Raw genomic sequence first — 42,632 nt, forward strand, 5'->3', positions numbered from 1 at the left:
CCCCCCCCCCCCCCCCCCCCCCCCCCCCCCCCCCCCCCCCCCCCCCCCCCCCCCCCCCCCCCCCCCCCCCCCCCCCCCCCCCCCCCCCCCCCCCCCCCCCCCCCCCCCCCCCCCCCCCCCCGGTGTCGTAGGGGCGTCGTAGCATGCGCGACATGAGCCGAGAGTCGAATCCGCCGATCCCCGAGGGCGTGGGCCGCACCGCCGTCGGCATCGCCCGCGCCCGGGCCGTCGAGAGCGCCCGCCCCGACCGCCTCTTCCACGATCCCTACGCCGACGCCTTCGTGACCGCCGCCCGCGGCGGCGAGCCGGCCGTCCCCGGCCCCGCGCCCTCGCCCCAACTCATCGCGCTCGCCCGCCACCTGGTGATCCGCACCCGCTTCTTCGACGACCAGCTGCTGGCCGCCGCCCGGGCCGGCTGCACCCAGGTGGTGATCCCGGCCGCGGGCCTGGACACCCGGGCGTTCCGGCTCGACTGGCCGGCCGGCACCCGGGTCTTCGAGATCGACCTGCCCCCGGTGCTGGCCTTCAAGGAGCACGTGCTCGCCGAGCAGGGCGCGGCCGCGCCGGTCGAGCGCACGGCGCTCGCCGCCGACCTGCGCGAGGACTGGGCCGCCGAGCTGCTCCGGGCCGGCTTCGACCCCGAGCGGCGCACCGTGTGGCTGCTGGAGGGCCTGCTGGTCTACCTGGAGTCGGACGACGTGGCCGCGCTGCTCACCCGGATCGGCGAACTCAGCGCCCCCGGCAGTCGGTTGGGCCTCACCCACGGGCTCGGCAACAAGGAGCGCGCCAACGCCGCGGACCGGCCCGGGGAGCGCGAGCGGGCGCCGGAGATCGCCGACACCGTCTACGCCCTGTGGCGCGGCGGCCTGGACGAGGACCCGGTGACCTGGCTCGCCCGGGCGGGCTGGCGGGCCGAGCGGCACGACCGGGCCGCCCTGGCCGTCGAGTACGGGCGCCCGGCCGACTACCTGACCGCGCAGCGCAGCTTCGTCACCGCCGAGCGCACCGGCGGGTCCGCGGAGTAGCCGGCCAGCGCGGAGTAGCCAGGCAGCGCAGACCCCGCCCGGTCGCGGTCCGGCCCGGGCGGGGCTGCGGGCCGGGCTCGGCTCAGCGGCCGCCGGGCAGCGGCCGTTCGGCCTCGACCAGCTGCTTGAACTGGGCGAGGTCGCCGCGCACCGTCTCCTCGATGGCGTGCGACTGGGCGAAGCCGTTCGGGCCCCCGTACGCGTCGTGCACCGCCTCCGGCTCGTACTCGACCCGGACCTGCAGCCTGGTCGACCCGTTGTCCAGCGAGCGCAGCGCGAAGGTGCCGCGCAGGTGGGCCGGGTCCAGCGTCTGCCAGCTCATCACCTGGCCCTCACCGTGGTCGCTGATCGCGGTCTCGAAGGTCCGCTCCCGGCCGTCCACCTCGATGTCGAGGTGGGCGCGGTGGTTGCCGTGCGCGTGCGCGTGCCGCAGCCCGGCCACGAACTCGGGGTACCGGTGGACCCGGTGCAACTGCTCCCAGCACACCTGGGCCGGGACGTCGATGTCGATCTGCTCTTCCAGTGTGCTCATCGGCTCACTCCGCGTCGTCGTTGTCGGGTTCGCCCTCGGCGCGGTCCTCCTCCGTGGCGTGCCGCACCTGTTCCGAGGTGACGCCTTCCAGCCAGGTGGTGTCCTCGTCGTCTCCGGCGGCCTCGTTGGTGCTGGCCCCGGGACGATCGTCGCGCTGCGGGCTGGCGGTGGACATCAGTGCCTCCCTGCTGCCGTGCCTTCCTGGTGCTCGGGGCCGGCCGGGTCCGGTCGGCCGACATGTCCAGCGTGCGCCCCACCGCTACCGTGGGCAACCGGCCTGGGAAGGCGGCCGGGCGCGTGGACGATCGGGACGGTCAGGCGAGGCCCAGGCCCGGATCCGGTTGCTGCGCGGGGGCGGGGTGCAGGTCGGCCAGGGTGTTCCAGAACATCAGCTCGTACTCCTGCAGCAGCCGTCCGTGCCGGCGGGCCTCGGCGAGCTTCGGCCCGTCCAGGCCGTCGGCGGCCAGCACCTGTACCGCCTCGTCGTCCAGCTCCGGGGCCGGGGTGGCGAAGAAGTCGAAGAAGGCGCAGGCGGCGTCGGTGAAGCCGTAGTGCCGGCGCAGCGCCCGCGCGGTGATCGCGCAGTAGCCGCCCCAGGCGGCGAAGTTCGCGGCCAGCGCGAGCACCACCGCGCCCGGCTCGCCGTTCAGCGCCAGCCAGGCCATCTGGGCCGGGTAGGCCTGGCAGCCGGCCAGCGGCTCGCGGGCGCGCAGCGCGGCCTGGTCCAGGCCGCAGCCCGCGGCGAACGCGGTCAGCGCGCCCAGCGCCGCCGACTCGCCCTCGGCCAGCCTGGCGAAGTAGCCGCCGGCGGGGGAGTCGGCGCACCGGGTGGCCAGCAGCAGGAAGCTGCGCCGGTCGCTGCGGATGATCCGGTACTGCTGGGCGGCCAGTTCGGCGAGGACGGCCCGCGGGGCCACGCCCTGCTCGATCCGGGGGACCAGGCGGTTGTCGCGTTCGGCCGGGGCGAGCTCCCGGCGGATGGTCAGCAGGGCGTCGCGGGGCGTCGGCGTCATGGCAGCAGGGTAGCCGGGCGGTGGCGGAGCGTGCCGGAGCGCGCTGCGGCACGGGCCGTGTCGCCGGGCGCACGGCCGGGCCGGTCCGGCGCACGCCCGGTCCGGTCCGGCCGTGGCCGTCCAGCTGTTCGGCTGTCCGGTCGCGCAGCCGGCAGGCCGTCAGAAGATGGACCAGCCGGTGGCCGTGGTGAAGGCGTCCAGCGCGGTCACCGCGCCGACCGAGTTGCCGGCCCGGTCCAGCGCCGGCCCCCACGCGCAGAGCGTGCCGCGCCCCGGCACCACGGCCAGGATCCCGCCGCCCACCCCGCTCTTGCCGGGCAGGCCGACCCGGTAGGCGAAGTCGCCGGCCGCGTCGTAGGTGCCGCAGGTGAGCATGACCGCGTTGACCCGCTTGGCGTCGCTCTGCGAGAGCAGCCGGCTGCCGTCGGCGCGCAGCCCGTGCCGGGCCAGGAAGAGGCCGCCCAGGGCCAGGTCGCGGCAGCTGGCGCTGATCGCGCAGTGCGCGTAGTAGTGGCCGAGCACCGCCTCGACCGGGTTCTCCAGGTTGCCGTAGCTGGCGATGAAGTGCGCGAGCGCGGCGTTGCGGTGGCCGTGCTCGGCCTCGGAGGCGGCCACCACCGGGTCGGTGTCCAGGTGCGGGTTGCCGGACTCGGCGCGCAGGAACTCGCGCACTGTGCCGGCGGCGTCCCCGGTCATGCTGAGCAGCTGGTCGGTGACCACCACCGCACCGGCGTTGATGAACGGGTTGCGCGGGATGCCCTGCTCGGACTCCAGCTGGATCAGCGAGTTGAACGGGGTGCCGGAGGGCTCGCGGCCGACCCGGTGCCAGATCGCCTCACCGCCGCCGGCCAGCGTGAGGGCCAGGGTGAAGAGCTTGGAGACGGACTGCACCGAGAACGGCTGCTCCCAGTCGCCGGCGCCGTACAGCCCGCCGTCGACGGTGGCCAGCGCGAGGCCGAAGGCGGTCGGGTCGACCGCGCCGAGCGCGGGGATGTAGTCAGCGACCCGGCCGGTGGAGAGCACGGGTCGGGCGGCGTCGACGGCGCGCTGGAGTTCGAGCTGGTAGTCCATATGATGAGCTTTTCATGGGACTGCTCGCATCGGCGCGGCGCGGCCCTCGAACCGGCGTCGGCCGGGCCCAGACCGGCGTCGCCCGGCCCTCGAACCCGGCGTCGCCCGGGCCCGAATCGGCGTCGCCCGGCCCTCGAACCCGGCGTCGCCCGGGCCCGGGGCGCAGACTGGGAGACATGCCGGAACTGCCGGAAGTGGAAGCCCTCGCCACCTTCCTCGGCGACCACCTGGTCGGCCGGGAGATCGCCCGGGTGCACCCGGTGGCGATCAACGTGCTCAAGACCTACGACCCGCCGATCACCGCGGTGCAGGGCCGCAACGTGACCGCGGTCGGGCGCCGCGGCAAGTTCCTGGTGATCACGGTCGGCGGCGGCCCGGGTCTCGGCGGCGGCCCGGACCCCGGGGAGCTGCACCTGGTGATCCACCTGGCCCGGGCCGGCTGGCTGCGCTGGCAGCAGCAGCTGTCCGCCGCCCCGCCGCACCCCGGCAAGGGGCCGCTCGCCCTTCGGGTGCAGCTGGCCGAACCCGGCACCGAGGGCTTCGACCTCACCGAGGCCGGCACCAAGAAGGGTCTGGCGGTTTCCCTGGTCGCCGACCCCGCCGAGGTCCCGGGCGTCGCCCGGCTCGGCCTCGACCCGCTGGACCCGGCCTTCACCCTGGCCGGCCTGCGTGCGCTGCTGGCCGACGAGCGCCGCCAGATCAAGGGCGTGCTGCGCGACCAGGGCGTGCTGGCCGGGATCGGCAACGCCTACTCGGACGAGATCCTGCACGCGGCCCGGCTCTCCCCGTTCAAACTGGCCGCCAAGCTGACCGATGACGAGAGCGGCACGCTCTACCAGGCGATCGGCAGCACCCTGCGGGACGCGGTCGAGCGCTCGCACGGACTGGCCGCCGGGCAGCTGAAGGCGGAGAAGAAGACCGGCCTGCGGGTGCACGGGCGCGCCGGCCAGCCCTGCCCGGTCTGCGGCGACACCATCCACGAGGTCTCCTTCGCCGACTCGGCGCTGCAGTACTGCCCGACCTGCCAGACGGGCGGCAAGCCGCTGGCCGACCGCCGGCTCTCCCGCCTGCTCAAGTAGCCCGCCGACCCGGCCGCGGGCCAGGCTGCCTGCCAGCTGCCAGCTGCCAGCTGCCAGCTGCCAGCTGCCAGCCGCCAGCCGCCAGTCGCCCGCCGCCTGCTGACCTGGCCTCAGGCCGCCTGCGGGCCCCGGCACTCGAACCCGCCGGAGGTGTGGCGGGCGGACCACCGGGTATGGCAGCCTCGCTTCCGCCCGCCCCGCCGCGGGCCCCACCCTCGCCCGCACTGGAGCTGCCCATGCTCAGCCACGCCCACGGCGCCACCGACACGCCCCTGCTCACCGACACCATCGGTGCCAACCTGGCCCGCACGGTGGCCGCCCACGGCGAACGCGAGGCACTGGTCGACGTCCCCAGCGGGCGCCGCTGGACCTACCGGCAGCTCGCCGCCGAGGTGGACACGGTGGCGCTGGGCCTGCTCGCCCGCGGGGTGCGCACCGGCGACCGGGTCGGCATCTGGTCGCCGAACAACGCCGAGTGGCTGCTGCTGCAGTACGCCACCGCCCGGATCGGCGCCGTCCTGGTCAACATCAACCCGGCCTACCGGACCCACGAACTGGAGTACGTGCTGCGCCAGTCCGGCATCGGCCTGGTGGTCGCGCTGCCCGCCTACAAGACCTCGCAGTACGCCGCGATGCTCGCCGAGGCCCGCCCCGGCTGCCCCGAGCTGCGCGAGGTGGTGCTGATCGGCGAGGAGTCCTGGACCGCGCTGCTGGCCGCCGGGCGGGCCGGCGACCCCGCCGAGCTGGATCGGATCGCCGCCGGGCTGCGCCCCGACGATCCGATCAACATCCAGTACACCTCGGGCACCACCGGCTTCCCCAAGGGCGCCACCCTCTCGCACCGCAACATCCTCAACAACGGCTACTTCGTCGGCGAGCTGTGCGAGTACACCGAGCAGGACCGGATCTGCGTGCCGGTGCCCTTCTACCACTGCTTCGGCATGGTGATGGGCAACCTGGCAGCCACCTCGCACGGCGCCTGCGTGGTGATCCCGGCGCCCACCTTCGACCCGGCCGCCACCCTGGCCGCGGTCGCCGCCGAACGCTGCACCTCGCTCTACGGCGTGCCGACCATGTTCATCGCCGCGCTCAACGACCCGGGCTTCGCCGACCACGACCTGACCTCGCTGCGCACCGGCATCATGGCCGGCTCGCCGTGCCCGGCGGAGGTGATGAAGCAGGTCATCGAGAAGATGCACATGCGCGACGTGTCGATCTGCTACGGCATGACCGAGACCTCGCCGGTCTCCACCCAGACCCGCCGGGAGGACGGCTTCGAGCAGCGGATCAGCACGGTCGGCCGGGTCGGTCCGCAGCTGGAGGTCAAGGTGGTCGACCCGGACACCGGCGCCACCGTCGAGCGCGGTGTCCCCGGCGAACTCTGCACCCGCGGCTACTCGGTGATGATCGGTTACTGGAACGAGCCGGACCGCACCGCCGAGGCGGTCGACCCGGAGGGCTGGATGCACACCGGCGACCTCGCAGTGATGGACCGGGACGGCTTCCTGGCGATCACCGGACGGATCAAGGACCTGGTGATCCGCGGCGGCGAGAACATCTACCCCCGGGAGATCGAGGAGTTCCTGCTCACCCACCCCGACGTGCTGGACGCCCAGGTGATCGGTGTGCCGGACGAGAAGTACGGCGAGGAACTGATGGCCTGGGTCCGGCTACGGGCCGGCGCACCCGAGCTGACCGCCGAGCTGCTGCGCGCGTACTGCACCGGGAAGCTGGCGCACTACAAGATCCCCCGCTACCTGCACCTGGTGGACGCCTTCCCGATGACGGTCACCGGCAAGGTCCGCAAGGTGGAGATGCGCGAGGAGGCGGTCCGCCTGCTGGCGGGGGACGCGTAGCGCGGGGGCGCGGCGGGCGGGGGTGGGGTAGCGCGCGCTTGGAAAGCGTGTTGGGGGCAACCCCTCACGAGTTTGAATCTCGCATCCTTCGCCATGGCGGAACAGCCACGACGAAGGCCCCGGCCGCTCAGCAGTCGGGGCCTTCGTCGTGCTGTGGTCTCAGTTTTGGTCTCTGTCCGCAACTCGCAGCTGGCTGCCTGCTGTCTCCTTGACCTGAGGAACGGGGTACGGCCCTGACGGCTACTGGCGGCCCGGTAGGAGGCCAACGACTTTGGAGAAGATGTTCCACCCAGAGGTCAGGAGGGCCGCGACAGGCGCGCAGCCGAACGTCACCCATGGACGGGCCTGACCGGGGAGGGGAAGTCCGGGCAGCACCGCAGCAGCCACCGCTGCTGCGACAGTCGCCGCGGACAGAGCCATTGCGATCCTGACGGTTTCGCCGATCGCCTGCCTGGCAGTCGACAGCGGCTGTACGTCTGGATGCGCCTTGACATCCAGTAGCGCGCCGACCTGGCCAGCTGCGTACTGCTCGCCGATGGTGGCCAGCATCGCGCCAAGGTCAGCGAATGCCTTCTGCGGCTCCGTGTCGAGGCGGGCCACCTGCTGACGCAGGATTCCGGCGACCTGCGCTGCGTGCTGGCGAGCCGGCGCCCGTCGGGTGGAACGGAGTGGGATCGTGCCAGCTACACGGTGCGCCTTCAACACGCACTCCTCAACCCGACGGCATGCGCGGTCGAGCCGGCGAAGCCTTCGCTGACGACTAATCACGGGTGCCCGTTGCGCGTCATCGCAAGCTTCCAGCGCCTTAAGGATCTCCATGTTCAGTCTGAACCGACGCTCTGCCCCTCGGCTCAGCCTCCGGGGCATGAGGACCAACATCCCAAGTGTCGCGGGAACACCAGAGTAAAGATCACCAACCAGTCGTAGAGCCCAGCCGCCGGAGTCTGACCTTGGGTAGCCATGACCCTCTGGCACGAGCTGGCGTACGACTGCAGGAAGTGCTTGAGGGCTTCGAAGTGCTCGCGCCCCGCCCACACCGCACCGGCCTGCAGCGCTTGCTGGCCCTGCCCGATGCTCCTCACCGGGATGTAGAACAACAGTAGAAAGACCAGGATCAGGTCGTAAGGAAAGGTCTCTCGCGTACGACGCAGCGTGTAGAGCGCTGCGCGCGTGTTAGGCAGGGCCCTGTCCGGTAGTGCGAGGCGGTCAGACGCACGGTCGAGTCGCTCTGTCCAAAACTCACCGGCCCGCCGATTGACGACACGCCGCTTGCGACGGCGCTTCATCCAAACCCGCACACCCCGCCGAGCGATCCGATCCATGCGTGAGTTGGCCATGTCCCCCCTCGGATATGTGCCGTCGTGCCACATGATGCAGCAGGCGCAGCCACCTCGGCAGGCTGTCTATTCCGGCCAGTGGTATGACCGCATCCCTCTGCGGGACATAGCGACCGAGCAGCGCCTCCGGCCTGCAAACGCCCCCTCGGGGCAGCACCACGCGCATTGCCGTAAGGCAGCTTGCGGAACGCACCGGCGTGGACGCATCATCGCCCAAGCCTCCGTCAGTCCGTCTGGAGCCGGAGCAAGTTGTGGGATAAGCGATGCTTACCCCGGCACCGCCAAGGCGGAGCAAGTTGTGGGGCAAGGAGTCCTTACCCCGCCTGCCCCTTGGAGGAACAGTTGCCCTCGCCCAGGGGTGCGAGGGCAACGCAGCCGGCCGCCATACGAGAGCCTGGATCCTCCCCCTCGGTGGCAGCTTCCGAGCGGGAGGATGTCCGACCAACGTCACCCCCTCACACCGCGGCGACCGACCATCCGTAGCGGGAGAATGAGGGACCTCCATCGTGGTAGGCGGCCAGCGCCTGGACGGAGGTCGGGAAAGCGGGCTCCGGGAAGCGATCCGCCTTGACCCACTGGGCGGCTAGGTGCTTGTCCGGCTCGGTGTTGGTCACCTCGCCGGTCCACCGGTCGGTGGCGAAGACGAAGAGGACGAACTGCCCGGCCTGGTCAAAGCCCTGCTCGACGTGGATCACGTGGACGAGTACGAGATCGGCCGGATCGACGAGCAGGCCAGTCTCCTCCTTGAGCTCGCGGGGGCGGCCTCATCCATGGCTTCACCGGGCTCGACCTTGCCACCAGGGACGGTCCAGGCCGGCTGGGGGGACCAGTTGCGGGCGGCGTAGAGCACGGCGGTGATCGTGTCGGTGTCCTGGTCGTGGACGATCACGCTGACCGCGTTGCGGCTGTTCATGACGCTGGTAGTGGTCACAGTGCCCACCCCTTGTTGAAGTGCCGGAGGATTCCGATAGTCCGGGTGGGTGGCTGAGACTGGTTCCGCAGCCAGGGCGGCGTGGGTGCTCAGCGCCCGAGCGTGAGCCGGTCGGCGTCGGTGCGCGAGAAGACCAGGTCGGTCATGTGCTCCGGGGTCTCGGTGCACCGGACGGGCGGCTGCGCTCGGCGCATGGCCTGGGGGTAGGCGGCCGGGTCGTAGTCGTTGGTGAGCGTGTAGGGGTGGAAGCCGTGCTCGCGCAGGCTGTCGATGATCCCGACGGCGCTCTCGCCCTGCTTGGCCAGGAGCTTGGGGGTGACTTCCACGACCAGCTCGACGTCCTCGCGCAGGTGCGGCAGCGCGGGCAGCAGCCCCCTGACCGCCGCCGCCTCGGCGCCCTCGACGTCGATCTTGATGACTCGGGCGGTGTCGAGTTCGGCCTGGCCGAGGAGTTCGGTGAGCGGTGCGGCCGGCACGTGGAAGGCGGTGTGGACACGGCTGGGCCGGATGGCGGTGGTGTGACCGAGGTTGGCCGGGTCCTCCAAGTAGAGGGTCAGCGTGCTGGTGGCGTCGGAGGCGGCAGCGCGAACGGCGCGGATGTTGGCGCGGTGATTGGTGGTGGCCGCCATGATCAGGTCGTCGTAGAACTGCGGGGTGGGCTCGATGGCGATGACGCGGCCGTGAGGTCCAACGGCGCGGGAGGCCAGGAGGCTGAACGCGCCACGGTGGGCCCCGACGTCGACGAAGGTGTCCCCGGGCCCGCAGACGGTCGCGTAGGAAGGCGCTCAGGTTCGGCTCCCACTCGCCGAAGAGGTACTGGTAGCGCTGGATGACGTCGCTGGTGGTGACGGTGACCAGGTCGCCCGAGCGCAACCGGGCAGTGGCGTGGAGGGGGCGGGTTCGCAGGCGGTCGTCGAGGAGACGGTCGACGAGCTGGGCCTTGCCGATTGTTCCAGGCGCGTGGCGGACGTAGGCCCGCAGCAGGCGGACGAACGCGGAGGCGGGCACGCGTGTACTCCTTCGGGTGGCGGCGAGTCCGGAAGGCGGCTCCCGGAGACGGCCGTAGTGGCAGACTTGCCGGTGAACGCTGGTGGTGGTGAGGGGAGTTGTCGGTGGCCGAGAGTGGTCCGATGGTGTTCCTGCTGGTGGGGCTCACCGGTTCGGGAAAGACGACCTACGCCCAGCGGGAGCTGGAGCCGCAGGGTGCGGTGCGGTTGTCGGTGGACGAGGTCGTCCACGAGCGGCACGGCCGGTACGGGATCGACTATTCGGAGAGCACCTACTTCGAGAAGGAGGCCCCGGTCGTCGCCGAGCTGCACTCCCGGCTGGTCGAGCTGGTCTCCGAGGGCCGGGACGTGGTGTGGGACCACGGACTGTGGCAGCGGAAGGACCGCAACGCGATGAAGGAGCTGGTGGAGTCGGCCGGCGGTCGGTGGCGGCTTCTGTACTTCCCCGTCGATCGGGACGAGTTGCTGCGCAGGCTGGCCGAGCGCAACCAGCGAGGCGACGCGAACGCGCTGATCGTGACCCCTGAGGCTCTGGACGACTTCTTCGCGCGGTTCGAGGCGCCTCAGGACGAGGGCGAGGAGATCGTGGAGCCGGGCTGGCTCTGACGGGGCGGGCGCCAGGCGGCGTGGATCTGGGCGGCTTCGGTGGCCCAGTCGTCGGGCAGGCGGTCGAGGGTGACATGGCGGAAGGCCAGGCGGGGGTCGGAGATGTCGATGCGGCCGTGGTGGCGGTCGATGTGCTGCAGCAGGCGGGTAGCCTCGGTCCGGACGGCGGGGGTGTGCTCGGTCCAGGCGCCGGAGGCGAAGCGGGCGACCCTGCGCCGTAAGTCGTCCAGAACGCCGGCGCGCCACTTGAAGTGGTGGACGCACGCGAGCGCGTGCGGATCGGGCCTGCGGCCGGTGGCGCGGTGATTGCCGGAGGCCACGACGACGTCCGAGAGCGCGAGGACGATCTTGCGGGGGTCAGCCTGGAGGAGGCGGTGGGTGAGGTGGCCGCCGAGCGGGAAGGCGCGGTCGAGTCCGGTCTCGGGGCGCCAGAGGGCGAGTCGGCCGTCAGCGGCCACGCGGTCGAGCATCAAGCCGCCCACCACCGCGCAGCCGTTCTCTTCGGCTGCCTCGGTGAGCTCGTTGAGTGGGGCCGGATAGGTCTGGAACTCGTCGGAGTCGGCGAGCAGGTGCCAGCCGGGGCCGGCCTGCTCCCGCAGCGCGTCGCGCAGTTCGGTGTTGGTGTGCTCGTGCCACGCTCCGGTGTTGACCTGGCTGGTGGGAGGCCGAGGCTCTGGGCGGTGTCCAGTAGCTGGCGACGCAAGGCGTCGGGGACGTGCTCGGCGAAGTGGAAGGCGAGGCGGAAGCGCTCGACGCCGAGCGCGCGGTAGTGGGCGGTCCAGGCGGTCAGCAGGGCCGGTTCGACCGGGCCGATCACGGCGACCAGGGTGGGGGAGGCGGGCGTCATCGGTACTCCTTGACCAGGTCGGTGTACGTCTCGGTGAGGTAGGCGGCCTGCTCGGAGGCCGGGAGCATGTCCAGCACCGCAGGGGCCCGCGTCCCCGGCCGGGCGAGCGGCCCGTCCGCCAGCTGGTCCAGGGACTTGGCGAGGGCGCCCGGGTCGCCGTCCGGGAAGAGCTGGGCCCAGGGCTGTCCGGCCAGCCGCTCGGTCAGGTCCGGGTCGTGGTCGGAGACGACCAGGGGGACGCCGAGCCGGGCGGCGTCCATGACCAGCCCGGACTCCATACCGGTCCCGGGACGCCGTGCCACCAGGGCGGCATCGGCGGCAGCGTAGACGAGCCGAAGGACGTCTTCGCCGACCGGGCCGGGCACGGTGTGGACTCGGACGAGGGGCAGGCGGTGCCAGCGTTCGAGTACCGCGTCGTCCAGCGGAGTGCCGCAGACCAGGACGTGTAGCGGCTTGGTGAGGCAGGCCAGGGCCGCGTCGACGGTGGCCATGTCCTTGTAGGGCCACCAGCCGCCGACCAGGCAGACCGCCGTCGCCGAGTCGGGGATGGTGAAGGCGGCGCGGGCACCGTCGCGCTCGGCGGCGGTGAGAGGCCGACCGTCGTCGACCGCGAACGCTCGCACCCGCCCTGGGAGGTGGGGGAAGGCCGGGGCGAGCCGGTCGCGGACGGCGGTGGTCGGATAGAGGGCGACCACGTGCTTCTCGCTCCGCCGGGCGAGCCGACCCAGCAGCCGGACCGGCGAGTCTTCGGTGGTGACCTGCTCGTGGATGAACCGCAGGTGCGGGGTACCGCCGAGCAGGGCGGCCAGGCCGTGCAGGGCTTCGCTCGCGCTGAGGATCACCACGGCCGCTGGGTGCGGGGCGAGGCGGCGGGCGGTACGCAGGCATCCGGCTTCGGTCAGGCAGCGCGCGACCAGGGTGACCTGGTGCGGCAGCCGGCGGAGCGGCAACGGCCAGCGCCGTGAGCGGAAGGCCCGCTTGCCAGCGGTTGAAACGCGTTCCGCCGCGCGTGCTGCGGCCAGCAGGGCCTTCGCCGCCAGACCCACCGGTCCGGCGGCGATGCAGGAGCCGGCCCGCAGCAGCGGACCGGGCCCGTCTGCGATCCCCTGCGGGGTGATGACCACGGCACCCGGGCGGGCGGCGGCGAGCGCCGTCAGCGTGCGCTGGTGGTGCCCGCCGCCGAGGTGCGCCTGCGGCTCGATCAGGACCAGCGGCCCGGAGCGGGCGCTCATCCGGCGATCGCCCGCTCGCCGTGCAGCGTGGTGAAGTGCCGGTGCAGCCAGGTCGGGTCGTTGAGGGCCTCGAACCGCTTGGGGTCGCGGGCCGCCCGGTGGGCGAAGTCGCACCCGTCGCGGGCGCCGGCTGCCGCGTAGTGGGCGAAGTCGCCGTCCTTGCTGGTCGTCCAGGCCAGGATGCGTTCCTGGGCGGAGGTGTCGGTCATTCCGTACTCGCTGCCGCGCGCGAGCATCGCGCACTCGCGGAAGCCCGCCTTCCAGGTGTGGAACGGGGTCTGGTTGAACAGCGTGGTGCTGGCGGTGTCCTTGCTGAACTCGACGCGTCCGGGCAGCGCGGCCAGCACGTCGACGGCTTGGCCCATCTCGCGCAGCGCGCTGGTGCGGATCAGCTTGAGGCCGCCGTAGCCGTAGGTGAGGCCGTTGACCGGGTTGACGGCCCGCCAGACCCGCATCGACACCCCATCGGCCAGCGGCTCCACCGCGCTGGCGGGGAAGTCGGGGTCGATGGCGAAGTCGCCATCGGCGAGGAAGAACTGGTCGGTGTCGACGAGTTCGGCCGTGAGCCGGTAGGCGCGGCGCATCCCGCGCACCCCGTGCAGGCGCTTGACCGTTCCGCCCAGCACGCGGGCCAGGCGGGTGTGCAGGGAGTCGGCCAGCGGCTCGTCGTAGGAGAGCAGGACCGCGTCGAAGCCGGTCACTTGATCGCCTCCAGGTAGCGGGCGGCCACCGCAGCGGGCGTCAGGTCCGCGGTGGAGGCGTGCGCGCGCTTGGCTTGCACCAGGTAGAACTCGGGGTCGGTGGCGAGGCGTTCGGCGATCCGGACGGCCTGATCGTCGGTGTCGAACACCAGCTCCGGGTCGAGGTGTTCGGCCAGCCAGCCGATGCGCGGGCCGATCACCGGCAGGCCCATCGCCTGGCAGTCGATGACCGACATGGACCAGGGGCAGCCGGGCCGGAACGGCGCGATGCCGAAGTGGGCGCCGGCCAGCAGGTTGCAGTAGCGGACGCGGTCGCCGCGGTCCGAGGCGATGGCGACGCCGTCCACGGCCGCCAGCTCCTCCAGGTTCCGCTCGGGGCTGGGATCCAGGCGGATCCGCTCGGCGCTGCGGGTGCCGAACAGGTCCATCACGGTCAGCCGCACCGGGGCCTCGGCGACGAGGTTGCGGGCGAGCTGGGTGAAGCGGGCGGTGCCGTAGTGGGCGTACAGGCGGTGGTTGTAGATGCCGACCGCCCGGCCCTCCGGCGGGGTGATCTCGGCAGGGTCGCGGACCACGCGCACGTCCCTGGGGGCGGGGACCACGTGCAACTTCTCGGTGAGCTCGACGCCGGTGCGGGCGGCGGCAGCGGCGGTCCACGAGGCGGCGGTGCCGGAGTGGACCAGGACACGGTCGCAGGCCGCGAGGCCGGCGGCGAAGGCCAGCAGGACGCTGCGGCCCAGCCCGCAGTCGTCCATCGCGGGGTCCAGCTCCAGCTGGCCGGTGTCGGTGAAGGAGAACGGCAGGTAGTGGCAGTAGCCGACGATCCGCGCGTCCACTCCGGCTTCCAGGAGCGCAGCGCGGAACGCGGGGGCGGCCTCGAACTGGTTGACCACGACCACTTCGGGCTGCTGGCGGCGGAACAGTCGCACCAGGGCGCCGACGCCCGGGTCGAAGCGGGCCCGGTACTTGGTCGCGGGCGACGTGGTCCGCTCGAACTGCACGCGGTCGTCGCCGGCCGGGACGGGAGCGGCCACGGTGACCTCGACCCCGGCGTCGGCCAGGGCCGGGGTGAGCATGTCGGCGAAGGTGTAGCCGGAGTCGGCAGTCAGCTGGCTGGAGTTGGAGACGTTGAGCAGGTACAGCAGGCGCATCGCTTGAGTCCTCCCTCTTCTGAGCCCGGGGATCGACCCAGGCTGGCAAAAGCAGGAAACTGGCCACCGGGGCCGTGACAGAATGGTGAATCGATATCACTCACGGTTCATTCATCTCATCCGGCGGCCAGGGCGGGGGGCTTTGATGGACGCGAGAGACGGCGCCCCGACGGTCGAGCAGGCTGCCGAAGCGTTTGCGGCGGAGGTCGCCCACTGGCGTGAGGTGCGTGGACTGCCCAAGCGGGAACTGGTCCACAGGATGGGCTTCGATCCGTCCTATGTGAGCCACGTGGAGTCCGGGCGACACAAACCCACCGAGGACTTCGCCCGCCGCGCCGAGGAGATCCTCAACGCGGGCAAGGGCATCAGGAGACGCTGGCTGGACTACGAAGGAGCCAAGTCCCGCATGACGGCGTCCGCTGTCCCACCGTCTCCCCGCAGACCCGAACAGCCATACGCGACCGGCTCGGCGATCATCGTGGCCCACGACGGCGCCCACCTGGACTACGACGGCTCCCGGTACCGACTGACGATGCGTCGGCTGCTGCGGAACACCGGTAGCGAGCCGATCACCCGCTACCTGATCCGCATCAGCGTCGACCGCTACCCCGGCGAGCCTGAGCGCTCCAATGCCCACTACCGCGAACACCCGCTGACCTGGGACGAACTGGCGCTCACCGCAACCTGCCGTGGCGAGGCGATGCGCTGGCAGGCCAAGCGCGACCGTGATGCGTTCAAGGAAGTGTGGCTGCTCTTCGAGAACGACCACGGCCGCTTCCCGCTCTACCCGGGCGAGGAGGTCTGGATCGAGTACGCCTACTCCGTGAGCGACGAGAAGTGGGGCCGCTGGTTCCAGCGCGCCGTCCGCCTGCCCACCGAGCACCTGGAAGTCGAACTCGCCTTCCCAGCCGACCTCGACCCAGCAGTGTGGGGCACGGAGACGTCCATGACGGCCGAGGCGGCGCCGCTGCGGACCGCCCCGATCCGGCGCGACGAGGACGGCAAGCGCGTCTTCTCCTGGAGCACCTCCACACCAGCCCTCCACGCCCGGTACCGTCTGGAATGGCGATTCCGGGCCCGACCCGAACGCGACACGAGCCAAGGGGAGTTCAGGTGATCCAGGTGCGGCCCAGCGAACAGATGCGTGACCTCGGCATCGTCCAGGAGGGCGCCCCCATCCTCGCCGAGCCTGCCTGCCCCTTCGACCTGCCGGCCGAGCGCGATGCCGCCGAGCAGGTCATCGAGAAGCTGTTCACCGCCATGGAGCGCATTCGGCCAAGTCCACCCCTTCGCCAAGGGCATGGGCATCGCCGCACCCCAGATCGGGGTGGGCCGCGCCGCCGCCATCGTCCAGCCGGCCGAGCCCGGAGCGCCCGCGATCATCCTGCTAAACCCCCGCATCACCGAGGGCTCCGACGAGACGGACGAGCAGTTCGAGGGCTGCCTTTCCTTCTTCGACGTCCGTGGCATGGTCCCCCGCCCATTGCGGATCACCGTGGAGACCACCACCCTGGACGGCCAACTGGCCACCATCACCTACGAACGTGGGCTCGCTCGCCTGATCCACCACGAGATCGACCACCTCGACGGACTCCTGTACACGGCCCGCATGCGCTTCGGAACCGCTCCCATTCCCGTCCAGCAGTACAGGCAGACAGGCCAGGCATGGGCCTACGAGCAGTAGTAAGCAGTCCGCGACACCAGGCCGGCAGCCTACCGAACGGGCCTGCAGCATCCGGTGGAACCACTCGAGACGACCCTCGTTTCCTGCATCTCCGAGCGTGGCTACGCGCAATGGTGGATGGGAGAAGGCCAACGCCACCGTCAAGAGCGCTCCTCGCACTGTGCGCTTCCCATGCCTCGCCACAGAGACAACCACGACCGCCAGGTGGACTCGCTAGACCTCCCTCACGGCTGGAGGTCCAGCGAGCTGGTTACCACCATCTGGCTCGGGCCCCGCCTAGACCGTCATGCAGCCGACGAACTCACAAACCGTCCCGCACAGATGCAGTGCGACTGTATGTGAGAAGGACACGTACATAGCTGCTGAGCGTACGGATGAGGCGGATGGCACGATCGGTACCTCCTGGCAGAAAGGGCAGGAGTACCAGCGCAGGAACCGTCGCAACCGTGATGACCACCAGCACCGGAACGGTTAGCGCGACAAGCAGCACACGTTGGCTCAGGCCCAACGCACGGGTGGACAGGGTGACAGGCAGAGATGGCATGGCCCCTCCGAGGCTCGATAGTCCGCCGGTGGAACACACCGGGCAAAGTGCCGCGCTCATCGTCTGATTTCGCAGCAATCCGACGATGCCTCTGGTGAGATGTTCGGTGCGACCTTGAAGGGTTGTTCACCGCATAGAGCCGAACAAGATGGGTTGTCCATCGCCGGCAGCCGAATCTGGGAGGTGCGCGACGAACGCGCGACATGACAGAAGTCCAGGCGGGCGGCCATGGGGCCCCCTTAAAGGCAGTACTGCGGAGGCCAACGAGCTTGCCGGGCTACTGCGAGGCTGGCTGGGCGGCGCAGCTCTGAAGGTCGCTGAACTCCGCCAGGCGTTCACGCAGGACCACTTCACCGATCACAGGGTGCCGGCCATGTCCACGCTCTCACAGTGGTTGGCTGGTCAGGGCCTGCGTTGGGACTTCATCGAGGCCGTCATAGATGTGTGCTCTGCTGACTCCGTCATCGCACAAACCAGAACCGCCCAAGCCCGATCCATCTGGGACAAGTCACGCGGCAACCCGACGCCAGTAGCCACAGCTGCTGCAGTGGTGGGAGAGAGCGCGTTGTTGCTGGCCAAGCAGGAAGTCATTGACCTTCATGTTCAGCTTCAGCAAGCCATGCAGGCTCTGTCGAGCAGTCAGCGTGCCGAGGCCAACGCCGGAAGACTGGTGGTCCTACTGCTGGGGATGATCAGCCAGTTGAACCTGAAGATCGGTGAACTCGCTCGTCAAGCTGACCGGGCGCACTCCCAGCCGTCAGCTCCCTCTGATGAGGAGAAGCGTATCCGTCGGCGGCTCGCTGAAGCCGAGGAGTACCGGAACCGCGCCCTACGCGAGAAAGAACGCGCTGAAGCAAAACAGCGAGAGGCCCTCGAGCTGGCTGACCAGGCCAGCCGTGAGATCGACCGACTGAAGGCTGAGGTCAACCGCCTCAACCAAACCATCGCCCATGACCCAGGCCAGGCGCAGGAAGCACTCCAAGTCACTCTCGGTGGCGACGACATCGATGCTCTCCTCGGCGACGTCAGTACGTCTCTCGACAAGGCCACCCAGGTGAATGACACCGGGGACCAGCTGACATGGGACGCGCGGGGTGCACTGCAGAGCCTTGAGGATGCAACAGCCCCCAGGACGTCAGCGCCATCGGCAAGTGCCGCCGGCCGCAGTGCGTTCTCGTCGGATCCTGCTGGTGCAGACAACACGAACAAGTCCCCCACCAGCACATCCCTGGCGAACAATCCCCGCGACGAGCCATCCCCCACAGATCTCGTGAGGCGGCGCGGTGGATTGCTGTCTCGGTTCAGGTCTGGTCGGGCTGCAGAGCGGCGGCTGGCTCAGGGGATGCCCCTGGACTCGGCCCACGACGTACTCGAACTGGTCTACGCCCTCCAGGAGGCCGAGCGACATGACGCGATCAAGTCGCTTCTGGCAGAGGCCGGGAATCGGCTCCAGAGAGACGAACTGGCCCAAGTAGCCGTGGGCTTGGAGATTAACGACGGCTTTTACATGGGCCCCGGTGCGGTTGTGCGGGCAGCAGCCAGGACACGCTCGGTGCAGGACGTAGCCCACTTGTTCGTGGCTCTTGACGACGCGGGCGTCCGGCCAAGCTTCTCTTCCGAGCTCCTGGATGAGTTCGGGCGGTCACGCCAGATGGCGGACGTACTCGAACTCGCCTGGTCACTTCAGGCTCTGGGACGCGACCGTGAAGCGGGCAGCATGCTCGTCAATATGGCCCGCTACTGGCCCGCCAGGGACTCACTTGGTATAGCCGGGCGTCTGCGGGCCGAGGGGTACAGAGGACAGGCGTTGATGCTGTTGTCCGCTGTCGGTCAGGCCCGACCCATTGACGAGGTGATCGTTCTGGTCAGCGAACTTCATGCTGCCGACCGCGCTCGAGACCTCAAGGACGTCCTCGGAGGCGCTTGCGACCGAGAGGCTACCCAGGAGGTTGCTGGCCTGATTGTCACACTGCACGGCTTGGGTCGCCTTGATGAGGCGGCGGGGCTTCTGAACGACGCAGGCCAACACCGCCCCGTAGCGCAAGTCGCCGAGATCGTTCGTAGGCTCGATGCTTCTGGCTATCTCAACTCGTTCGAACATGCAACCGTTGGTTTGCCGCAGCAACGGGAAACGCTGATCAGGAAGGAGCTTGAACGGCCTGCGACAGGCTGAGCGGGTTGCAAACCCGAGCACGCCGAAGTAGGCCTTTGGCGACGCGGGGTCCGCGCCGTTCCGTCTGGACCACCGGCGGGCGCCAGACACCCTCGGTAAGGCCAACATCGGGATGGTCAACGAGGGGATCCTGCCGACCAGCGGCGTTCGACGCTCGGCATGGTTGCAGTTCTGGTTGCGTTCACCCCCGTCCAGCGTCGTTCAGAGACCGATTCGCCACCCGCTCCGCCCCAGGTCAGAACCCCTACGGATGCCGGCGGACACCCAGACGGACAGTTGGAAAGCGTGTTGGGGGCAACCCCTCACGAGTTGGAGTCTCGTATCCTTCGCCATGGCCGAACAGCCATAACGAAGGCCCCGACCGCTCAGCAGTCGGGGCCTTCGTCGTACGTGGTCTCAGTCAGAGCCGCCGTGCCTCGTCGCCCTGCCAACGCGCCCTCGCCTCGCCCCGGACCTCACGCCGAGCTTGATCGCACAGCACCTCGACGGGCGACCGGCAGGTCTGGATGCAGGGTCAGCAGCAAGATTTTCCATATGGCATGTGACTACCGTTTGAAATTGGCCGTTCACGCTGCCGATGGGCCCGACGGCAACGCGCTCCAGGTCCTCGACGGCCTGAGCGCTGAAATGCGCGCTTTCGTCGATCGCCTGATCGCCGTAGAGCGCCAGGCCGAGGCAGTCGCGCAGTACGGCTGACCCACCGGCCGCAGCCAACTACACAGTTGGGGCCTCGCTTGGACCTCGTCCACGGCGGCCGGGATCTTCCGGCCGCCGTGCCATTATGGGGGTTTGAGACGCGCCGCGGAGGTCCAGCGCCGCACTACACGGTCGGGGCGTTCTCGACGGCTGCCGCCCTGTCGTCCAACTCTTCGACACCGGGCACGTTGCGGAGCCGGTAGAGGCGGGCGCGCATGTCGTGCACCGCGTCCTGCACCTTGATGGAGCGGATGCCGTCCGCGCAGTCGAGGAAGTCGCCCCAGGAGGCGAGGGCACCGTCGACGTCGTCCTGGCGGAGGCGGACGGTGCCGAGATCGGCTAGCACGATCGCCCGGGTGCGGCGGCGGTCGAGGCCGTGGATGTCGAGCGCGTGGTGGAGGTGGTCCTGCGCACTGGTGTGGTCGCCGAGCTGGGCGAGGATCATGCCGGCCTCGTGGGCCCACCGGCCGGTGCTGTAGTGGCTGGCCCACGATTCGCCCGGGGCGCCGGTGGCGCGCTCGATGGCGGTCTGGGAGGCGGCGAGCGCGCTGGTGGTGGTGCGGCGGTAACCGTCCAGGGCAGCGGCGTTCGCCAGGGTCGCCTGGTAGTAGGCCAGGGCCCGCGGGTCGCCCACGTGCTTGGCCTGATCGACGCACTCCTCCGCTATCCGGACCGCCGTGGGCCGGAAGCCGAGGTCGATCGCCTGGACGGCCAGGCCACGCAGGGTAGTGGCGGCGAGTTCGGGGTCGCCGGCCTCGGAGGCGAGGCGGAAGGAGTGTGCGTAGTACTGCTGGGCGGCGTCCTGGTTGCCTTCGTCCTGGGCCATCCATCCGATCAGGTGCACGAGTTGGGCAGTTGCCGCGAACAGCTCCTGACCGACGGCTTCGCTCCATGTCCCTTCGAGCCAGGGGACCACGTCGTGGTGGAGGTAGCGGACGGCGAGGTGTCGGGCGTGTCCGCCACCGAGTTCGGCTGCGGCGTCACCCAAGGAGGTCGTCATCTGGCGGACAGCAGCGACCTCACCCCGGCCGACCTGGACCTTGCCCTTGGACTTGAGCCGTACGCGCCGCAGGACGGACTCCGGGTCGGGCAGGCTCAAGGCCGTCAGCGCGTACGCGGTGGAGGCGGCCACGAATCCCCGGCGATCCACCACGTCCCTCCGGCTCAGCTCGATGACGGAATCCACGGTATCGCCAGTGTCGCTCTCCGCCGGAACAGTTGGCTGGACGGCGACCGTATCGGCGAGGTCGATATCGAGAACCTTGATCAGGTACGGCATCCAGTACTTCGGCACCCGGCCGCCGCGCTCCCATCGGGAGACCTGGCCCCGGTCCGGTCCCGATCCTCCCTTGCCCTCCGCCGTACCGAGTTCGAGGCCGAGCCGGGGTTGTGACCAGCCCTTCTTCTCCCGCGCGGTCCTGATCAGGTCCGCGACCGTCACAGGTCCCCCTGACACGGTGCCCTCCCTCGGGCCGCCCGCAGGCCGACACCTGGCCCACAGTGGCCCACAACTGGCCGACATCTGGCCTACACCTTGGCACCTTATTCGTCAGCGCGCACGGCTGTTGACTGAGAGTCAGCCGAGCAGGGTGCTCCGGACCGGGGCGGTTCGGCTCCACGATCGGCGGCACCGGCCATCCCGTCGGCCCATTTCCGATGGCCGGTGCCGCTCTCCACAGCCCCCGAGGAGAGCAGAGCCATGTCCGTGTACCGTCGCGTGTTCTTCCTGGTCCGCGATCCGGCCAACGTCGCCAAGGGCCGTCAGCGGGTCCGCGCCATGCTCGCAGACCGGGGATCCGGCTGGATGAGGGGAGCCGCGACAGCCTCGACGTCGTCGTGTCGGAGTTGATCACGAACGCCATCCGGCACTCGTACGGGCCGGTGCTCACCGTCGGCGTGTACGCCGACCCGCGGGCCCGGCGTGTCCTGGTCGAGGTCTACGACGCCTCCGTGATCCTCCCGCGGACGCGTCAGGCAATGGCCAACGAGGAGACGGGCCGGGGCCTGCTCCTGGTTGAGCGGCTCGCGCTCTCCCACGGCGCCGAGCGCACCAGCCGGGGCAAGCGGGTCTGGGCCGAGCTGGCCGTGCCCGAGCAGGCCATGACCCGGCGCCAACTGCTGGCGCATCCGCGCAGAGTCGGCAGGCACCTTCTCGACCGCCTGCGCAACGCCTCGCCCGCCGGCCCCCGGCGTGATTGCCCGCGTGCCGCCCTTGGCGCCGATTGAGAGGTCATCCGATGAGCGAACCGCGCCGCTACGACCGCCACCTCGCGCGGCGGCCGCAGTCCGTGGTCGTCCAGCCCACGAGCTTCTGCAGCCTCGCCTGCACGTACTGCTACCTGCCGCACCGCGACCGCCGGGAGCACATGAGCGTCGAGGTCGCCGAGGCCGTGGCCCGCTCGGTCGCCGAGTTCGCCCCAGCCCTCAGTCCGGGCCGCCCGTTGGAGTTGGTCTGGCACGCGGGCGAACCGCTGGCCCTGGGCCTGCGGCGCTTCGGCGAACTGATCGCCGCCTTCGAGCCACTGCGGCAGGCCGGTCTGGTCCACCACTACGTGCAGACCAACGCCACCCTGGTCAACGACGACTGGTGCCGGTTCCTCGCCAGGTACCAGTTCCGGGTGGGGGTGAGCATCGACGGCCCGGCCGCCCTCAACGCTCAGCGGGTCGACCGCAAGAGCAAGCCGGCCTTCGACCGGATCGTGAAGGGTGTCGCGCGCCTGCGTGAGGCCGGCATCGCCTTCTCCGTGATCGCGGTGGTCACGGCCGAGAGCGTTGACCGGCCCGAGGACCTGCTCGACTTCCTCACCGGCCTCGGCTGCCACACCATCGGCATCAACATCGAGGAGACCGAAGGCGTCAACACCACCAGGCCGATGCCCACCGTCGAGCAAGCCCGGCAGTTCTGGCGCCGCACCATGGCATGGAGCCGCCGCACCCCAGGCCCGAAGGTGCGCGAGCTGGCCCGCCTCGGCGACTACCTCCACGCCGCACGAACCGCCCGGCAGACCGACCGGGATGCTCTCCTGATCGACCCCATCCCCACCGTCTCCGCGGCAGGCGACGTGGTGCTGCTCTCACCCGAGCTCGCGGGCATCGCCGCGCCCGCCTACGACGACTTCCGGGCCGGCAACGTCCTGCACCAGTCGCTGGCGTCCATCCTCGACGGCGCCCACCGGCTGCGGTACGTGGACGAGTTCCTCACCGGCCTGGAGAGGTGCGAGGCCACCTGCCAGTTCTTCGACTTCTGCCGCGGAGCGCAGGCCGGCAACCGCTACTTCGAGAACGGCCGCCTGGACACCACCGAGACCAACTACTGCCGCGTGTCCAGGCAGGCCCTGATCACCGCCTTGTCCGATACCGTCCGAGAGGAGCAAGCAGCATGACCGTGCTCGAACTGCTGACCACCGCCGAGGCCCCCGTTATCGAGGAGCTCACGGCCGGCCGCTCGCACGACCCCGCGGTCGCCAAGTTCGACAACCGCCCCACCTGGGACAACCCCGCGCCCAAGTTCGACAACCGGCCGACCTGGGACAACTGGAACAAGAAGTAGCACCGCTGCCGGGCGGCCTGCGCCCAGCGCACGGGCTGCCCGGCCCCACAGCAAGAGGGAGCCCGACCATGGACAGCCGCACCTTCGGCCGCGTCACCGTGGCCCTGCCCAATCTCGACGAGGCCGGCACCTACCTGTCCAACGTCACCTCCCTGGAAACCGGCCGGGGCATCGTGCAGGACTTCCAGTACGCCGACGCCGACCTGCGCGAGCTCGACCTGGCCGACACCCGACTGATCACCGGCCGCATCACCGCCCTGCGCGCCTCCCGCGCCCAGCTCACCGAGATGCGCCTGGACTCCGTCGCCTTCGAGAGCACCGACCTCGGCTCGGTCACCTGGAGCGAGAGCAAGCTCTCCCGCGTCGTCTTCCGCAACTGCAAACTCATGGGCGCGACCCTCACCGGCCTGACCCTCGACAACGTCCTGTTCGAGAACTGCAAACTCGACTACACGACCTTCGACCGCGTCCGTGCCACCGGCCCGGTCGCCTTCTCCAAGTGCGTCCTGACCGAGGCCGTCTTCACCAACTGCGACCTGAGCGAGGTCGTCCTTGATGCCTGCACCCTCCAGCTCACCGAGTTCGGACGCGGCAAGTACCGCGATGTGGACCTGCGCGGCAACGACCTCACCGCCCTGCGCGGCGTCGCCCATTTGGCGAAGATCATCATCGACCGCCCGCAGCAGGCCGAACTCGCCGAAGCCCTGCTGGCCGAGCTGGACGTCACCTACGGGGACGCGCTCGACGACCATCGCTAGACCGATTCCGAGGAGGACTCGGCATGCACCTGAGCATTGCGTTCCACGACCTCTCCGCCCTGCAGCGGCGCTGCGAGGTCGGCGGAGTCCGGATCACCCGGGGAGAGCCCGAGTACGAGAACGGGGCCGTCGTCCCGGCCGACCCCTGGCAGCCGATAGCGATGCCCTCGGCGCTCGTGTCCGGGCAACCGACGAGACCCCGGACAGCCGCCTGGTCGAAGTGGTCAAGCTCCGGCACACCGACGCCATCGACCTGCTCTCCGAGCTCGCCGACCCCCTTGGCGACCCCAACGCCACTTACCTCGGCCAGGCGGCCAGCCCGGCCAAGGCCCTGACCACCACCGACAATTACCAGGAGGGCCGACGGCTCGGCCTGCACGTCGACAACTGGGACAAGCTCTCCTACGCCGAGAAGCACCGGGGCCGCCGACGCCTCTGCCTCAACCTCGGCCCCGGCACCCGCTACCTCCTGCTCGGCGACATCGACATTCAGGCCATCTGCCGAACCGTCCACCACGACTACGAGCACCACTACCCGCACACCGACGACCTCCACACCTACGTCGCCCGCCACCAACCGCTGCGCTGCTTCCGCATCCGCCTCGCACCCGGCGAGTGCTACATCGCCCCGACCGAGCTGTTGCCGCACGATGGCTCCACCGAAGACCAGCCCGAGCCATCCACCGCAGCCTTCTGGCTCGGCCACTGGCCCCGCGGCGTCTTGCCCAGCCTCGTCTGACGGTCGCGTGTGGGCCGGGGGGGGGGGGGTGACCGCCGAGGCGACGCCACCGCGGACCGCTCCCATCCGGCACCGCAGATCGGGATCGGCCGGGCGGCCGCCATTGTCCAGCCAGCCGGACGCCCCGCCGATCGTTCTGCTGGACCCGCGCGTCATCGACCGCGCCGACGAGGCAGACGAGCAGTTCGAAGTCTGCCTGCCCTTCTTCGACGTCCGCGGCCTGGTTCCCCGTCCGCTGCAGATCACCGTGGAGACCACCAACCTGGACGGCGAGGTGATGGTCACCACCTACGAGCGCGGGCTCGCCCGCCTGGTCCACCACGAGATCGACCACCTCGACGGCCTGTTGTACAGCGCGCGAATGAGGACCGGCGTCGAGCTCATCCCTGTCCAGCAGTACGGACAGACCGGCCGCGCTTGGTTCTTCGAGCAGTGACCGCCGGCACAGCTCGCGCTGAGCGCTCGTAGGCAGCCCGGTCAGCCGGTCGCCTACGCCCTCGTGGTCACCACGCCGACGCTTCCCGATCGTAGAGATGCAGCTGCGCGCCGTTGTAGGTCAAGATCCAGGTGGGGCCGACCTGTTGGGCAACCACACCATCGAGGCCGCCCACCGGGTGGGTCATCGCCGCAACGAGGTCCTGGGGATACGGGTAGGACGTCCATTCCAGGAGCCACAGGTCATCTCTGCCCCAGAGGCGCCGCTCCGCTTGGTTACGGCGTCCAAGGGGCCGGCCCAGTGTGCTGTAGTACCAGTGCACGTGCCAGTCTCCTGCCGGGTCCCGGAGAGCGGCGCGCATGGCAAGCGCGCCCAGAAGACGCCTTGCCGCCTCGGACATCGGCGGAACGCTGTCCAGCTTTGCCTGTTCCGCGGGGGTTACTGGCTGATCCACCATGAGCACGCTCCGATGGCGGATCACCCTGGCGGTCGGCTTCGGAGCCTTGGGTTGGCTCCGTTCTGTAACTTCCAGACTTGCCCCGGTCGGTAGGTGCCGCAGCAGGACGGTCTTCCAGTCCACGACGCGCTCCAAGCGCATGCCCGGGATTCCGGACCAAGGTGGGCTTGCGACGAGTTGGTCCGAGACGTTGAGGGCTGCGGACACGATGAGGACGAGATGGTCGTAACGAGGGGAGAGCACGGTGCCGTAGTTGAGGGTCGGCCCGAGCGGCCAGTCGAAGCCAGGTGCCGAGAGAAGACCCAGGTTGAACCAGCCGAGCGCCAACAGTGCCCGCAGCTGTGCCTGGGCAGGGGTGCACTCGTCCAGACCGATGGAGGTGCGCCCCAAGCCCGACCGTGCCGTGGCTCGGTGCTCGTCGGTGAAAGCGCTGCGCTGGGTAGCCAATACGCGCGCAGTGGAGTGTGACATGGCGAATCCTTCGTGCTGCCCGGCCAGCCAAAGGAAGATCCCTGTCAGCGCGTCGGTGCTGAGGAAGAGGACTGTGAAGCGGAGCGAGCGCCCTGCACCCGGGACGACGACCTGGCCAACCGGGCGGCCCCGTCTCGTCCTGCGACCCTCCGCCGGCCGCTGTGCCGACCATAGAGCATGGGGTTCCCCCCGCGATACAGCGACACGCACACGCCGCAGGGCATGAGCTGTAGCGCCGGAGGTAAAACGCCGCCCGCCAGGATTCGCCACTCGTACGCCATCCGCTTTCTGGGTGAATGGCGCATAACTTTTCCCCGGCGCAGCCCTACCCTTCCGACAGGACCGAAATAGGGAGGGCCATGGCGCGCAAGATTCACGCCTCACAGCCTGTACGAGACGCATTCAAGGGCGTAGATCTGCAGGCGATTTTGCGGCGCCTCTCAAAGAAGGTGGAAAGCTGCCGAAGCTGCGGCGAGCCAATTGGTCGCAACAGCCCCGCCAATCTCGTCAGCATTCTGAACCACGAGAAAATGATCAAGTGGCCCGCCCTGATCCATCCAAGGTGTGGCGACTCAGCCGTGTACGAGACCTAGACCGCCCCCGACCCCAACAAGATCTTCTTCGAAGTCGAGTGCGCCTTGCTGGTGGGCGAGCGAGGCCCCGTACCGGCGCTGATCATTGACGCCTATGGTGGGCTTGCCATCACGACAGGCGGAGAGGTCCATGATCGTCTGCTCGCCGGCTTTGCGACGCTGGGATTCGAGTTTCCAGACTGGATCTGCCGCGAGGGCGAGGGTGCAGACCCGGTGGATGAAAAGGATTGCACCCCCGGCCTCACAGCCCTCCTTGAAGGCGATGAGGTGAGACTGCTCCACGACGGACGCGAGCTGTACCGGCTCGGCAAGCTCCGATATTTCCCGCGCTGGTATCGGGCAACGAACCGCGGCGCCCTGGTCGTGATGATCGGCCGGAACCTCCAGGGGATGACATTCGACTCCCTCGAATACATTCAGCGAGCCGCGAAGAGCAAAGAGCTGGTTCAGGCGGTCGCGGCAATCAGTCGGATTCCGACCGCACCAGCAGACCGCTGCTATTGCATCAACGGGAAGGTCCGGACGTTTGCCTCGTGCTGCGACAGCGCCGACGGTCCAGAGGAGTAGGGATGGCCGTTTGGCCGCCGATTTCGGAGCTGGGATAGATGCCCGCACCGCCTGGGTGATGGCGCGGCGGGCGCGGCGCCCGGAGGAGTGCAGCTACGCGATGGCCCACCTGGACGGCGGTGAGGAGAGACCGACTGAGGCTGAACGGCACATCGGCGGAGTTGAGAACGCCCTTCGAAGGCATCTACTCAGCCGGTGGAGCTGACTCGTTGGCTGAGCGTTCGACGAGACCACCGAAGAGGATTTCCGCGAGCCGCCGAGTCTTCCACTCCGGCCACTCTTCGACCTTGAGGTGGACCTCAGTCTTGCCGTCCTTCCAGTAGTTGTACTGGCCTGCGGACATCCCCCCTGAGGGTGGTCGCACCCGGCAGGGCTCCTTCTTCATGCCCGGAGCATCACACAACTCAGCTCTTCGGATGAGAGGTTCGACTGAACGCGCCCCGTAGCGTTCACGGAGTCTCACAGGCAACCCCGCACGAGTTCGAACCTCATATCCTCCGCCTTCGTGAAGTCCCCGACCGGTTCGCCGGTCGGGGACTTCGTCGTTTCCGGGCGGTTCTCGCCCGCGTCGTGCCTACTGCCGGCGCAGGTGGCGCGAGGTCGCCGAGCGGGAGGGCAGCCAGGTTGACTCCGGTGAACCCGGGAGCACTGCGGCGATGACCGGCGTGAGCTCCTCCTGCGCCAGCGATGATGTGGTCGGACGACGGGTTGTGCGGCGGGGCGGCGGTCGTCGGGTGGTCAGTGGTCGGGCTTGGTGACCCGGTCGGCGACGGCTGCCGGCATGGGCTCGTAGCGCAGTGGGGTCCGGGTGAAGGAACCGGTGCCGTGCGAGAGCGAGCGCAGGTCGACCGCGTAGCGGGTCAGCTCCAGCTCCGGGACCTCGGCCCGCAGCAGGCTCCGCCCCGGGCCGGCCGGCTCGGTGCCGAGGACCCGTGCGCGGCGCACCGACAGGTCGCTGAACACTCCGCCCAGGTACTCGTCCGGTACCAGTACGCCCACCTCGGCCACCGGTTCGAGCAGCCGCACGCTGGTGTTGGTCGCCGCGTCGCGCAGCGCCAGTGCGCCGGCCGACTGGAAGGCGGCGTCCGAGGAGTCCACCGAGTGCGCCTTGCCGTCCACCAGGGTGACCCGCAGGTCCACCAGCGGGAAGCCGTCGCCCACGCCGTGCGCCAGCTGGGCCCGCACCCCCTTCTCCACCGAGGGGATGAAGTGCCGCGGTACCGCGCCGCCCACCACCTTGTCGACGAACTCGAAGCCGGTCCCGCCGGGCAGCGGCTCGACCAGCAGCTCGCAGATCGCGTACTGGCCGTGCCCGCCGGACTGCTTGACCAGCCGGCCGTGCCCGGTGGCGGTCCCGCCGAAGGTCTGCCGCAGCGCCACCCGGTAGTCCACCTGGTCGACCTGGACGCCGAACTGGCTGCCCAACAGGTACAGCACCACCCCGGCGTGCGCCTCGCCGGTGCACCAGAGCACCAGTTGGCGGGTGTCCGGGTTCTGCTCGACCCGGACCACCGGGTCCTGCGCGGTCAGCCGGGACAGGCCCTGGGCCAGCTTGTCCTCGTCACTGCGGCTGCGGGCCTCGATCGCCACCGGCAGCAGCGGCTCCGGCAGGTCCCACGGTGCCAGCACCACCGGGTCGCCCGGCTCGGTCAGGGTGTCGCCGACCCGGGCCGCGGTGAGCTTGCCGACGCAGACCAGGTCGCCCGCCACCGCCTGCGGCACCGCGCGCTGCTGCTTGCCGAACGGGCTGGTCAGCCCGGCGATCCGGTCGTCGGTCGGCTCCGCGTCGGCGCCCGCCCCCGCGACGTGCAGCAGGGTGTCGGGGTGCAGCGTGCCGGAGAAGACCCGGACCAGGCTGAGCCGGCCGACGTAGGGGTCGCCGGTGTTCTGGATCACCTGGGCGACCAGCGGGCCGGCCGGGTCGCAGACCGGCTCCCGACCGGCCGGCCCGGTCGGCTCGACCGGCTCGGGCAGCGGGCTCGCGGACGGCGCCGGGAAGGCGGAGACGAGCAGGTCGAGCAGGTCGACCGCGCCGGTGCCGTCCTCGGTGATCGGCAGCACCGGGTGGATCGCGTCGTGCAGCACCGCGCCGCGCAGGCCCGCGGTGAGCGCCGGCTCGTCCAGCGTCTCGCCGCCCAGGTAGCGCTCCAGCAGCTCGTCGTCCTCGCCGGCGATCGCCTCCACCAGCGCCTCGCGGGCCGGGCCGGTGTCCGGTGCCGGCTCGGCCCGGCCGTGGGTCTCGCCGGACAGCAGCTCGACCGTGCCGCGCACCTGCCCGTCGCTGCGCACCGGCAGGTCCATCGGCTGCACCGAGTCCGGGTGCTCGCCGCCGAAGGCCTGCCGGCAGGTCGCCAGTACCTCGTCGAAGTCGGCCCGGGCCGCATCCATGTGGGTGACTGCGATGGCCCGCGGCAGGCCGAGCGCCGCGCACTCCTGCCAGAGCGTCAGGGCCGGACCGCCCAGCGGGTCGGTCGCCGAGACCACGAAGACGGCCGCGTCGGCGGCCCGCAGGGCGGCCTGCAGCTCGCCGGAGAAGTCGGCGTGCCCGGGCGGGTCGATCAGGTTGATCTTGACATCCCGCCAGCCGACCGGCACCACGGACAGCCGCACCGAGCGCTGCTGCTGGTGCTCGATCTCCTCGTGGTCGGAGACGGTGCTGCCCTCGGCCACCCGGCCGGCCCGGGTCAGCTCCCCGGCGGCCAGCGCGAGCGACTCGGTCAACGTGGTCTTGCCGGAGCCGCTGACCCCGACCAGGACGACGTTGCGCAGCTGCTCGGGCCGCTCCGCGACCGGAACCCGGCCGGCCGCGCCGGCCCGGGAGGTTGCTCGCTCGGACATGCCGGTGCTCCTCGGATGCTCCGCGGACGGTCGGGAACGCTCTCGTCCGAGCTTTCCACCGCCACCCGCCCGGGTCCACCGGGACGGTCCGCGCGGGGGGCGGTGGCGGTCACGCCGGGGCGACGGGGGGCGGGCGAGGCGGGCGCGGGGGCGGGAGCGGGGGCGGGGCGTCAGCGGGGGAGGCGGGCGGTGCCGCGGGACAGGTCGATGCCGGTGTGCCCGGGCGCACCGGCCTGCTCGTCCTCGCGGAGCACCAGCTCGATCCGGCGCTGCTCCAGCTGCACCTGCTTGCCCGGGTAGAGCAGCGCGTGCAGCTCCTCGCCCGCCGTCACGGCGGCGCCGCGCCCGGGGCGCGCCCGCCCGCCGGCCCGGGCCCGGAGGAACCGGAAGGCCGCGACCGCTAAGCAGAGCGCGATCAGCGCGGCGGGGAGCAGCAGGCTGCCGACGGGGCCGAACAGGGAGGACACCATGGTGGCGAAACGATCCGCCGGATCAGGGCGTTCCTCGGTGGGATCGGCGCTGGTCACCCGTATCGGCGCTGGTCACCCGTCAGGTCGGCCGCGCGCTCGGCGGTCTGCCGCACGCTCGCCGCGGAGCTGCTCCCGGTCAGTCCCGTTCCGTCATCAGGGCGCTCGCCTCCGGCATCGGCATCGCCTCGGTCAGCGCGGTGAAGCCGCCGCTCTCCCGGAGCGCGGCGGCGGCGCGCCGGGTGGCGGCCAGGGCGACCCGGGCGAACGCCGAGCCGACGCTGATCCGGCGCGCACCCAGCTCGGCGAGCTGCGCGACCGTCAGCCGGGTCAGCGGGCCGGCGGCCAGCACGTTGACCGGCTTGCCGACCTCCGCGCAGACCGTGCGCACCGCCTCGGCGTCCGGGAGTCCCGGGGCGAAGAGCACGTCGGCGCCGGCCGCCTCGAAGGCCTGCAGCCGGCGCACGGTGTCGGCCAGGTCGGGGCGCCCGTGCAGGAAGTTCTCCGCCCGCGCGGTGACCGTGAACGGGAAGTCCAGCTCCCGGGCGGCCGCCACCGCCGCCTCGATCCGCTCGACGGCCAGCTCCAGCGGGTGGATCGGCCGCTCCGGCTCGCCGGTGGCGTCCTCGATCGAGGCACCGACCAGCCCGGTCCCGGCGGCCAGCCGGATCGTCGCGGCCACCTCGGCCGGGTCGACGCCGAAGCCGTTCTCCAGGTCGGCGGAGACCGGCAGCCCGGTGGCGTCGACGATGGCCCGGGCGTTGGCCAGCGCCTCCTCGCGCCGCACCAGGTTGGCCCCGTCCGGCCGGCCGAGCGCGAAGGCCAGGCCGGCACTGGTGGTGGCCAGCGCGTCGAAGCCGAGCCCGGTCAGCAGCCGGGCGGTGCCGGCGTCCCAGGCGTTGGCGATCACGAAGGCACCGGGCCCGGCGTGCAGCGCGCGGAAGGCGAGCGCGCGGCGGTGCTGGTCCTCGGGGGAGAGCTGGTCCATCGGAGGGCTCCTGCTGACTGGGTGACTGACGGGACGTCAGCGAGTATCGCCGACGTCCCGTGGTCCCGGTGCGGCGGCGGGGGGAGCGACGAGGGCGCGGTAGCCGGCCCGGCCGGTGCGGCGGGCCTCGGCGGCGGCCTCCACCAGGGCCAGCCGGGTCGGGCTGAGCTCGGCGCGCCAGTCGGCGAGCGGGCGGACGGCGTGGGCGCTGTGCTCGGCGGGGTCGAGGCGCAGGCCGGCGAGCCGGTCCGGAGCGAGCGGGCCGCCGTCGAAGACCACGCCGACCCGGAACGGCCAGCCGGCCACCGGCGGGGTGAAGACCAGCGCGAGCAGCGGCGCGGCGGGCTGCTCGGGCAGCTCCAGCTCGGTCTCCTCGGCCAACTCGCGTCGGGCGGCCGCCCACGGGTCCTCCCCGGCTTCCGGCAGACCGCCGGGGAGCTGCCAGACCTCGGGGTCATAGGTCGACTTCAGTAGCAGCGGGTCACCCGCGGCGTCGGTGAGGTAGACGGTCGCGAAGACGATGCCCTGCGGCACCGTGCGCAGGAAGTCGGCAAGCGGCAGGGTCACGTGGTCCTCCAAGGACGGGGAGGGCGGGGTGAGGTGCTCCTCGGGCTCCGAGGGCGTCAGTCGGCCTCGATCGTGCCGTCGAGGTAGACCCAGGCGCCCTGGTGGCGCAGGAAGCGGCTGGTCTCGCGCAGGCTGCCCGGGTGGCCGGCGTCGCGGTAGTGGGCGGCGAAGGTGACGGTGCCCTCCTGGTGGAAGGGGCCGCCCTCGGTGGTGGCGAGGACCTCCAGCCGTTCCCAGCGCAGGCCGGGGTCGAAGTCGACGGACGGCGGACGGGTGTCCGGGTGCCAGCTGCGCAGCAGGTAGGCGGCGTCCCGGACGGCGAACGCGGCGTAGCGGGAGCGCATCAGCTGCTCGGCGGTGCCGGCCTGGGCCAGGCCGCGGTGCAGCCGGCCGCAGCAGTCGGCGTAGCGCGCGGGCAGGCCGCAGGGGCAGTCCACCGGCTCGGCGGGCGCGGGCGCGGGCGGGGTCGGGCGGGACTTGGCGGTGCGTCGTGACATGGGGTCATTCTGCCCGGCCGGGTGCCGGCGGTCCGGCGCCCGGGGATGGTGGGGGCGGTGGGACACACCCCGCCAGGCGCACCCAGCCGTCAGGGTGGGTGCGCCTGGCGCTGATCCGACGAGATCCGGCGGAGAGGGCCCGGCCGTCAGGCCGCGGGCGCCGAGCCGGGGCCGGTCAGGGGACCTGGAGTTCCTGGCCCGGGTAGATCAGGTTGGGGTTGCTGCCGACCGTGCCGAGGTTGTGGCGGTAGAGCTGCTGCCAGTCGTCGACGTGGTGCTGCTGGGCGATGCCCCAGAGGTTGTCGCCGTTCTGCACGGTGTAGCTGCCGTCGGGCGTGCTCGGGGTGGCCGGAGCCGGGGTCGCCGGGCCGGCCTGCGCGGGGGTGCCCGGGGCCGCCGGCACGCTGGGAGCCTGCGCGGTGGGCGTACCGGGCACGGCAGGCGACGCTGGTGCTGCCGGGCTCGCCGGCGGGGTGCCCGGCGCCGTCGGCTGGGTGGGCGTGCCCGGGGTGCTCGCCGCCGGCGGGGCGGTGGTGACCGGGGTGGTGGGCGTCGTGGCCGTGGGCGCGGTGGTCGGCGCGGCCGTGGTGGGGCTGCTCGGCGCCGGGGTGGTGACCGGGGGAGTGGCGGTCTGCGTCGGCGCGGTGGGCTGGGCCGGCGCCGTGGTGGCGGGCTGGCCGGGGGCCGTGCTGGTCGAGGTACCCGGCGCGGTGGGCACCCCGGGCGCACTCGGCTGCGTCGGGTTGCCGGGCGCAGCCGGTGCCACGGGAGCCGCCGGCACCGCGGGAGTCGTCGGCGCGCCCGGCGTGGTCGGCGCAGCCGGGGTGGTGGGTGCCGCGGGGCTGCCGGGCGCGGCCGGAGTCGTGGGCGCCGCCGGGGCGGTGAGGCCGGTGGTGGTGCCGCAGTGGCCCCAGACGGTCGGACCCTGGTCGGCCAGCACCCGCTCGGCGACGGCGATCTGCTGCGCCTCGGTGGCGTGCGAGGGCTGGGCCGCGTACTGGTCGCCGCCGTAGGCCACCCAGTTGCGCTCGCTGAGCTGGAGGCCGCCGTAGAAGCCGTTGTCCGTGTCGGCGGACCAGTTGCCGCCGGTGGCGCACTGGGCCACCGCGGTCCAGGTGTCGGGCGTGGCGGCGTGCGCGCCGGTCGCGGTGAGCAGCGGCAGGGCCAGACCCGCGCCGGCCACGGTCGCGGCGGTCACCGCGCGGTCGGTCTGGGTCGGACGGCGGTGGCGGCCCGGACCTGAGAACACCCCGGATATGCCCATCGAGTTCCCTCTCCGCACGCCTGCGAGGTGAGCTGTCGGGTTCGGACCGGGAGGTGGCCCGGCCGTCCGCCCGGACGGATCCGGTGGACGGCTTCACCCCTAGCCGCGCGGGACGCGGCATTGAAACCTGGGTCCCCCGCCCCTGCCCGAGGTGGTGTGGTGGTTCCCGGAGCACGGTGGGCAGGACTCGGCGTACCGGTTCCGGGCGCCCGCGCGGTGGCGGGTTGTTGGGGAGACTAGACGGATCATCACCTCGATAACAACCCCGCATCGCAGACATCACACGAGAATCACGAGCGCCGCGCGATGCTCCGTACCGGGAGGGATCGCTCCGGGCGGCTCGTCACTCTTCGTTCACCTCAGGTTTTTCACGTCATGTCCATGTATGCGAGTGTTCGGCGACCCCCGACCCCGGCTCGACCCCAGCCCGACCCCGGCTCGACCTCAGCCCGGCCCCAGCCGACCCCGGCCCGTCCCGCGGGCCCCGCGCCGCGGCCGCGGTGTCGCCGCTGCGATCACCACCGGCCCGGCGGCGCAGGGGAGTTCGGGCAGCGGTCCGGTCCGTTCCATTTCGCCGATCGGCGGACAGCGCAGCACGCACCGCAGCACCATAGGCAGCACAGCGTCAGAGCGGAGCTCGTCCGCCCGGGGACTTCGGCGGGCAGACCGGGGAGTGAGGTGGGGCGGTGCACGAGTTGGAGCCGGCCGTCGAGGCCGCGGAGGGCGATCCGACCTGGTGGTGGGAGGTGGACGCCGCGCTGCTCGGCCGGGCGGCGGTGCTGGACGTGGCGATGTACTGGGCCCTGGGTCTGGCCCGGTGGGCCGAACGGCACGACCCACGGGTGGCCGGTGGTGACCTGGAGGCGGTGCGCACCCTGCTGGGGCTGGCCCTCTACCGCGCGGCCCAGGGCGAGGGGGCGACCGACCCCGGCCGGATCCCGACCCTGCTGCCGCTGATGACGCTCTCCCGCGGCAGCGCCCGGAGCACCGCCCGGGTCCGCCCGCTGGGTTACGGCGACCGCGGCCGGCTGCGGCTGGCCGACCGGGCCCGGCTGGCCGCACTGCTGGAGGATCCGGACCCGGACGCCTTCGAGCGGCTGCGCAAGGAGACGGTGCTGGTCCTGGTGGCGAACACCGACCACGCCCGCACCGAACTGGCGCTGCGCGGCAACGACCCGACCGTCTGGCGGGACCACCCGCTGATCACCATCTGCACCCGCGAGCCCTACCTGCCGGGCCACGGCACGCTCCCGTGGGACTGGTACAGCACCGGCTGAGCGGTCCGAGGGACGACCGGGTGGGTCGACCGCGTGGCGGCGCGGTCGACCGGGTGGCGGGGTGCGGCGGGTGCCGGAGCGAGGCGGCCTGGACCGGGCAGGGGATGTCTCGCCCCGGTCCAGGCCGTCCGGTGCGGTCGCCGCAGGGCAACCGACCCCCGGGGGCGAGGGCGGTGGCCGCGCGGCAGCCGTGGCCGGGTGCGGCGGCGGGCGGTCCATCCGGTGACCGCCCTCGCCGCGTTCGGCCGGGAACGAGCCTGGCACGGCCCGGCTCCCAAATCAACATCTGCTGATACTGATCTTCTTCACATTCACATCAGTCGATGACACTGCGTCAGCTCGGGTGACGCTGCCGCACCTCGTCGCCGTCACGGGCGCGGCCCCTTCGTCGCCGCGGCGGGCCGGTCGGCGCCGGCCGCCTCGGGCGCGGGCCGCTGCCGGGCGGCGTCGTCCTGGCCGCCCTTGGCCCCCGAACCGCGCAGCGCCGAGGCCAGCGCGCCGATCAGCGACATCGCCGCCGCCGCGCTGAAGACGGTGACCAGACCGTGGTGGAACGGGCCGGAGACCAGCTCGGGGAAGAACCGGTTGCCGGTCAGGGTGTGCGCGTTGGCGGGCGGCAGGGTGGTCAACACCCCGCTCGGGCCGAGCAGGTGACCGATCGGGTTGTTGCCGAGGAAGGTGGCGAACAGCGTGCTGACCGGGGGCAGGGCGGCCACCTGGTGGGCGGTGGCGGCCGGCACCTGCTGGGCCTGCAAGCCGCTGTCCAGGGCGTGCGGCAGCGAGCCGGCCAGTCCGATGATCATCAGGGAGAAGAACAGGCCGATGGAGAGCGCGGTGCCCGAGTTCTGGAAGGTGGAACGCATCCCGGAGGCCACCCCGCGCCGCTCCGGCGGCACGCTGCCCATGATCGCCGAGGTGTTGGGGGCCGAGAACATGCCCTGTCCCAGGCCGCTGACCAGCAGCAGGGTGGCGAACGCCGGGTAGGGGAAGTCGACCGGGAGCAGCATCAGGCCGACGAACGAGGCGGCCACCAGCAGCAGCCCGGAGGTGGCGAACAGCCGGGCGCCGAACCGGTCGGACAGGTACCCGGAGATCGGGCCGCCGAGCAGGAAGCCGGCGGTCAGCGGCAGCATGAAGATCCCGGCCCAGAGCGGGGTGCGCTCGAAGGAGTAGCCGTGCAGCGGCAGCCAGATGCCCTGCAGCCAGATGATCAGCATGAACTGCATGCCGCCGCGGGCGATCGCGATCAGCAGCGCCGCCAGGTTGCCGGCGGCGAAGGCGCGGATCCGGAACAGCCGCAGCTCGAACATCGGCTCGGCGATCCGGGTCTCCGCGATGCAGAAGGTGATCAGCAGCGCCACCCCGCTGCTCAGCCCGGCCACCACCCACGGGTCGGTCCAGCCGGTGGAGTGGCCGCCGTAGGGCTGGATGCCGTAGGTGATCGAGGCCAGCAGGCAGGCGGCGCCGGCGGTGAAGGTCAGGTTGCCGATCCAGTCGATCCGCCCGGGCCGCGGCGTGCCGGTCTCGCGCAGGCTGCGGTACGACCAGAAGGTGCCGACCACGCCGAACGGCACGCTGACCCAGAAGACCGCGCGCCAGTCGATGGTGGCCAGCACGCCGCCGGCCAGCAGGCCGAGGAACATCCCGGCCAGCGCGGTGATCTGGTTGATGCCCAGTGCCATGCCGCGCTGGCGGGCCGGGAAGGCGTCGGTGAGGATCGCCGCGGAGTTGGCGGTGAGCATCGAGCCGCCGACCGCCTGCACGATCCGGAAGCCGATCAGCCAGAGCGCGGCGACCCCGCCGCGCAGCGGATCGAGCGACAGGGCCAGCGAGGCCACCGCGAAGACCATGAAGCCCAGGTTGTACATCTTCACCCGGCCGAACATGTCGCCGAGCCGGCCGAGCACGACCACCAGCACCGCGGTGGTCAGGGTGTAGCCGAGGATCATCCAGAGCAGGTAGCCGATGTTGGCCGGGGCCAGCGGGTCCAGGCCGATGCCGCGGAAGATCGCCGGCAGCGAGATGATCACGATCGAGCTGTCGATGGTGGCGATCAGCACGCCCATGGTGGTGTTGGACAGCGCCACCCACTTGTAGCGGTCCTGCCCGGGGCGGTCGCCGGCCCGGGTCAGCGCGGTCGCGCCCGTCACAACCGCTCCGCCAGCCGGGCCAGCAGCGGTATCGCCGCCGCCAGTTGCTGCCGCTCGGCCGGGTCGAACTCGGCGCCCAGTGCGACGGCCAGCAGCTGCTCGGACTCCGAGCGCCGGGCGGTGAGCACCGCGCGCCCGGCCTCGGTCGGGCTCAGGATCGCCCGCCGCCCGTCCCGCTCGTCCGGCCGCCGCCGCACCAGGCCGCGCTCCTCCAGGGCGGCCACGGTGGCCGCCATCGCCTGCGGGCGGACCCGCTCCAGCTCGGCCAGCGCCCCCGGGGAGTTGTCGCCCTCCCGGTCGAGGCGGGCGAGCACCGAGACCTCGGAGTGCGTCAGGTCGCCGGAGATGTGCGCCTGGCGGACCCGGCGGGCGATCCGGCCCACGGCCAGCCTCAAGTCGGTCGCGAGCTCGGCCGGGTCGGCCGGCGGTACCTGTGGTGGCAGCGGGGTCGGCGCCGCTGCGGCCGGTGGCTGCGTCGTCGGTGGCTGCGTCGTCGGTGGTTGTGCGGTCGGTGGTTGTGCGGTCGATGGCTGTGCAGTCGATGGTCGGGCTGCGGTCTCCATGTCTCCTTACAGTAGCTTGATAAGTCTGGTGTAACTATCCCCCCGCTCGAGCCGCACCCGCGGCGGGTTAGGCCGGACGGCTGGAGGTGCGGCCGTGTCGCAGCGGCGCAACCGGTGACCCGGGGACGGCTGAGGCAGCGTCGGAGGGACCCCGTCCCCCGTCGAGAGGCCGTTCGCCATGGCATCGCCCGCCCCGGCGCCCACGCGCACCAATCCCAGGCACGCGCTGCGCCGCGAGGTCGGGCTGGTCGGCCTGCTCTGGGCCTCGGTCGGCGCCATCATCGGTTCCGGTTGGCTGTTCGGTGCCGAGAAGGCGGTCAAGGTCGCCGGGCCCGCGGCGCTGCTCTCCTGGGTGATCGGCGCGGTGGCGATCGTGCTGCTCGCCCTGGTGCACGCCGAACTGGGCGGGCTCTTCCCGGTCGCCGGCGGCACCGCCCGCTACCCGCACTACGCCTTCGGCGGCTTCGCCGGCATGTCCTTCGGCTGGTTCACCTGGCTGCAGGCCGCCACCATCGCGCCGATCGAGGTGCAGGCGATCATCGGCTACGCCCGGCACTGGAGCTGGGCGGACGGCCTGCAACACCCCAAGGACTCGACCCTGACCGGCTCCGGCTTCGCGGTGGCGGCCGCACTGCTGGCGTTCTTCGTGGCGATCAACTTCCTCGGCGTGCGCTGGCTGGCCCGCACCAACAGCGCCGCCACCTGGTGGAAGGTCGCCATCCCGGTGCTGACCATCCTGATCTTCGCCAGTACCGAGTTCCACGGCCGCAACTTCAACTCGCACGGGTTCGCCCCGTTCGGCGCCCACGGCGTGCTGAACGCGATCAGCACCAGCGGGGTGATCTTCGCGCTGCTCGGCTTCGAGCAGGCCATCCAGTGGGCCGGCGAGAGCACCAACCCCAAGCGCGACATCCCGCGCGCGGTGCTCGGCTCGGTGATGATCGGCAGCGTCATCTACATCCTGCTCCAGCTGGTCTTCATCGCCGCGGTGCCGGACTCCGCGATCACCGGCGGCTGGGGCGCGCTGACCTACGCCGGGATCAGCGGCCCGTTCGCCGGCCTGGCCACCGTGATCGGCCTGGGCGGCTTCGCCACCGTGCTGTACATCGACGCGATCATCTCGCCGGCCGGCACCGGCCTGGTCTACGTCACCTCCAGCTCCCGGATCACCTACGGCCTGAGCCGCAACGGCTACGCCCCCGAGGGCATGCAGGCCACCGACCGGCGCGGGGTGCCGTGGATCGGACTGCTGCTCGCCTTCGTCGCCGGCGTGCTCTGCTTCCTGCCCTTCCCCAGCTGGCAGAAGCTGGTCAGCTTCATCACCTCGGCCGTGGTGCTGATGTACGCCGGTGCGCCGCTGGCCTTCGGCGTGCTGCGCAAGCGCTTCCCGGAGCTGCCGCGGCCCTACCGGCTGCCCGCGGGGGAGATCATCTCGCCGATCTCCTTCGTGATCGCCAGCCTGGTGATCTACTGGTCCGGCTGGGACACCCTGTGGCGGCTGGGCGCCTCGATCCTGATCGGCTACCTGCTGCTCGGCTCCTACGCCGGCTACGCCCGGGTCAAGCGGCTGCCCGGTGCGCCCCGGATGGACTTCCGGGCCGGGCAGTGGCTGCCGGTCTACCTGGTGGGCCTGGGCATCTGTTCCTGGCAAGGCCAGTTCGGCGTCGGGGCGCAGCACAACCTGCCGCTCTGGTGGGACATCGCGGTGATCTCCGCCCTGTCGCTGGGCGTCTACTACTGGGCGCTGGCCGTCGCGCTGCCGGCCGAGGAGATCCAGCGGAACATCACCGACGTCGAGACGGTGGACGCGGGCGGTCACTGAGACCTCCACGGGCCCGGGGCGCCGAGCGCGGCGTCCCGGTGGAGGATGAGGGGGAGGGCAAAGACCCGGGCGAGGTGGACCGTATGGACAACTCCCGCTTCCCGTTCCTCGACGGTGTGGCAGGGGTACTGGTCGACGGCGGCGGCAGGATCCTGGACTGCACGGCCGCCGCCGAGGAACTGCTCGCCCTTCCGGTGGGCGTGCTGCGCGGCCGACCGGTGCGCGACCTGCTGGCCGCACCGGTGGATCCGGGCGGCCCGCCGGCGGCGATCACCGGCACGCACGGGTACGCCGGGCGGGGTGCGGCCTGGGCCGGCCGGGTCAGCGTGCACACCGGCGACGGACGGCTGCTCGCCCTGGAGGTGCGGCTGCTGGTGCTGCGCGGCGCCGCGGTCGGGGACCGCAGCACCGCCCGCTACATGGTGATCGGCGCGCCGGCCGCCACCGCCGACCGGTGGCGCCAGGACCAGGCCTTCACCCGGGAACTCTTCCTGCAGGACCGGTTCGGCCTGGTGGTCTTCGACCAGGACCTGCGGATCGTGCGCACCAACACCCACCTGCTGCCGTACTCCGGCATGCCGGTCACCCTGACCGGGCGCCGGCTCTCCGACTTCCTGCAGCCGCAGGACGCGGCCGCGGTCGAGGAACACCTGCGCGAGGTGATGGCGACCGGCAAGCCGCTGGTGCTGGCCGAGGAGCTGGCCCGCACCGTGATAGACCCGCGCGGCGGCCGGATGATGGCGATCTCCGCGTTCCGGCTGCAGGCCGCCGACGGCGCGGTGATCGGCCTGACCGCGCTCTTCAACGACATCACCGAGCAGTACCGGGCCCGCCGCCGGCTGGCCCTGCTGCACCAGGTCACCGCCGCCACCGGCCGCTCGCTCTCGGTCACCGACAGCGCCAAGCAACTGGCCGAGGCGCTGGTCGGCGGCTTCGCGGACGTGGCCACCGTGGAGGTGGCCGAGGCCGTGTTCAGCGGCGAGGAGCCCACTCCGGGGCCCGAAGGGCGGCTGCTGCTGCGCCGCACCGCGGTGGCGGGCCCGCCCGAGGCGGTGCCCGCCACCGGCGACACCGTGCTGGTCGGCCCGGACGGCGCCACGGTGCTGGTCGGCGCCGACGGCAGCGAGGAGATCGGGGGGCTGGCCGAACTCGCCGAGGCCTGGCTGCTCACCGCCCCGCTGAACGCCCGCGGCGTGCTGCTCGGCCGGATCAGCGTGCGCCGGGACCGCTGGAAGGACGCCTACGAGGAGGAGGACCACGCGCTGCTCCGGGAGATCGCCGCCCGCGCCGCGCTGGCCCTGGACAACGCCCGCCGCTACACCCGCGAGCACCGGGCCGCGATCGGCCTGCAGCGCAGCCTGCTGCCGCCGGCGGTCCGCTCGGTGGCCGCGGTCAGCACCGCCAGCGTCTACCTGCCCACCGACACCGTGGGCGGGGTCGGCGGCGACTGGTTCGACGTCATCCCGCTCTCCTCGGCCCGGGTGGCCCTGGTGGTCGGTGACGTCACCGGCCACGGCCTGCACGCCTCGGCCACCATGGGCCGGCTGCGCACCGCCGTGCGCACCCTGGCCGACCTCGACCTGGAGCCGGAGGAACTGCTGGTCCACCTGGACGACCTGGTCGCCCAGCTGCTGGTCGAGGCGGCGCTGGCGGCCGACGACGAGGACGACCTGGAGGCCGACGGCCTGGACCCGGCCCGCTTCGGGGTGGCGGCCCGGCCGGGCGGGCCGCCCCCGGCGCCGGCCGCCGAGGAGGGCAGCGGCGCCCGGCGGCCCCGCCCCGAGCCCAGCTCCTTCGGCGGCACCTGCCTCTACGCGGTCTACGACCCGGTCGCCCGCACCTGCACCGTGGCCAGCGCCGGGCACCCGCCGCCGGCCGTGGCTCACCCGGACGGCCGAACCGAGTACCTCCCGGTGGTGCCGGGCCCGCCGCTCGGCGTCGGCGGGTTGCCCTTCGAGTCGGTCCGGGTCGAGCTGGCGCCGGGCAGCGTGCTGGCGCTCTACACCGACGGGCTGATCGAGCGCGGCGACGGCGACATCGACACGGGCATGGCCGAGCTGACCCGGCGGCTGGCCGTGGTGCGGGCCCAGGACCTGCCGCTGCCCGAGGCCGGCCAGCGGGTGATCGCCGGCCTGCCGCCGACCCGGCTGCACGACGACGTCACCCTGCTGCTGGCCCGTACCAAGGCGGTCGCCGCCGCGGACACCGCGGTCTGGTCGGTGGAGCCCGATCCGGCCGCGGTCGCCCGGGTGCGCGAGGACGCCACCACCGCCCTGGTCGGCTGGGGGCTGGAGGAGCTCGCCTTCACCACCGAGCTGGTGCTCAGCGAACTGGTCACCAACGCGATCCGGTACGCGGGCGGCCCGGTGGTGGTGCGGCTCATCCGGGCGGACACGCTGACCTGCGAGGTCTCCGACGGCAGCAGCACCCAGCCGCGGATGCGGCGGGCCCGGCTGACCGACGAGGGCGGGCGCGGGCTGTACCTGGTGGCCCAGCTGACCAAGCGCTGGGGGAGCCGGTACACCGCGTCGGGTAAGACGATCTGGACGGAGCAGGAGCTCCCGGGAGCGTGAAGGGGCGGGTGGGGCGCGGTGGTCGCGGGCGGGAGCGGGGCGGTGACCGTGTGGGTGGTGCGGGTGCCGGGGGAGGAGCGGGCGGCGGTGCGGGAGCTGGCGGTGCGGTTGGCGGCCTCGGTGGCCGGGGTGCCGGTGGCGGGGGTGCGCCTGGAGCGGGCGGCGTCGGGGCAGCCGGTGGTGCGCGGGGCGGCGGGGGTCGCGGTGAGCCTGAGCCATGCGCGCGGGGTGGTCGCGGCGGCCGCCGTGCAGGCGGACGCGCAGGCGGGGGCGCCGGCCGGGGTGGGGGTCGACGTGGAGCGGATCCGGCCGGTGGCGCACGCGTTGCTGGCCCGGCGCTGGTTCACGGCGGCCGAGGCGGCCTGGCTCGCGGGGCTGGCGCCGGCGCAGCGGTCGGCCGGCTTCCTGTGGCTGTGGACCCGCAAGGAGGCGGCCGCCAAGGCGCTCGGTCAGGGACTGGGCGGCGGCGTGGGGCTGCGCCGGGCGGTCGTGGAGGGAAACAGATGGGAGACAACAAACCACAAACAGCTACCCGAAGAGCCCAAAACAAGCAAGGTCTCCCTGCCCTTT

At 71.8% G+C, this 42,632-nt stretch carries 43 protein-coding genes and 1 riboswitch; of the genes, 20 read left to right on the forward strand and 23 right to left on the reverse strand.

All coding sequences use genetic code 11. The features are described 5' to 3' along the window. Positions 1–152: 152 nt before the first annotated feature. A complete protein-coding gene (locus ACQRUO_RS10135; protein WP_428315443.1) occupies positions 153–1,025 on the forward strand; it encodes an SAM-dependent methyltransferase in 873 nt (290 codons plus the stop codon). Positions 1,026–1,107: 82 nt separating this feature from the next. On the opposite strand, the gene ACQRUO_RS10140 is transcribed toward ACQRUO_RS10135, so the two are convergent. The 4 genes from ACQRUO_RS10140 to ACQRUO_RS10155 form a co-directional block, all read right to left on the reverse strand. Continuing rightward, positions 1,108–1,557 (reverse strand): SRPBCC family protein, encoded by a 450-nt coding sequence (locus tag ACQRUO_RS10140; protein WP_428315444.1) that lies wholly within the window; start codon positions 1,555–1,557, stop codon positions 1,108–1,110. Between the two features lie 4 nt (positions 1,558–1,561). Continuing rightward, entirely contained in the window at positions 1,562–1,732 is a 171-nt protein-coding gene (locus tag ACQRUO_RS10145; RefSeq protein WP_428315445.1) for a hypothetical protein, read from the reverse strand. Positions 1,733–1,871: 139 nt separating this feature from the next. After that, positions 1,872–2,570 (reverse strand): transcriptional regulator, encoded by a 699-nt coding sequence (locus tag ACQRUO_RS10150; RefSeq protein ID WP_428315446.1) that lies wholly within the window; start codon positions 2,568–2,570, stop codon positions 1,872–1,874. Positions 2,571–2,729: 159 nt separating this feature from the next. Next, positions 2,730–3,641: a glutaminase gene (locus tag ACQRUO_RS10155; protein ID WP_428315447.1), complete on the reverse strand. Its 912-nt coding sequence runs from the start codon at positions 3,639–3,641 to the stop codon at positions 2,730–2,732. A 176-nt stretch (positions 3,642–3,817) separates the two neighbouring features. Between ACQRUO_RS10155 and ACQRUO_RS10160 the strand changes: the two genes are divergently transcribed. Both ACQRUO_RS10160 and ACQRUO_RS10165 read left to right on the forward strand, forming a co-directional pair. Then, positions 3,818–4,720: an Fpg/Nei family DNA glycosylase gene (locus tag ACQRUO_RS10160; RefSeq protein ID WP_428315448.1), complete on the forward strand. Its 903-nt coding sequence runs from the start codon at positions 3,818–3,820 to the stop codon at positions 4,718–4,720. Between the two features lie 236 nt (positions 4,721–4,956). After that, complete coding sequence (locus tag ACQRUO_RS10165; protein ID WP_428315449.1) at positions 4,957–6,576, forward strand: AMP-binding protein; 1,620 nt, start codon at positions 4,957–4,959, stop codon at positions 6,574–6,576. Between the two features lie 240 nt (positions 6,577–6,816). Here ACQRUO_RS10165 and ACQRUO_RS10170 read toward each other — a convergent pair whose 3' ends face one another. From ACQRUO_RS10170 to ACQRUO_RS10185, 4 genes are all read right to left on the reverse strand, one after another. Continuing rightward, on the reverse strand, positions 6,817–7,395 hold the full coding sequence (locus ACQRUO_RS10170) for a hypothetical protein (protein ID WP_428315450.1): 579 nt from the start codon (positions 7,393–7,395) through the stop codon (positions 6,817–6,819). 973 nt (positions 7,396–8,368) lie between these two features. Next, entirely contained in the window at positions 8,369–8,608 is a 240-nt protein-coding gene (locus ACQRUO_RS10175) for a hypothetical protein (RefSeq protein WP_428315451.1), read from the reverse strand. Further along, positions 8,605–8,844: an NUDIX hydrolase gene (locus ACQRUO_RS10180; RefSeq protein WP_428315452.1), complete on the reverse strand. Its 240-nt coding sequence runs from the start codon at positions 8,842–8,844 to the stop codon at positions 8,605–8,607. Before ACQRUO_RS10180 ends, ACQRUO_RS10175 begins: the two co-directional genes overlap by 4 nt. 89 nt (positions 8,845–8,933) lie before the next feature. Then, positions 8,934–9,551, reverse strand: a complete 618-nt coding sequence (locus tag ACQRUO_RS10185; RefSeq protein WP_428315509.1) for an FkbM family methyltransferase — start codon at positions 9,549–9,551, stop codon at positions 8,934–8,936. Between the two features lie 405 nt (positions 9,552–9,956). Between ACQRUO_RS10185 and ACQRUO_RS10190 the strand changes: the two genes are divergently transcribed. After that, positions 9,957–10,457, forward strand: a complete 501-nt coding sequence (locus ACQRUO_RS10190; protein WP_428315453.1) for an AAA family ATPase — start codon at positions 9,957–9,959, stop codon at positions 10,455–10,457. Here the strand turns inward: ACQRUO_RS10190 and ACQRUO_RS10195 are convergent. The 4 genes from ACQRUO_RS10195 to ACQRUO_RS10210 form a co-directional block, all read right to left on the reverse strand. After that, positions 10,415–10,915 carry a hypothetical protein gene (locus tag ACQRUO_RS10195; protein ID WP_428315454.1) on the reverse strand — a complete coding sequence of 167 codons (501 nt, stop codon included), beginning with the start codon at positions 10,913–10,915 and terminating at the stop codon, positions 10,415–10,417. The two genes, ACQRUO_RS10190 and ACQRUO_RS10195, sit on opposite strands and share 43 nt — an antisense overlap. Positions 10,916–11,300: 385 nt before the next feature. Continuing rightward, positions 11,301–12,536 carry a glycosyltransferase gene (locus tag ACQRUO_RS10200; RefSeq protein ID WP_428315455.1) on the reverse strand — a complete coding sequence of 412 codons (1,236 nt, stop codon included), beginning with the start codon at positions 12,534–12,536 and terminating at the stop codon, positions 11,301–11,303. Beyond that, a complete protein-coding gene (locus tag ACQRUO_RS10205; protein ID WP_428315456.1) occupies positions 12,533–13,237 on the reverse strand; it encodes a hypothetical protein in 705 nt (234 codons plus the stop codon). Before ACQRUO_RS10205 ends, ACQRUO_RS10200 begins: the two co-directional genes overlap by 4 nt. Then, positions 13,234–14,388: a glycosyltransferase gene (locus ACQRUO_RS10210; RefSeq protein ID WP_428315457.1), complete on the reverse strand. Its 1,155-nt coding sequence runs from the start codon at positions 14,386–14,388 to the stop codon at positions 13,234–13,236. The genes ACQRUO_RS10205 and ACQRUO_RS10210 overlap by 4 nt, the downstream gene beginning before the upstream one ends. Before the next feature lie 145 nt (positions 14,389–14,533). Here ACQRUO_RS10210 and ACQRUO_RS10215 point away from each other — a divergent pair, with 145 nt between their 5' ends. The 4 genes from ACQRUO_RS10215 to ACQRUO_RS10230 all read left to right on the forward strand — a co-directional run bounded on the left by ACQRUO_RS10215 (position 14,534) and on the right by ACQRUO_RS10230 (position 19,485). Continuing rightward, a complete protein-coding gene (locus ACQRUO_RS10215) occupies positions 14,534–15,505 on the forward strand; it encodes a helix-turn-helix domain-containing protein (RefSeq protein WP_428315458.1) in 972 nt (323 codons plus the stop codon). A gap of 183 nt (positions 15,506–15,688) precedes the next feature. After that, positions 15,689–16,072 carry a peptide deformylase gene (locus ACQRUO_RS10220; protein WP_428315459.1) on the forward strand — a complete coding sequence of 128 codons (384 nt, stop codon included), beginning with the start codon at positions 15,689–15,691 and terminating at the stop codon, positions 16,070–16,072. A 917-nt stretch (positions 16,073–16,989) separates the two neighbouring features. Further along, the gene (locus ACQRUO_RS10225) at positions 16,990–18,789 is read left to right on the forward strand and encodes a hypothetical protein (RefSeq protein ID WP_428315460.1); all 1,800 of its coding nucleotides are present in this window, start codon (positions 16,990–16,992) and stop codon (positions 18,787–18,789) included. Between the two features lie 534 nt (positions 18,790–19,323). Then, entirely contained in the window at positions 19,324–19,485 is a 162-nt protein-coding gene (locus ACQRUO_RS10230; RefSeq protein ID WP_428315461.1) for a hypothetical protein, read from the forward strand. Positions 19,486–19,609: 124 nt separating this feature from the next. On the opposite strand, the gene ACQRUO_RS10235 is transcribed toward ACQRUO_RS10230, so the two are convergent. After that, positions 19,610–20,941, reverse strand: coding sequence for a helix-turn-helix domain-containing protein (locus tag ACQRUO_RS10235; RefSeq protein WP_428315462.1), 1,332 nt, complete (start codon positions 20,939–20,941; stop codon positions 19,610–19,612). Positions 20,942–21,141: 200 nt separating this feature from the next. Between ACQRUO_RS10235 and ACQRUO_RS10240 the strand changes: the two genes are divergently transcribed. The 6 genes from ACQRUO_RS10240 to ACQRUO_RS10265 all read left to right on the forward strand — a co-directional run bounded on the left by ACQRUO_RS10240 (position 21,142) and on the right by ACQRUO_RS10265 (position 24,968). Next, positions 21,142–21,711: an ATP-binding protein gene (locus tag ACQRUO_RS10240; RefSeq protein ID WP_428315463.1), complete on the forward strand. Its 570-nt coding sequence runs from the start codon at positions 21,142–21,144 to the stop codon at positions 21,709–21,711. Between the two features lie 11 nt (positions 21,712–21,722). Beyond that, on the forward strand, positions 21,723–22,868 hold the full coding sequence (gene amcB / locus ACQRUO_RS10245) for a cyclophane-forming radical SAM peptide maturase AmcB (protein WP_428315464.1): 1,146 nt from the start codon (positions 21,723–21,725) through the stop codon (positions 22,866–22,868). Next, positions 22,865–23,035, forward strand: a complete 171-nt coding sequence (gene amcA, locus ACQRUO_RS10250) for a multiple cyclophane-containing RiPP AmcA (RefSeq protein ID WP_428315465.1) — start codon at positions 22,865–22,867, stop codon at positions 23,033–23,035. The genes amcB and amcA overlap by 4 nt, the downstream gene beginning before the upstream one ends. A gap of 68 nt (positions 23,036–23,103) precedes the next feature. Continuing rightward, the gene (locus tag ACQRUO_RS10255; protein WP_428315466.1) at positions 23,104–23,793 is read left to right on the forward strand and encodes a pentapeptide repeat-containing protein; all 690 of its coding nucleotides are present in this window, start codon (positions 23,104–23,106) and stop codon (positions 23,791–23,793) included. 220 nt (positions 23,794–24,013) lie between these two features. Continuing rightward, a complete protein-coding gene (locus ACQRUO_RS10260) occupies positions 24,014–24,532 on the forward strand; it encodes a hypothetical protein (RefSeq protein ID WP_428315467.1) in 519 nt (172 codons plus the stop codon). Between the two features lie 103 nt (positions 24,533–24,635). Beyond that, positions 24,636–24,968: a peptide deformylase gene (locus tag ACQRUO_RS10265; protein ID WP_428315468.1), complete on the forward strand. Its 333-nt coding sequence runs from the start codon at positions 24,636–24,638 to the stop codon at positions 24,966–24,968. Between the two features lie 67 nt (positions 24,969–25,035). Here the strand turns inward: ACQRUO_RS10265 and ACQRUO_RS10270 are convergent, their stop codons facing one another. Then, a complete protein-coding gene (locus ACQRUO_RS10270; RefSeq protein WP_428315469.1) occupies positions 25,036–25,896 on the reverse strand; it encodes a hypothetical protein in 861 nt (286 codons plus the stop codon). 359 nt (positions 25,897–26,255) lie between these two features. On the opposite strand from ACQRUO_RS10270, the gene ACQRUO_RS10275 reads away from it, so the two are divergent. Beyond that, positions 26,256–26,489 carry a hypothetical protein gene (locus ACQRUO_RS10275; protein ID WP_428315470.1) on the forward strand — a complete coding sequence of 78 codons (234 nt, stop codon included), beginning with the start codon at positions 26,256–26,258 and terminating at the stop codon, positions 26,487–26,489. A 45-nt stretch (positions 26,490–26,534) separates the two neighbouring features. After that, positions 26,535–27,056, forward strand: coding sequence for a hypothetical protein (locus ACQRUO_RS10280; RefSeq protein ID WP_428315471.1), 522 nt, complete (start codon positions 26,535–26,537; stop codon positions 27,054–27,056). Positions 27,057–27,240: 184 nt separating this feature from the next. On the opposite strand, the gene ACQRUO_RS10285 is transcribed toward ACQRUO_RS10280, so the two are convergent. The 7 genes from ACQRUO_RS10285 to ACQRUO_RS10315 form a co-directional block, all read right to left on the reverse strand. After that, positions 27,241–27,441, reverse strand: a complete 201-nt coding sequence (locus ACQRUO_RS10285; protein ID WP_428315472.1) for a hypothetical protein — start codon at positions 27,439–27,441, stop codon at positions 27,241–27,243. Between the two features lie 353 nt (positions 27,442–27,794). Beyond that, positions 27,795–29,894 carry an elongation factor G-like protein EF-G2 gene (locus ACQRUO_RS10290; RefSeq protein ID WP_428315473.1) on the reverse strand — a complete coding sequence of 700 codons (2,100 nt, stop codon included), beginning with the start codon at positions 29,892–29,894 and terminating at the stop codon, positions 27,795–27,797. A 170-nt stretch (positions 29,895–30,064) separates the two neighbouring features. Next, complete coding sequence (locus ACQRUO_RS10295; RefSeq protein WP_428315474.1) at positions 30,065–30,421, reverse strand: DUF6191 domain-containing protein; 357 nt, start codon at positions 30,419–30,421, stop codon at positions 30,065–30,067. A 79-nt stretch (positions 30,422–30,500) separates the two neighbouring features. Further along, entirely contained in the window at positions 30,501–31,349 is an 849-nt protein-coding gene (locus tag ACQRUO_RS10300) for an isocitrate lyase/PEP mutase family protein (RefSeq protein ID WP_428315475.1), read from the reverse strand. Positions 31,350–31,385: 36 nt separating this feature from the next. Then, the gene (locus ACQRUO_RS10305) at positions 31,386–31,916 is read right to left on the reverse strand and encodes an NUDIX domain-containing protein (RefSeq protein WP_428315476.1); all 531 of its coding nucleotides are present in this window, start codon (positions 31,914–31,916) and stop codon (positions 31,386–31,388) included. A gap of 56 nt (positions 31,917–31,972) precedes the next feature. Next, entirely contained in the window at positions 31,973–32,413 is a 441-nt protein-coding gene (locus ACQRUO_RS10310) for a YchJ family protein (RefSeq protein WP_428315477.1), read from the reverse strand. A 175-nt stretch (positions 32,414–32,588) separates the two neighbouring features. Beyond that, a complete protein-coding gene (locus tag ACQRUO_RS10315) occupies positions 32,589–33,611 on the reverse strand; it encodes a LysM peptidoglycan-binding domain-containing protein (protein WP_428315478.1) in 1,023 nt (340 codons plus the stop codon). 67 nt (positions 33,612–33,678) lie between these two features. Next, positions 33,679–33,844: riboswitch (cyclic di-AMP (ydaO/yuaA leader) on the reverse strand. Between the two features lie 519 nt (positions 33,845–34,363). Between ACQRUO_RS10315 and ACQRUO_RS10320 the strand changes: the two genes are divergently transcribed. Continuing rightward, positions 34,364–34,954: a hypothetical protein gene (locus ACQRUO_RS10320; protein ID WP_428315479.1), complete on the forward strand. Its 591-nt coding sequence runs from the start codon at positions 34,364–34,366 to the stop codon at positions 34,952–34,954. Between the two features lie 368 nt (positions 34,955–35,322). Here ACQRUO_RS10320 and ACQRUO_RS10325 read toward each other — a convergent pair whose 3' ends face one another. Beyond that, positions 35,323–37,020 (reverse strand): MFS transporter, encoded by a 1,698-nt coding sequence (locus ACQRUO_RS10325; protein ID WP_428315510.1) that lies wholly within the window; start codon positions 37,018–37,020, stop codon positions 35,323–35,325. An 80-nt stretch (positions 37,021–37,100) separates the two neighbouring features. Then, positions 37,101–37,499 (reverse strand): MarR family winged helix-turn-helix transcriptional regulator, encoded by a 399-nt coding sequence (locus ACQRUO_RS10330; protein ID WP_428315480.1) that lies wholly within the window; start codon positions 37,497–37,499, stop codon positions 37,101–37,103. A gap of 346 nt (positions 37,500–37,845) precedes the next feature. Between ACQRUO_RS10330 and ACQRUO_RS10335 the strand changes: the two genes are divergently transcribed. The 3 genes from ACQRUO_RS10335 to ACQRUO_RS10345 all read left to right on the forward strand — a co-directional run. Beyond that, positions 37,846–39,489 carry an APC family permease gene (locus ACQRUO_RS10335; protein ID WP_428315481.1) on the forward strand — a complete coding sequence of 548 codons (1,644 nt, stop codon included), beginning with the start codon at positions 37,846–37,848 and terminating at the stop codon, positions 39,487–39,489. Between the two features lie 83 nt (positions 39,490–39,572). Beyond that, positions 39,573–42,062, forward strand: a complete 2,490-nt coding sequence (locus ACQRUO_RS10340; protein WP_428315482.1) for a SpoIIE family protein phosphatase — start codon at positions 39,573–39,575, stop codon at positions 42,060–42,062. A gap of 42 nt (positions 42,063–42,104) precedes the next feature. Then, on the forward strand, positions 42,105–42,632 hold a 528-nt coding region (locus ACQRUO_RS10345; protein ID WP_428315483.1), incomplete at its 3' end, for a 4'-phosphopantetheinyl transferase family protein.

It is taken from the genome of Kitasatospora sp. LaBMicrA B282 (assembly GCF_050325825.1).
Lineage (GTDB): Bacteria > Actinomycetota > Actinomycetes > Streptomycetales > Streptomycetaceae > Kitasatospora.

Coding starts and splice junctions, on each gene's coding strand:
- ACQRUO_RS10135 (WP_428315443.1), top strand. CDS start 153: ATGAGCCGAGAGTCGAATCCGCCGATCCCCGAGGGCGTGGGCCGCACC.
- ACQRUO_RS10140 (WP_428315444.1), bottom strand. CDS start 1,557: ATGAGCACACTGGAAGAGCAGATCGACATCGACGTCCCGGCCCAGGTG.
- ACQRUO_RS10145 (WP_428315445.1), bottom strand. CDS start 1,732: ATGTCCACCGCCAGCCCGCAGCGCGACGATCGTCCCGGGGCCAGCACC.
- ACQRUO_RS10150 (WP_428315446.1), bottom strand. CDS start 2,570: ATGACGCCGACGCCCCGCGACGCCCTGCTGACCATCCGCCGGGAGCTC.
- ACQRUO_RS10155 (WP_428315447.1), bottom strand. CDS start 3,641: ATGGACTACCAGCTCGAACTCCAGCGCGCCGTCGACGCCGCCCGACCC.
- ACQRUO_RS10160 (WP_428315448.1), top strand. CDS start 3,818: ATGCCGGAACTGCCGGAAGTGGAAGCCCTCGCCACCTTCCTCGGCGAC.
- ACQRUO_RS10165 (WP_428315449.1), top strand. CDS start 4,957: ATGCTCAGCCACGCCCACGGCGCCACCGACACGCCCCTGCTCACCGAC.
- ACQRUO_RS10170 (WP_428315450.1), bottom strand. CDS start 7,395: ATGGAGATCCTTAAGGCGCTGGAAGCTTGCGATGACGCGCAACGGGCA.
- ACQRUO_RS10200 (WP_428315455.1), bottom strand. CDS start 12,536: ATGAGCGCCCGCTCCGGGCCGCTGGTCCTGATCGAGCCGCAGGCGCAC.
- ACQRUO_RS10210 (WP_428315457.1), bottom strand. CDS start 14,388: ATGCGCCTGCTGTACCTGCTCAACGTCTCCAACTCCAGCCAGCTGACT.
- ACQRUO_RS10215 (WP_428315458.1), top strand. CDS start 14,534: ATGGACGCGAGAGACGGCGCCCCGACGGTCGAGCAGGCTGCCGAAGCG.
- ACQRUO_RS10220 (WP_428315459.1), top strand. CDS start 15,689: ATGGGCATCGCCGCACCCCAGATCGGGGTGGGCCGCGCCGCCGCCATC.
- ACQRUO_RS10225 (WP_428315460.1), top strand. CDS start 16,990: ATGTCCACGCTCTCACAGTGGTTGGCTGGTCAGGGCCTGCGTTGGGAC.
- ACQRUO_RS10230 (WP_428315461.1), top strand. CDS start 19,324: ATGGCATGTGACTACCGTTTGAAATTGGCCGTTCACGCTGCCGATGGG.
- ACQRUO_RS10240 (WP_428315463.1), top strand. CDS start 21,142: ATGGCCGGTGCCGCTCTCCACAGCCCCCGAGGAGAGCAGAGCCATGTC.
- amcB (WP_428315464.1), top strand. CDS start 21,723: ATGAGCGAACCGCGCCGCTACGACCGCCACCTCGCGCGGCGGCCGCAG.
- amcA (WP_428315465.1), top strand. CDS start 22,865: ATGACCGTGCTCGAACTGCTGACCACCGCCGAGGCCCCCGTTATCGAG.
- ACQRUO_RS10255 (WP_428315466.1), top strand. CDS start 23,104: ATGGACAGCCGCACCTTCGGCCGCGTCACCGTGGCCCTGCCCAATCTC.
- ACQRUO_RS10270 (WP_428315469.1), bottom strand. CDS start 25,896: ATGTCACACTCCACTGCGCGCGTATTGGCTACCCAGCGCAGCGCTTTC.
- ACQRUO_RS10275 (WP_428315470.1), top strand. CDS start 26,256: ATGGCGCGCAAGATTCACGCCTCACAGCCTGTACGAGACGCATTCAAG.
- ACQRUO_RS10285 (WP_428315472.1), bottom strand. CDS start 27,441: ATGAAGAAGGAGCCCTGCCGGGTGCGACCACCCTCAGGGGGGATGTCC.
- ACQRUO_RS10290 (WP_428315473.1), bottom strand. CDS start 29,894: ATGTCCGAGCGAGCAACCTCCCGGGCCGGCGCGGCCGGCCGGGTTCCG.
- ACQRUO_RS10300 (WP_428315475.1), bottom strand. CDS start 31,349: ATGGACCAGCTCTCCCCCGAGGACCAGCACCGCCGCGCGCTCGCCTTC.
- ACQRUO_RS10310 (WP_428315477.1), bottom strand. CDS start 32,413: ATGTCACGACGCACCGCCAAGTCCCGCCCGACCCCGCCCGCGCCCGCG.
- ACQRUO_RS10325 (WP_428315510.1), bottom strand. CDS start 37,020: ATGGGCGTGCTGATCGCCACCATCGACAGCTCGATCGTGATCATCTCG.
- ACQRUO_RS10335 (WP_428315481.1), top strand. CDS start 37,846: ATGGCATCGCCCGCCCCGGCGCCCACGCGCACCAATCCCAGGCACGCG.
- ACQRUO_RS10340 (WP_428315482.1), top strand. CDS start 39,573: ATGGACAACTCCCGCTTCCCGTTCCTCGACGGTGTGGCAGGGGTACTG.